Annotated in this window: 44 protein-coding genes and 1 riboswitch (1 of these 45 running past the window's edge); of the genes, 20 read left to right on the top strand and 24 right to left on the bottom strand. The window is 56.1% G+C overall.

What is annotated here, in order from left to right:
• Positions 1-299 precede the first annotated feature (299 nt).
• Positions 300-1,343: a quinolinate synthase NadA gene (gene nadA / locus V6940_RS11195; RefSeq protein ID WP_333495918.1), complete on the top strand. Its 1,044-nt coding sequence runs from the start codon at positions 300-302 to the stop codon at positions 1,341-1,343.
• 23 nt (positions 1,344-1,366) lie between these two features.
• Positions 1,367-2,086 carry a nicotinamide riboside transporter PnuC gene (gene pnuC, locus V6940_RS11190; protein WP_333495905.1) on the top strand — a complete coding sequence of 240 codons (720 nt, stop codon included), beginning with the start codon at positions 1,367-1,369 and terminating at the stop codon, positions 2,084-2,086.
• On the opposite strand, the gene zitB is transcribed toward pnuC, so the two are convergent.
• Complete coding sequence (zitB, locus tag V6940_RS11185) at positions 2,083-3,027, bottom strand: CDF family zinc transporter ZitB (RefSeq protein ID WP_333495904.1); 945 nt, start codon at positions 3,025-3,027, stop codon at positions 2,083-2,085. The genes pnuC and zitB overlap by 4 nt on opposite strands.
• A gap of 333 nt (positions 3,028-3,360) precedes the next feature.
• On the opposite strand from zitB, the gene aroG reads away from it, so the two are divergent.
• Positions 3,361-4,413 carry a 3-deoxy-7-phosphoheptulonate synthase AroG gene (gene aroG / locus V6940_RS11180; protein ID WP_333495903.1) on the top strand — a complete coding sequence of 351 codons (1,053 nt, stop codon included), beginning with the start codon at positions 3,361-3,363 and terminating at the stop codon, positions 4,411-4,413.
• 145 nt (positions 4,414-4,558) lie between these two features.
• Here the strand turns inward: aroG and gpmA are convergent, their stop codons facing one another.
• From gpmA to modE, 7 genes are all read right to left on the bottom strand, one after another.
• Positions 4,559-5,311, bottom strand: coding sequence for a 2,3-diphosphoglycerate-dependent phosphoglycerate mutase (gpmA, locus tag V6940_RS11175; protein ID WP_035892201.1), 753 nt, complete (start codon positions 5,309-5,311; stop codon positions 4,559-4,561).
• 286 nt (positions 5,312-5,597) lie between these two features.
• Complete coding sequence (galM, locus tag V6940_RS11170) at positions 5,598-6,638, bottom strand: galactose-1-epimerase (RefSeq protein ID WP_333495902.1); 1,041 nt, start codon at positions 6,636-6,638, stop codon at positions 5,598-5,600.
• On the bottom strand, positions 6,632-7,780 hold the full coding sequence (galK, locus tag V6940_RS11165; RefSeq protein WP_220438423.1) for a galactokinase: 1,149 nt from the start codon (positions 7,778-7,780) through the stop codon (positions 6,632-6,634). The genes galM and galK overlap by 7 nt, the downstream gene beginning before the upstream one ends.
• Positions 7,781-7,782: 2 nt before the next feature.
• Positions 7,783-8,829, bottom strand: coding sequence for a galactose-1-phosphate uridylyltransferase (gene galT / locus V6940_RS11160; RefSeq protein WP_333495901.1), 1,047 nt, complete (start codon positions 8,827-8,829; stop codon positions 7,783-7,785).
• A 10-nt stretch (positions 8,830-8,839) separates the two neighbouring features.
• Positions 8,840-9,856 (bottom strand): UDP-glucose 4-epimerase GalE, encoded by a 1,017-nt coding sequence (galE, locus tag V6940_RS11155; RefSeq protein WP_333495900.1) that lies wholly within the window; start codon positions 9,854-9,856, stop codon positions 8,840-8,842.
• A 259-nt stretch (positions 9,857-10,115) separates the two neighbouring features.
• Positions 10,116-11,585, bottom strand: coding sequence for a molybdate ABC transporter ATP-binding protein ModF (gene modF / locus V6940_RS11150; RefSeq protein WP_333495899.1), 1,470 nt, complete (start codon positions 11,583-11,585; stop codon positions 10,116-10,118).
• A 67-nt stretch (positions 11,586-11,652) separates the two neighbouring features.
• Positions 11,653-12,441 (bottom strand): molybdenum-dependent transcriptional regulator, encoded by a 789-nt coding sequence (gene modE, locus V6940_RS11145; RefSeq protein WP_333495898.1) that lies wholly within the window; start codon positions 12,439-12,441, stop codon positions 11,653-11,655.
• A 130-nt stretch (positions 12,442-12,571) separates the two neighbouring features.
• Here modE and V6940_RS11140 point away from each other — a divergent pair, with 130 nt between their 5' ends.
• The 4 genes from V6940_RS11140 (at position 12,572) to modC (ending at position 15,421) form a co-directional block, all read left to right on the top strand.
• Complete coding sequence (locus V6940_RS11140) at positions 12,572-12,721, top strand: AcrZ family multidrug efflux pump-associated protein (RefSeq protein ID WP_185666726.1); 150 nt, start codon at positions 12,572-12,574, stop codon at positions 12,719-12,721.
• A 176-nt stretch (positions 12,722-12,897) separates the two neighbouring features.
• A complete protein-coding gene (gene modA / locus V6940_RS11135) occupies positions 12,898-13,671 on the top strand; it encodes a molybdate ABC transporter substrate-binding protein (RefSeq protein ID WP_220438420.1) in 774 nt (257 codons plus the stop codon).
• Positions 13,671-14,360, top strand: coding sequence for a molybdate ABC transporter permease subunit (gene modB, locus V6940_RS11130; RefSeq protein WP_035892212.1), 690 nt, complete (start codon positions 13,671-13,673; stop codon positions 14,358-14,360). The genes modA and modB overlap by 1 nt, the downstream gene beginning before the upstream one ends.
• Before the next feature lie 2 nt (positions 14,361-14,362).
• Positions 14,363-15,421 (top strand): molybdenum ABC transporter ATP-binding protein ModC, encoded by a 1,059-nt coding sequence (gene modC / locus V6940_RS11125; protein WP_333495897.1) that lies wholly within the window; start codon positions 14,363-14,365, stop codon positions 15,419-15,421.
• Here the strand turns inward: modC and V6940_RS11120 are convergent, their stop codons facing one another.
• A complete protein-coding gene (locus V6940_RS11120) occupies positions 15,422-16,240 on the bottom strand; it encodes a pyridoxal phosphatase (RefSeq protein ID WP_333495896.1) in 819 nt (272 codons plus the stop codon).
• Positions 16,241-16,369: 129 nt separating this feature from the next.
• On the opposite strand from V6940_RS11120, the gene pgl reads away from it, so the two are divergent.
• On the top strand, positions 16,370-17,365 hold the full coding sequence (gene pgl, locus V6940_RS11115; protein ID WP_185666722.1) for a 6-phosphogluconolactonase: 996 nt from the start codon (positions 16,370-16,372) through the stop codon (positions 17,363-17,365).
• A 113-nt stretch (positions 17,366-17,478) separates the two neighbouring features.
• Here the strand turns inward: pgl and V6940_RS11110 are convergent, their stop codons facing one another.
• The 6 genes from V6940_RS11110 to bioA form a co-directional block, all read right to left on the bottom strand.
• Positions 17,479-18,762, bottom strand: a complete 1,284-nt coding sequence (locus V6940_RS11110; RefSeq protein ID WP_333495895.1) for a putative acyl-CoA thioester hydrolase — start codon at positions 18,760-18,762, stop codon at positions 17,479-17,481.
• A 206-nt stretch (positions 18,763-18,968) separates the two neighbouring features.
• On the bottom strand, positions 18,969-19,631 hold the full coding sequence (locus V6940_RS11105; RefSeq protein WP_442910804.1) for an MltR family transcriptional regulator: 663 nt from the start codon (positions 19,629-19,631) through the stop codon (positions 18,969-18,971).
• 61 nt (positions 19,632-19,692) lie between these two features.
• On the bottom strand, positions 19,693-20,847 hold the full coding sequence (locus tag V6940_RS11100) for a mannitol-1-phosphate 5-dehydrogenase (protein ID WP_333495894.1): 1,155 nt from the start codon (positions 20,845-20,847) through the stop codon (positions 19,693-19,695).
• A 54-nt stretch (positions 20,848-20,901) separates the two neighbouring features.
• A complete protein-coding gene (locus tag V6940_RS11095) occupies positions 20,902-22,887 on the bottom strand; it encodes a PTS mannitol transporter subunit IICBA (RefSeq protein ID WP_333495893.1) in 1,986 nt (661 codons plus the stop codon).
• A 460-nt stretch (positions 22,888-23,347) separates the two neighbouring features.
• Positions 23,348-23,824, bottom strand: a complete 477-nt coding sequence (locus V6940_RS11090; protein ID WP_315407324.1) for a kinase inhibitor — start codon at positions 23,822-23,824, stop codon at positions 23,348-23,350.
• Positions 23,825-23,894: 70 nt separating this feature from the next.
• Positions 23,895-25,184, bottom strand: a complete 1,290-nt coding sequence (bioA, locus tag V6940_RS11085; RefSeq protein WP_333495892.1) for an adenosylmethionine--8-amino-7-oxononanoate transaminase — start codon at positions 25,182-25,184, stop codon at positions 23,895-23,897.
• Positions 25,185-25,267: 83 nt separating this feature from the next.
• Here bioA and bioB point away from each other — a divergent pair, with 83 nt between their 5' ends.
• From bioB to bioD, 4 genes are read left to right on the top strand one after another with little or no spacing between them, the layout of a single operon-like run.
• On the top strand, positions 25,268-26,308 hold the full coding sequence (gene bioB, locus V6940_RS11080) for a biotin synthase BioB (protein ID WP_333495891.1): 1,041 nt from the start codon (positions 25,268-25,270) through the stop codon (positions 26,306-26,308).
• A complete protein-coding gene (gene bioF / locus V6940_RS11075; protein WP_333495890.1) occupies positions 26,305-27,462 on the top strand; it encodes an 8-amino-7-oxononanoate synthase in 1,158 nt (385 codons plus the stop codon). The genes bioB and bioF overlap by 4 nt, the downstream gene beginning before the upstream one ends.
• Entirely contained in the window at positions 27,446-28,201 is a 756-nt protein-coding gene (gene bioC / locus V6940_RS11070; RefSeq protein ID WP_333495889.1) for a malonyl-ACP O-methyltransferase BioC, read from the top strand. Before bioF ends, bioC begins: the two co-directional genes overlap by 17 nt.
• Positions 28,194-28,871 carry a dethiobiotin synthase gene (gene bioD, locus V6940_RS11065; protein ID WP_333495888.1) on the top strand — a complete coding sequence of 226 codons (678 nt, stop codon included), beginning with the start codon at positions 28,194-28,196 and terminating at the stop codon, positions 28,869-28,871. Before bioC ends, bioD begins: the two co-directional genes overlap by 8 nt.
• 243 nt (positions 28,872-29,114) lie before the next feature.
• Here the strand turns inward: bioD and V6940_RS11060 are convergent, their stop codons facing one another.
• On the bottom strand, positions 29,115-29,252 hold the full coding sequence (locus V6940_RS11060; protein WP_185666711.1) for a hypothetical protein: 138 nt from the start codon (positions 29,250-29,252) through the stop codon (positions 29,115-29,117).
• Between the two features lie 246 nt (positions 29,253-29,498).
• On the opposite strand from V6940_RS11060, the gene uvrB reads away from it, so the two are divergent.
• Positions 29,499-31,523, top strand: a complete 2,025-nt coding sequence (uvrB, locus tag V6940_RS11055; protein WP_333495887.1) for an excinuclease ABC subunit UvrB — start codon at positions 29,499-29,501, stop codon at positions 31,521-31,523.
• Between the two features lie 266 nt (positions 31,524-31,789).
• Here uvrB and pmrB read toward each other — a convergent pair whose 3' ends face one another.
• Genes pmrB through yvcK form a run of 4 tightly spaced genes read right to left on the bottom strand, consistent with a single transcriptional unit; the run spans position 31,790 to position 36,172 of the window.
• Positions 31,790-32,869: a two-component system sensor histidine kinase PmrB gene (gene pmrB / locus V6940_RS11050; RefSeq protein WP_333495886.1), complete on the bottom strand. Its 1,080-nt coding sequence runs from the start codon at positions 32,867-32,869 to the stop codon at positions 31,790-31,792.
• Between the two features lie 3 nt (positions 32,870-32,872).
• Entirely contained in the window at positions 32,873-33,547 is a 675-nt protein-coding gene (gene pmrA / locus V6940_RS11045; RefSeq protein ID WP_185666708.1) for a two-component system response regulator PmrA, read from the bottom strand.
• A gap of 10 nt (positions 33,548-33,557) precedes the next feature.
• A complete protein-coding gene (gene eptA / locus V6940_RS11040; protein WP_333495885.1) occupies positions 33,558-35,189 on the bottom strand; it encodes a phosphoethanolamine transferase EptA in 1,632 nt (543 codons plus the stop codon).
• Positions 35,190-35,248: 59 nt separating this feature from the next.
• Entirely contained in the window at positions 35,249-36,172 is a 924-nt protein-coding gene (gene yvcK, locus V6940_RS11035; RefSeq protein ID WP_333495884.1) for a uridine diphosphate-N-acetylglucosamine-binding protein YvcK, read from the bottom strand.
• A gap of 240 nt (positions 36,173-36,412) precedes the next feature.
• A riboswitch (molybdenum cofactor riboswitch) is annotated at positions 36,413-36,549 on the top strand.
• On the opposite strand from yvcK, the gene moaA reads away from it, so the two are divergent.
• The 7 genes from moaA to V6940_RS11000 all read left to right on the top strand — a co-directional run bounded on the left by moaA (position 36,537) and on the right by V6940_RS11000 (position 40,617).
• Complete coding sequence (gene moaA, locus V6940_RS11030) at positions 36,537-37,526, top strand: GTP 3',8-cyclase MoaA (RefSeq protein WP_220438394.1); 990 nt, start codon at positions 36,537-36,539, stop codon at positions 37,524-37,526. Its footprint overlaps the riboswitch before it by 13 nt.
• Before the next feature lie 22 nt (positions 37,527-37,548).
• Positions 37,549-38,061, top strand: a complete 513-nt coding sequence (moaB, locus tag V6940_RS11025; protein WP_035892242.1) for a molybdenum cofactor biosynthesis protein B — start codon at positions 37,549-37,551, stop codon at positions 38,059-38,061.
• A 3-nt stretch (positions 38,062-38,064) separates the two neighbouring features.
• Positions 38,065-38,550: a cyclic pyranopterin monophosphate synthase MoaC gene (gene moaC / locus V6940_RS11020; RefSeq protein ID WP_035892244.1), complete on the top strand. Its 486-nt coding sequence runs from the start codon at positions 38,065-38,067 to the stop codon at positions 38,548-38,550.
• A complete protein-coding gene (moaD, locus tag V6940_RS11015) occupies positions 38,543-38,788 on the top strand; it encodes a molybdopterin synthase sulfur carrier subunit (protein WP_333495883.1) in 246 nt (81 codons plus the stop codon). The genes moaC and moaD overlap by 8 nt, the downstream gene beginning before the upstream one ends.
• 1 nt (position 38,789) lies before the next feature.
• Entirely contained in the window at positions 38,790-39,242 is a 453-nt protein-coding gene (gene moaE, locus V6940_RS11010; protein ID WP_333495882.1) for a molybdopterin synthase catalytic subunit MoaE, read from the top strand.
• Between the two features lie 53 nt (positions 39,243-39,295).
• The gene (locus tag V6940_RS11005; protein ID WP_035892249.1) at positions 39,296-40,000 is read left to right on the top strand and encodes a Bax inhibitor-1/YccA family protein; all 705 of its coding nucleotides are present in this window, start codon (positions 39,296-39,298) and stop codon (positions 39,998-40,000) included.
• A 206-nt stretch (positions 40,001-40,206) separates the two neighbouring features.
• A complete protein-coding gene (locus V6940_RS11000) occupies positions 40,207-40,617 on the top strand; it encodes a YbhQ family protein (RefSeq protein ID WP_220438392.1) in 411 nt (136 codons plus the stop codon).
• On the opposite strand, the gene V6940_RS10995 is transcribed toward V6940_RS11000, so the two are convergent.
• From V6940_RS10995 to hlyD, 4 genes are all read right to left on the bottom strand, one after another.
• Positions 40,579-41,685 (bottom strand): ABC transporter permease, encoded by a 1,107-nt coding sequence (locus tag V6940_RS10995; RefSeq protein ID WP_333495881.1) that lies wholly within the window; start codon positions 41,683-41,685, stop codon positions 40,579-40,581. The two genes, V6940_RS11000 and V6940_RS10995, sit on opposite strands and share 39 nt — an antisense overlap.
• A gap of 99 nt (positions 41,686-41,784) precedes the next feature.
• On the bottom strand, positions 41,785-42,918 hold the full coding sequence (locus V6940_RS10990) for an ABC transporter permease (protein ID WP_333495880.1): 1,134 nt from the start codon (positions 42,916-42,918) through the stop codon (positions 41,785-41,787).
• Positions 42,908-44,647, bottom strand: a complete 1,740-nt coding sequence (locus V6940_RS10985) for an ATP-binding cassette domain-containing protein (RefSeq protein ID WP_333495879.1) — start codon at positions 44,645-44,647, stop codon at positions 42,908-42,910. Before V6940_RS10985 ends, V6940_RS10990 begins: the two co-directional genes overlap by 11 nt.
• Positions 44,640-44,656 carry the 3' portion of a secretion protein HlyD gene (gene hlyD / locus V6940_RS10980; RefSeq protein WP_333495878.1) on the bottom strand. It continues 979 nt past the right edge of the window, so the window shows 17 of its 996 coding nt (coding positions 980-996); its start codon lies off the right edge, out of view — the gene reads right to left on this strand; the stop codon is at positions 44,640-44,642. Before hlyD ends, V6940_RS10985 begins: the two co-directional genes overlap by 8 nt.

The raw sequence follows: 44,656 nt of genomic DNA, 5'->3' as shown, positions 1-44,656 counted from the left end.
TCCTGCACGACCCACCAATGTAAAAAAGCGCCCTAAAGGCGCTTTTTTGCTATCTACGATTTGATACCTGTCTTAATTTAAATTTTAGCGTCGCTGATGCTCGGTCGGGCTACGGTTGCGTTTGTCTGTAGTCCGGCCGAGGTGCAACTTATCGACTCCGGGGAAGGGCGCAAAATTCACCACGACTTTTCTCATGGAATCGGCTATCTTGTTTAGCATATAAAACATATTGCCGTGGTAACGGCGAATCTTCGCCGAATAACCGTTTATTTCGTTAAGCCAGTAAAACGAGAAGCATGATGAGCGTGATGTTTGACCCAGAAGCCGCAATTTATCCGTTCCCGCCGAAGCCTGTTCCGTTAAGTTTCGATGAGAAGCAATTTTATCGCGAGAAAATCAAGCGGTTGCTTAAAGAACGTGATGCCGTCATGGTGGCACACTACTACACCGATCCCGAAATCCAACAACTGGCGGAAGAGACCGGCGGCTGTATTTCTGATTCGCTGGAGATGGCGCGCTTCGGAGCAAAACACCCAGCCTCCACGCTTCTGGTGGCAGGCGTTCGTTTTATGGGCGAAACCGCGAAAATCCTTAGCCCGGAAAAAACGGTTCTGATGCCGACGCTGAACGCTGAATGCTCGCTCGACCTGGGCTGTCCTATTGACGAGTTCAATGCTTTCTGTGATGCCCACCCTGACCGTACCGTTGTGGTCTATGCCAACACCTCGGCAGCGGTGAAAGCCCGCGCCGACTGGGTGGTGACCTCGAGCATTGCCGTTGAGCTTATCGAGCATCTCGATAGCCTGGGAGAGAAAATTATCTGGGCGCCAGACCGCCATCTTGGCCGCTACGTGCAAAAACAGACCGGTGCAGACGTGCTGTGCTGGCAAGGTGCATGTATCGTCCACGACGAGTTTAAAACCCAGGCATTGAGCCGCATGAAATCGCTGTACCCGCAGGCAGCGGTGCTGGTGCACCCGGAGTCCCCGCAGGCGATTGTTGATATGGCCGATGCCGTCGGTTCAACCAGCCAGTTGATTAATGCCGCCAAAACGTTGCCGCATCAACAGCTTATTGTGGCAACCGATCGCGGCATTTTCTACAAAATGCAGCAGGCCGTGCCGGATAAAGAGCTGTTCGAAGCACCAACAGCCGGTGAAGGGGCAACCTGCCGCACCTGTGCACACTGCCCGTGGATGGCGATGAACGGCCTGAAGGCCATTGCTGAAGGTCTGGAGAACGGCGGCCATGCCCATGAGATCCACGTCGATGAACAACTGCGTCAGGGCGCGCTGGTTCCGCTGAACCGGATGCTGGATTTTGCGGCTACACTACGAGGGTAAACCTCTAACGCGCTGGAGTTAAAATGGATTTCTTTAGTACGCAAAACATTCTGGTTCATATACCGCTGGGCGCGGGAGGCTACGACCTCTCGTGGATAGAAGCGGTAGGGACGGTTGCCGGGCTGCTCTGTATCTGGTTGGCAAGCCTTGAAAAGATCGTGAACTACCTGTTTGGCCTGATCAACGTTACGCTGTTTGCGATCATCTTTTTCCAGATTCAGCTCTACGCTAGCCTGCTGTTACAGCTGTTCTTTTTTGCGGCCAACCTTTACGGCTGGTACGCATGGTCGCGGCAAACTAGCCAGAATGAAGCTGAGCTGCAAATTCGCTGGCTGCCATTGCCCAAAGCGCTAAGCTGGCTGGCGGCATGCGTGGTGGCGATTGCGCTGATGACGCTCTATATCGACCCTGTTTTCGCCGTGCTCACGCGGGTTGCGGTTAACGTGATGCAGGGAATGGGCATGAACGTGGTGATGCCGACGCTGCAGCCGGATGCGTTCCCGTTCTGGGACTCAAGCATGATGGTGTTGTCGATTGCGGCGATGGTGCTGATGACCCGCAAATACGTCGAGAACTGGCTGCTGTGGGTAATCATTAACGTTATCAGCGTGGCGATTTTTGCCCTACAAGGGGTTTACGCTATGGCGTTGGAGTATCTGATCCTGACCTTCATCGCGCTCAACGGCAGCCGGATGTGGATGAATAGCGCACGTGAACGGGGTTCTCGCGCGCTGTCCCATTAATGGTGGTGATGATGCCCGTGTTCGGAATGCGCCTCGTTAAGGTGGCATTCCGGGCCGCTACAGGGCTGGTATTCCATCTGCACCGTTGCATGATCGATTTGATAGTGCTCTTCGAGAAAGTGATGAATACGATCCAGCAGTGCATCATGATCGTGCGGCGGTACCACCTGAACGTGTAGCGTCATCAGCGGTTTTTCACCGACCAGCCAGACGTGTACATGGTGCACGTCGCGTACTTCAGGCAGTGAACGGCGCATATTGCGCTTTAACGCCGCCACGTCGATTGACTGCGGCGCCCCCTCCAGCAGTTCGTTCATACTCTCTTTCAGCAACGACCAGGCGCTACGTAGTACCAGGCAGGAGACCAGCACCGAGAGAATCGGATCGATGGGCGTCCAGCCGGTGGTCATGATAACCACTGCCGCCACAATCGCACCCACTGAACCCAGTAAATCCCCCATCACATGCAGCGCCGCTGCGCGCACGTTCAGGTTTTTCTCTTCGCTACCGCGATGCAAAATCCAGAAGGCCAGAATATTTGCCAGCAGCCCGGCGACCGCAATGACCATCATGGTGACGCCTGCCACCGGCTGCGGATGATAGAAGCGTTGCACGGCTTCCCAGACAATCAGGATGATGATAAACAGCAGGGCAATGGCGTTGACGAAGGCGGCGAGGGTGGTCAGACGCAGCCAGCCGAAAGTGTGACGCCCGCTCGGTGGTCGACTGGCAAAGCGCACGGCCAGCAGCGCGAACAATAGCGCGGCTGAGTCGGTCAGCATATGCCCGGCATCGGCGAGCAGCGCCAGCGATCCGGAGACAACCCCGCCAATCGCCTCGACGACCATAAAACCCGCGGTTACCCCAAAAGCCAGCAGTAAACGACGGGCATTGCCATCATTTCGCGTGGTGTGCGAGTGTGAATCATGCCTATGCGCCATGATGCTCATCCTTCCCTATTTGAGTGTGACTATCTGACATCATTGCAGATCTTTGCTTTTTCCGCACAGAAATACGCAACGAAATCCCATGGGCAAAAATAGCGTCTGATGCGGCATGTGATGTTGAAATATATTGTTTTTAGCATAATTTATAGATTATTAAATCGTTAGTTGCCGTTATGACGCCAATGTTTTGCTATTAAATTCTAAATTGTAGGGTTTTTTTAGTTATTCCCCGGCTAAAGTGTAAAAGCCAGTTTACACTTTTTGGCTGACGATATAGATTGAAGGGATTGCACTCAATTGTATAAGTATGGCAACACTGGAACAGTCATGAATTATCAGAACGACGATTTACGCATTAAAGAGATCAACGAGTTATTACCTCCTGTAGCACTCCTTGAAAAATTCCCAGCCACTGAAAATGCCGCCAATACGGTGTCTCATGCCCGTAAGGCGATCCATCAGATCCTGAAAGGGGATGACGATCGTCTACTGGTCGTGATCGGTCCTTGCTCGATTCACGATCCGGCTGCTGCCAAAGAGTATGCGCAGCGCCTGCTGAAAATTCGTGAGGAACTGCAGAGCGAGCTGGAAATCGTCATGCGCGTCTATTTTGAAAAGCCGCGCACCACCGTTGGCTGGAAAGGGCTGATTAACGATCCGCATATGGATAACAGCTTCCAGATTAACGACGGCCTGCGTATCGCACGTAAGCTGCTGCTCGATATTAACGACAGCGGCCTGCCAGCGGCGGGCGAGTTCCTGGATATGATCACCCCGCAGTACCTGGCAGATCTCATGAGCTGGGGTGCGATCGGTGCGCGTACCACCGAATCTCAGGTTCACCGCGAGCTGGCGTCTGGTCTGTCTTGCCCGGTTGGTTTCAAAAACGGTACCGATGGCACCATTAAAGTGGCCATTGATGCCATCAATGCTGCCGGTGCGCCGCACTGTTTCCTGTCCGTGACCAAATGGGGCCATTCAGCGATTGTGAACACCAGCGGTAACGGCGATTGCCATATCATCCTGCGCGGCGGTAAAGAGCCAAACTATAGCGCCTCCCACGTGGCCGCGGTGAAAGAGGGTCTGGCGAAAGCAGGTCTGCCGGCGCAAATCATGATTGATTTCAGCCACGCTAACTCCAGCAAGCAGTTTAAAAAGCAGATGGAAGTTGGCACGGATGTTTGCAACCAGATTGCCAACGGCGAGAAAGCCATTATGGGCGTGATGATTGAAAGCCACCTGGTGGAAGGTAATCAGAACCCGGACAGCGGTGAACCGCTGGTGTATGGTAAGAGCATCACCGATGCCTGCATTAACTGGGAAGATACCGATACTGTCCTGCGCCAGTTAGCGAACGCGGTTAAGGCACGCCGCGGTTAATTTGTTCCCCGGGGTCGGTGCTACGCATCTCGCCCGGGCTACGTTTAGAAAGTAGCCCGGCCAAACGAAGTGCCGCCGGGAACGCAGCAGAAATAAAAAAAGCGTGGAATATTCCACGCTTTTTTCTTTTACCGTTCAGCGAAAATTATTTCGCTTTACCCTGGTTTGCCACGGCCGCCGCTTTTGCAGCGATTTCGTCAGCGTTACCCAGATAGTAATGTTTGATTGGCTTGAAGTTTTCGTCAAACTCATACACCAGCGGTACGCCAGTTGGGATGTTCAGTTCGAGGATCTCGTCTTCGCCCATGTTGTCCAGGTATTTCACCAGCGCACGCAGGGAGTTACCGTGAGCGGCGATGATTACGCGCTCACCGCTTTTCAGGCGTGGCAGAATGGTTTCATTCCAGTATGGGACAACGCGTTCAATGGTCAGCGCCAGGCTTTCGGTGGTTGGCAGCTCTTTATCGGTCAGCTTCGCGTAGCGCGGGTCGTGGCCCGGATAGCGCTCGTCATCTTTGGTCAGCTCTGGTGGGGTTACCGCGAAGCCGCGACGCCACTGTTTAACCTGCTCGTCACCGTATTTTTCAGCGGTTTCCGCTTTGTTCAGACCCTGCAGCGCACCGTAGTGACGCTCGTTCAGCTTCCAGGATTTCTCAACCGGCAGCCAGGCCTGATCCAGTTCATCCAGCACGTTCCACAGAGTGTGGATGGCACGTTTCAGCACGGAGGTATAAGCAAAATCAAAGCTGAAGCCTTCAGCCTTCAGCAGTTTACCTGCCGCTTTTGCTTCGCTAACGCCTTTCTCAGACAGATCAACGTCGTACCAACCGGTGAAGCGGTTTTCGTTGTTCCACTGACTTTCACCGTGACGAACCAGTACCAGCTTAGTTACAGCCATACTCTCACTCCTCAAGCTTTATTGAATGATAACAATTCTCATTATATTGCCGCGATAGGCTCGACGGCAACGCTTATGCATAACCATAGCGAAAATAGTGCCCCAGTGTAAGGTGCATGTGAACCAGGCGTTATGATTTTGTCTTTGCGTGACGTAATTTTCAGCAATGTGGCTAAAACTTCGACGAGGCAGAGAAAGGGAGTAGCCCGGCCGAGCGGAGCGACGCCGGGGAACCCCCGGAGTCGGTGCTATCGCACCTCGTCCGGGGCACGGGTAAGCCACGTGATTATAATGCGGTAAACTGATATTCCGTCAGGCTGACGTACTCTTCGCCTGGGCGCAGCATGCAGTCCGGCTGCGGCCACTCAGGATGGTTCGGGCTATCCGGCAGGAACTCGCTTTCCAGCGCCAGACCTTGCCAGGCGGCGTAGGGCTGCGGGCTGCGGGACAGCGTACCGTCCAGGTAATTACCGGAGTAGAACTGAATGGCCGGTGCGGAGGTGTAGACCGTCATCTGCAGTTTTTCATCCTGGGACCAGACATAACCGACGGGTTGAGTCGCATCGCCTTTTGCCTGCAGCAAGAACGCGTGGTCGTAGCCTTTCACTTTCTTCTGGTCATTGTCGCTCAGAAAATCCTGTGCCACGGTTTTCGGCTCGCGGAAATCGAAGCTGGTGTTCGCAACGTCTTTCAGCCCATCGTGTGGGATCCCGCTCTCATCGACCGGCAGATAAGCATCTGCCAGCAGTTGAAGCTTGTGGTTGCGTACATCGGTCTGATCGCCATCGAGGTTGAAATAGACGTGGTTCGTCAGATTCACCGGACAGGTTTTATCGACGGTTGCGCGATACTCAATAGAGATGCGGTTATCTTCGGTCAGGCGATAGATAGCCGTCGCCTGAAGCTCGCCCGGATACCCCTGGTCGCCATCAGGCGAGGTGAGGGTGAAAATGACTTCCGTCGGGTTCTGCGAGGCAATCGCCCAGCGGCGTTTGTCGAAGCCTTCTGGCCCGCCGTGCAGCTGGTTTTTGCCCTGGCTTGGCGCGAGTTCAACCGTCTGCCCATCGAGCGTATAGCGGCTGTTGGCGATGCGGTTGGCGTAACGGCCAATCGATGCGCCGAGGAACGCAGCCTGTTCGGCATACTGTTCCGGCGATGCACAGCCCAGCAGCGCTTCACGGACGCTGCCGTCTTTCATCGGAATGCGCGCAGATAACAGCGTTGCACCCCAATCCATTAACGTTACCACCACGCCACCGGCGTTGCGTAACGTCATCAGTCGATACGGCTGGCCATCAGCGGCCAGCGCAGGCGTTTCTCTTAGCACTGTCCTGCTCCTTGTGACGGTTTGCAGACGTAGAACGTCTCTTTAATTCCGGTTTTGGCTTCATACTGCTCGGCCACGGCCTGTTTCACTGCGGGTACCAGTGCTTCAGGGATCAGCGCGACGATGCAGCCACCGAAGCCGCCGCCGGTCATACGCACGCCGCCCTGGTCGCCGATAGTCGCTTTCACGATATCAACCAGCGTATCAATCTGCGGTACGGTGATTTCGAAATCATCGCGCATGGAAGCGTGGGATTCCGCCATCAGCTGACCCATACGCAGCAGGTCACCTTTTTCCAGCGCAGCCGCTGCTTCAACGGTACGCGCGTTTTCGGTCAGCACGTGACGTACGCGCTTCGCGACAATTGGGTCCAGTTCGTGGGCCACGGCGTTGAATTCATTGATGGTCACGTCACGCAGCGCCGGGCGCTGGAAGAAGCGCGCACCGGTTTCACACTGCTCGCGGCGGGTGTTGTACTCGCTGCCGACCAGAGTGCGTTTAAAGTTGCTGTTGATGATCACCACCGCGACGCCTTCCGGCATGGAGACGGCTTTGGTGCCAAGCGAACGACAGTCGATCAGCAGCGCGTGGTCTTTCTTGCCGAGCGCAGAGATCAACTGGTCCATAATGCCGCAGTTACAGCCGACAAACTGGTTTTCCGCTTCCTGACCGTTCAGCGCAATCTGTGCGCCATCCAGCGGCAGATGATACAGCTGCTGGAAGACGGTACCGACTGCGACTTCCAGCGAGGCGGATGAACTCAGGCCCGCGCCCTGCGGCACGTTGCCGCTGATAACGAGGTCCGCGCCGCCAAAGGCGTTATTACGTTTTTGCAGATGTTTCACCACGCCGCGTACATAGTTGGACCACTGCTGGGTATCGTGGCTAACGATCGGTGCATCGAGAGAGAATTCGTCGCTCTGGTTATCGTAGTCGGCGGCAATCACTCGCACCAGGCGGTCATCACGCGGTGAACAGCTGATCACCGTCTGGTAATCGATGGCGCACGGCAGAACAAAACCGTCGTTGTAGTCGGTGTGTTCACCAATCAGGTTAACGCGGCCCGGAGCCTGAATGACGTGGGTAGCAGGATAGCCGAATTTCTCAGCGAACAGGGTTTGGGTTTTATCTTTCAGACTCATTGTTATTCTCCGGACTCGCGAAAGTGGATGTCGCTGACCGCGCGCAGGCGTTCAGCCGCTTGTTCTGCCGTCAGGTCGCGCTGGGTTTCTGCCAGCATTTCATAGCCAACCATAAATTTGCGCACGGTAGCGGAGCGCAGCAGCGGCGGATAGAAATGGGCATGCAGCTGCCAGTGTGCGTTTTCTTCGCCGTTGAACGGCGCGCCGTGCCAGCCCATCGAGTAGGGGAAGGAGCACTGGAACAGGTTGTCGTAACGGCTGGTGAGTTTTTTCAGCGCCAGCGCTAAATCGTCACGCTGTGCCTCGGTTAAATCGGTAATCCGCAGCACGTGCGCTTTTGGCAGCAGCAGCGTTTCGAACGGCCACGCCGCCCAGTACGGCACCACCGCCAGCCAGTGCTCGGTTTCTACCACCGTACGGCTGCCGTCTGCCAGTTCACGGTTAACGTAGTCGACCAGCATTGGTGATTTCTGCTCGGCGTAGTATTCACGCATCAGGCGATCTTCACGCTCGATTTCATTCGGCAGGAAGCTGTTGGCCCAGACCTGGCCGTGCGGGTGCGGGTTAGAGCAGCCCATCGCCGCACCTTTGTTTTCGAACACCTGTACCCACGGATACTGCTGGCCGAGTTCAGCGGTTTGCTCCTGCCAGGTTTTCACGACGGCTTTCAGCGCATCGACGCTCAGCTCAGGCAGCGTTTTGCTGTGGTCAGGCGAGAAGCAAATCACCCGGCTGGTGCCGCGCGCGCTCTGGCAACGCATCAGCGGATCGTCGCTTTCAGGCGCGTCTGGCGTGTCGGTCATCAGCGCGGCAAAGTCATTGGTAAAAATGTATGTGCTGGTGTAGTCGGGGTTTTTATCGCCCGTCACCCGAGTATTACCCGGGCATAAAAAACAATCCGGATCGTGCGCGGGCAGCGTCTGTTTTGCTGGTGTCTCTTGCGCCCCTTGCCATGGGCGCTTTGCACGATGCGGTGATACAAGGATCCACTGGCCGGTTAACGGATTAAAACGGCGGTGTGGATGGTCGACGGGGTTAAATTGCGTCATGACAAAATCCTTAGTCTGGATATCCCTGAGGATGACGGGACTGCCAGTTCCAGGTGTCCTGCGCCATTTCGTCAAGGTTACGGGTTACGCGCCAGTTCAGCTCTTTGTCGGCTTTGGTCGCATCGGCCCAGTAGGCCGGAAGATCGCCGTCGCGACGTGGAGCAAAATGGTAGTTAATTGGTTTGCCACAGGCTTTGCTGAACGCGTTGACCACATCCAGCACGCTGCTGCCGACGCCTGCGCCCAGGTTGTAAATATGCACGCCGGCTTTGTTCGCCAGTTTTTCCATCGCGGCAACGTGACCGTCGGCAAGGTCCATCACGTGGATGTAATCGCGCACGCCGGTGCCGTCAGGTGTAGGGTAGTCGTTGCCGAAAATGGCCAGTGACTCGCGGCGGCCCACGGCGACCTGAGCGATGTACGGCATCAGGTTGTTCGGGATGCCCTGCGGGTCTTCACCCATATCGCCGGACTGATGTGCACCCACCGGGTTGAAGTAGCGCAGCAGTGCAATACTCCACTCCGGCTGCGCTTTTTGCAGGTCGGTCAGGATCTGTTCAACCATCAGTTTGCTCTTGCCGTACGGGCTTTGTGGCGTACCGGTAGGGAAGCTTTCGACGTAAGGAATTTTCGGCTGATCGCCATAGACGGTTGCGGAGGAGCTGAAGATGAAGTTTTTGACGTTGGCGGTGCGCATTGCAGCAACCAGACGTAGGGTACCGGTGACGTTATTGTCATAGTACTCCAGCGGCTTTTGCACCGACTCGCCCACGGCTTTCAGGCCCGCGAAGTGAATCACCGCTTCAATGGTGTGTTCCTTGAGGATCTCAACCATCAGCGCTTCGTTCCGAATATCGCCTTCGACGAAGCTCGGCTGCTTGCCGCCCAGGCGGGCAATGACCGGTACAACGCTGTGCTTGCTGTTGCACAGGTTATCGAGGATGACGACATCGTGGCCCTGTTGCAGCAGTTGCACACATGTGTGGCTTCCTATGTAACCGCTACCACCTGTAACCAATACTTTCATTTTTAGCTCCGTTAAGCTTATGGCATGGAATAACCTTAGCATAACAGAGAAGCCAAAAGTGTGACATGGGCTAAATTAGTGGAATCGTTTACACTAGCAAAATCAACGTAATGATTTCATATTTTTTCATTATAAATCAAAGAAGTTAACGATGAAGGGTGAAAATAGTCTGAAAAAGGAGGCGTGGGGACAGGGCATATTGTGTAAACCCGGCGGCGCTGCCTGGCCGGGCTACATTTAGAGAGTACGCCTGACCTTCTTAAATCGGGCCGACCTCATAGCGATAACCGTCGCCGTCAGCAACAAACTCAAGCCGATGGGTGATGCACTCCGGCGCGTCCTCCGCGTGGTGTGACACAAACAGTAGCTGCGTTTTACCTTCGCTAATCAGTACATCCACAAAGCGGCGAACCACCTGGCGGTTGAGTGGATCTAGCCCCTGCAGTGGTTCATCGAGGATCAGCAGCGTCGGGTGCTTCACCAGCGCGCGCACGATCAGTGCCAGTCGCTGTTGTCCCCAGGAGAGGCTGTGGAACGGCGCGTCTGCGGTGCGCGGGTCCATGCCAAGGATTTGCAGCCACTCATCAACCAGCTTGCGCTGTTTGTCAGAGACGGCCTGATAGATGCCGATGGAATCAAAATAGCCAGAGAGGATCACGTTGCGCAGCGTGGTGCTCACCCGGTAATCCAGATGCAGGCTGCTGCTGACGTAGCCGATATGTTTTTTAATATCCCAGATGGTTTCACCGCTGCCGCGTCGGCGGCCAAACAGCGTCAGATCGTTGCTGTAGCCCTGCGGATGATCGCCAGTGACCAGGCTTAGCAGGGTGGATTTCCCCGCGCCATTCGGGCCAACAATTTGCCAGTGCTCTTCCGGAGCGACCGTCCAGCTTAAATGGTCAATGATCGCACGATCGTTATAGGAGACCACGCCGTCGTTCAGCACGATGCGAGGTAGATCGTCGGCAATAGACAACCGCGCGGACGGTGCATCGGGTTCTGGCAGGGTCATGCCGGAGAGCTTTTCGCTGTGTGCCAGCTGTGCAATCAGCGTTTGCGCAAGCAGCGCTTTTTTCTCGCCGGTTTCCGTCAGGGTACAGTCGGCCAGTACCCCGGCAAACGGCACGAACTCAGGGATATCATCAAAGCGATTGAGCACCAGCACCAGCGTATAACCCGCGTTATGTAACTCACCAAGATGTTCCGCCAGTTGGCGGCGAGAGGCCACGTCCAGGCCGTCAAAGGGCTCATCGAGGATCAACAGATCCGGCTGCGTCATCAGCGCCTGACAGAGCAGGGTTTTGCGGGTTTCACCGGTGGAGAGGTATTTAAAGCGGCGACTTAGCAGATGGCTGATGCCAAACTGCGCGGCAAGCCGGGCACACAGGGCGTCGTCTTTGACTTCATCCTGGATGATTTGCGCGGTGGTGCGCCCGGTATCGTCTTCGTCCGGGCTAAGCATATCGGTGTTGTTGCGTTGCCACTCGTCGCTGACCAGCTTTTGCAACTGCTCGAAGGAGAGGTGAGCAATGCGGGTGAAGGTAGCGTCGCGGCTGCCAGAAAGCAGCGGCAGTTCGCCTGCCAGCGCGCGGGCCAGCGCCGATTTGCCACTGCCGTTGCTGCCGACAAAAGCCCAGCTCTCTCCGGCACGCAGCGTCAGATGCTCAATTTTTAGTGTTTTTGTGTCGCTAAGACGAAACGTGCCTTGCGAAATTTGCAATGATGACATGATGTATCCCGTTTTTTGCAGCGATGTGCATCAGGGATACGTCTTCCTCAGCGCAAAGTCAATGCCATCAGCACAACGTGGCAAGAATGATGCGATCGGCGTTAAAGAATGCTGTGACGTCAGCACCTTCTTCCAGCCCTGCGGCGTCGGCCAGCGGTAGCGTCGCACACAGGGTCTGCCCATCCGGCAGCGCCATCAGCACTTCACACTGTTCTTCACCACGCTGGATATGGCTGATACGGCACGGAAGCTGGTTGTCTGCCGCTGCGGCAACCTGGGGATCGCGAGTGACGCTGACCCACGGCGCTTTCAGCAATACCAGCACCTCTTTGCCTTCATCCAGCCCTAAACGCTCGCCGCTCTGGGCGGTGATCGCCACCTTGAGGCGGGTGTTGCCATCGGCCAGCAGGATATCAACGTGTTGCTGTACCTGCTGATGGTCACGCTGAGTGACGGTACCAAACCACTGGTTACGGGCGCTGGTTTGCAGGGAGAAGCGCGAAATAGCGGCGAGCAGGCTGTCTAACGGCAGCGCGTCGTCGTCGCTAAGCACATCAAAGGCTTTTTGCTGAATTTGCGCCAGCAGGTCGTAGAGCTGAATCAGGCGCTGGCCGTAGCGGGTAAGCACCGCGCCGCCGCCGCCTTTGCCGCCGGTGGCGCGGTCGACCAGCGATTGCTCGCTCAGCTGGTTCATTTCATTAATCGCATCCCATGCGCTCTTATAACTGATACCCGCATTTTTCGCTCCCTGGCTGATGGAGCCGGTCTGTGCTATTTGTTTGAGGAGTGAAATGCGGCGCGGATCGGCGAACAGGCGCTGCTGGAGCTTGAGGGTAAGAAGGATTTCAGCCTGCATAAGAGTATCCTGGCAATAAAAAGGGTATTTTGACCCAAATGTTAGCAAGCGGAAAGCACACCGCACAAAAGGGAGTGTATTTCTGCGATATCCGGTTACAATAACCGCATCACAATGTCTGGAGTAAACCATGTTAGAGCTGTTGAAAAGTCTGGTTTTTGCCGTAATCATGGTACCCGTAGTGATGGCTATCATCCTGGGGTTAATTTACGGTCTGGGTGAAGTGTTTAACATTTTCTCCGGTGTCGGTCACAAAAACGGCAACCAGCAAAATCACTGATTTCCCCCAAACGCCCGGTTTAACCGGGCGTTTTGCTATGAAGTTCTTCACACTCCTGCCGATAACACCCCGTAAACACAGCAATAATTCATGTATCTGTAATGCATTAATCTAAGAAAGCCCCTATACTCTTCGCTGTATTTTTCGATATACAACGGCACACACAGGAGTTTCAAATGACAGGTTCATGGTTACGTTTGTTTGCAGGAGCGACTTTAACGCTTTCCGTTGCAGGTCACGCGCTGGCGGACGAAAGCAAAATCACCGTATTTGCGGCAGCATCGCTGACCAACGCAATGCAGGATATTGCGAAAGAGTATAAAAAAGAGAAGAACGTTGATGTGGTTTCTTCCTTTGCTTCCTCTTCTACTCTGGCCCGCCAGATTGAAGCAGGCGCTCCGGCTGACTTGTTTATCTCCGCAGACCAGAAATGGATGGACTATGCGGTAGATAAAAAGGCCATCGACACCGCGTCTCGTGAAACCCTGCTGGGCAATAGCCTGGTCGTCGTGGCGCCAAAAGCGAGCGCACAGGGCGATATCACCATTGATGCCAAAACCAACTGGACCAGTCTGCTGAAAGGCGGCCGTCTGGCGGTGGGTGACCCTGACCACGTACCGGCGGGCATCTATGCGAAAGAAGCGCTGCAGAAGCTGGGCGCATGGGACACTCTGTCACCGAAACTGGCGCCGGCTGAAGACGTGCGAGGTGCGCTGGCGTTGGTTGAACGTAACGAAGCGCCGCTGGGCATCGTCTACGGTTCCGACGCAGTCGCAAGCAAAGGTGTGAAAGTGGTTGGCACCTTCCCGGAAGATTCGCACAAGAAAGTGGAATACCCGATTGCCATTATCGATGGCCATAAAAACGCAACTGTCTCGGCGTTCTACGACTACCTGAAAGGGCCGCAGGCATCCGAAATCTTTAAACGTTACGGATTTACGACGCACTAATGATATTGACCGATCCCGAATGGCAGGCGGTTCTGCTGAGCCTTAAAGTGTCATCCCTGGCCGTGGTGTTTAGCTTGCCGTTTGGGATCTTCTTCGCCTGGCTGCTGGTCCGCCGCAGCTTCCCCGGCAAAGCGCTGCTGGATGGCCTTATCCATCTGCCGCTGGTGCTGCCGCCGGTGGTGGTGGGGTATCTGCTGTTGATTGCGCTGGGGCGTCGAGGATTTATTGGCTCCTGGCTGTATGATTGGTTCGGCCTGACCTTTGCCTTTAGCTGGCGTGGCGCGGTCATTGCTGCAGCGGTGATGTCGTTCCCGCTGATGGTTCGCGCGATTCGTCTGGCGCTGGAAGGGGTAGACGTCAAGCTGGAGCAAGCGGCCCGTACGTTGGGTGCTGGGCGCTGGCGAGTGTTTTGCACCATAACGCTACCGCTGATGCTGCCCGGTATTATCGTCGGCACCGTGCTGGCCTTTGCTCGCTCGCTCGGCGAGTTTGGTGCGACCATTACTTTCGTATCGAATATTCCAGGTGAAACCCGCACTATCCCCTCTGCAATGTATACCTTGATCCAGACTCCCGGCGGCGAAAGCGCGGCGGCGCGTCTGTGTCTGATTTCCATCGTACTGGCGCTGATTTCCCTGATGATCTCTGAATGGCTGGCAAGCATTAGCCGCCGTCGGATGGGGGCGTAACCATGCTGGAGCTGAATTTTAGCCAGACGCTCGGTACGCACTGTCTGCAAATTGATGAATCGCTGCCGGCTTCCGGTATCACCGCCGTATTTGGCGTCTCCGGGGCAGGTAAAACCTCGCTGATTAACGCTATCAGCGGCCTGACCAAACCGCAGCAGGGTCGCATTGTGCTCAATGGCCGTGTGCTGAACGATGCGGAGCAGGGCGTCTGTCTGGCACCGGAAAAACGCCGCGTCGGCTACGTGTTTCAGGATGCGCGACTGTTCCCGCACTACAAGGTGCGCGGTAATCTGCGTTACGGCATGGCGAAAAGCATGGCCGACCAGTTCGATAAGCTGGTGACGCTGCTGGGTATTGAACCTTTGCTCGATAGGCTGCCGGGCAGCCTCTCCGGCGGTGAAAAACAGCGCGTGGCGATTGGCCGTGCGTTGCTAACCGCCCCTGAGTTACTGCTGCTCGATGAACCGCTGGCCTCGCTTGATATCCCGCGTAAACGCGAGCTGCTGCCGTATCTGCAGCGCCTGGCGCGGGAAATTAACATCCCTATGCTTTACGTCAGCCACTCGCTGGATGAGATTCTCCATCTGGCGGATAAAGTGCTGGTGCTGGAAGACGGCAAGGTGAAAGCGTTCGGCAACCTGGAAGAGGTGTGGGGCAGCAGCGTGATGCACCCATGGCTGCCGCAGGATCAGCAGAGCAGCATTCTGCGCGTGACGGTGCTGGAGCACCATCCACACTATGCCATGACCGCGCTAGCGCTGGGCGACCAGCATATCTGGGTCAACAAGCTGGATAAGCCGCTACAGAGCGCGGTGCGCGTGCGCATTCAGGCCACTGATGTGTCGCTGGTGCTGCAACCGTCGTTACACACCAGTATCCGTAACGTGCTGCACGCAAAGGTGGTGCAGTGCTACGACGATAACGGGCAGGTAGAAGTACAGCTGGACGTGAGCGGACGCACGCTGTGGGCGCGCGTCAGCCCGTGGGCTCGCGATGACCTGGCGATTAAACCAGGCCAGTGGCTCTATGCTCAGGTGAAAAGCGTGTCGATCACCGCCTGATTACAGCAGGTGTTTATTGATGTAGTCGGCGATGGCATCGGTGGTGTTGTCGCCAATCACCACGTTGGCGCGGGCTTTTACCGCGTCGTCGGCATTGCCCATCGCCACGCCGGTTCCGGCAGCTTCCAGCATACTAATGTCATTAAAGTTATCGCCAAACGCCACCACATCCTGCATCGACCAGCCCTGGTCGGTGATAAACTGCGTCAGGCGTTTGCCTTTGCTGTTCCCCTGGCGGGCGATATCGACCTGATCGTGCCACGACCATTCGCACTCCAGCTGCAGCGTTTTTTCGACATGCTCGGCGAATTCACGCAGCTTTTGCCCATTTTCATCGGTCAGCGCGAACTTCCAGACGTTCTCGACTTCATGAGCGGCCTGCGCCAGTGAATCAACCTGGGTAAACGACGGGCGCTGGGCTTCCGGCAGGCTCTGTGCCCAGTTGCTGGTGCGCACCACGTGGCCGGTTGGATACTGATACATCATGGTATCGTCGACGTACATCAGGCCGTGCACCTGATGTTCATCCAACAGCGTAATCAGTTGTTGGGCTTTTTCGACTGGCATCGGGTCGGCGGTCAGTACTTTTTTATTTTGATAATCATAAAGATAAGTACCATTACAACAAATTGCAGGTGTATCTAACGCCAGTGCCTGATAAAAAGGATGAATGGCAACGTGATGTCGACCGGTAACAATCATTAATTGATAGCCAGCCGCTCTGGCACGATTCAGCGCTTCCAGTGAAGAGGGAAACAGAGTTTTCTTTGGCGTCAGGAGCGTTCCGTCCAGATCCAGGGCAATCACACGTGCAGTCATAGTGTTGTCTCGAGTTAAAGAGAAAATTCGCTGTTCAGGATGGTACACCGAGTTACCTGTACGGCAAAATTGTGTGGACCAGGCCGCGACTCGTCGCCGCCAATTCAATGTTTTCAGAAAGGAGTAGTCATGAAACAGACCGTTTATACCGCCAGCCCGGAGAGCCAGCAGATCCACGTCTGGACGCTGAACCATGACGGCAGCCTGACGCTGGTTCAGGTGGTGGATGTCCCAGGTCAGGTACAGCCAATGGTTGTCAGCCCTGATAAACGCTTTCTGTACGTCGGCGTACGCCCTGAATTCCGCGTACTGGCTTACCGCATTGCCCCAGACGACGGTGCACTGACCTTTGAAGCCGAAGCGCCGCTGCCGGGTAGCCCAACCCATATCTCCACCGATCGCAAAGGCAATTTCGTCTTTAGCGCCTCCTACAACCAGGCCAACGTCAGCGTGATTCGTCTGGAAGATGGTCTGCCGCGCGATACCGTGACGGTCGTGGAAGGGCTGGACGGTTGCCACTCGGCGAACATTTCCCCGGACAACCGCACCCTGTGGGTACCGGCACTGAAGCAGGATCGCATCTGCTTGTTCACGCTGAGCGATGATGGTTTCCTGTCCGCGCAGACTCCTGCGGAAGTGACTACCGTAGAAGGCGCTGGCCCGCGCCATATGGTGTTCCATCCGAACGAACAGTACGGCTACTGCGTCAACGAACTGAACGGTTCTGTCGATGTGTGGGAACTGAAAGATCCATACGGCAAAATTGAGTGCGTGCAGACGCTGGACATGATGCCTGCTGATTTCACCGATACCCGCTGGGCGGCAGATATTCATATCACCCCGGACGGTCGTCACCTATACACCTGTGACCGTACCTCCAGCCTGATTACCATCTTCAGCGTATCAGAAGACGGCAGCGTGCTGTCACTGGAAGGCTTCCAGCCAACCGAAACGCAACCGCGCGGTTTTAACGTCGATCACAGCGGGAAATACCTGATTGCCGCCGGGCAGAAATCGCACCACGTTGCGGTGTATGAGATTGCCGGTGAGCAGGGGCTACTGCAGGAGAAAGGGCGTTACGCGGTAGGCCAGGGCCCGATGTGGGTGGTGGTTAACGCGTATTGATCGACGTCGCCATGCGGCAATGTCGGCATGAGGCCTGATGGCGCTACGCTTATCAGGCTTGGGTGATAAAAAAAGGCCCATGATCTCATGGGCCTTTTTCACATCATCACGAATTACTTCTTAGGTTCAGCCACTACGTGACTTCCCACGCCGCGGTTGTTGTACTCCCACATGCGGTTGAAGTTACGGTCGTTCAGATCGCGCTTCAGCTGACCTTTCTCGTCCTGCGCGCCGGTATTGCCGCTGAACGGACGTTTAGAAACGGCAGCATCAGCCCACGGTTTCGCTGAGTTAAAGCCTTCGTTAATCACGCTATCGCGAATCACCACCTGACCGTTGGTGTTGCTATCAACGTCCAGAGAGCGGCCCAGCTGTGCTACGCCGTCACCGGCAGCGGTAAAGCGGCTGTTAGTGGCGAGGAAACCGAAATAGACGTTGGACAGTGTTGCTGGAGCGAACACGTAGCCTTCCTGCTGGGTGCGCGAGTTCACCACGCGGAAGTCAGTGTTATCAAACACCACGGCGCCACGGCCGGAAACGATATCTACATCGCCTTCCAGGTAGCTGTTGCTGACCAGCGTACGGGTCTGGCGGTTGTTCTGCAGACGGTTATCAACGCCGCTGTTGGTCACGAAGAAGGTGTTCTGACGACCAAGAATATTGACGTTGTTGATCTGCGTTTTGTCACCGTCAGTGCGCAGGGCAACGGCCTGGTGAGTGCCCGCATCAACGCTGTCACCCAGGTTGTTGGCGATAGTCAGGTTCTGCAGCTGCAGGCCATTATTCTGTGACCAGACAACCGCTGAGCACATCACGCCGACGGTGGCGGTGCGTTTGCTCTGGCAGCTGTCAAACATGTACCACGCCGGTTTGCCAGGCATGTATTTACCGCCTGGGTTGACCTGACGGCGCCAGGTGGTTGGGTCCATCTCGGAGTCGATAGCCAGACCAATTTTCACGTCGGTGGCTTTTTCGCCGGTACCGTAAATGGTCACGCTGCCCGGTGCAGCTGGAATATAGACGGTACCATCGTATTCGCCCGGCAGAACGGCGATATACAGACGTGAGCTGCTGTGGCGAGCAATGGCGGCGTCAACGGCAGCCTGAATGCTGGTGTGGGTAACGCCCTGCGTACCCGCTGGCCCTACCACGAAGTCTGCTTTGGCTGGAACGGCGATGGAAGACGGAGACCAGACGGCAGCGTTAGGATCGAGCGATGAGAAATAACGAGCGGCGACAAAGTTCTGCGCTTCATCAGCTGACAGCACCGGACGAGAAACTGTACCAGGGGCTGCCTGGTCAGAAGGTCGTTGATCCGCTGGGGTTGAGCTGCAAGCCGTCAGTGTCACGCCAAAAGCCAATGCCAGCGCCAGACGAGAAACCGAGAAAGTGTTCATGTTGCTCCAGGCTAATTTAAGTGAATGTGAATCCCGTAAAAGCAGCCTTTTTATACTAAGTTGAGCGAAACGGGAAGATGTGCTGGCAAAAAAATCGCCTGTTTTTTTGCCGACTTACCGTTACGGAAGGAAAGGGAAGGTTTCTGGCGGAGGTGACCGCCATTTGCCAGGAGCATTCGTAGAGACGATGGAACACCATCGTCCTGCTAGAATGCTTTTTTGTGGGCCAGACGAGTAATTAAATCGGTGATGCTCAATACCAGCGCCGAACGCACCATTTGCTGATAGCGCTGCTCCTGCATGGTTCTTAGCGCGTCATCCACCACATCTTCCGGCATATGCAGCGTTGGAGGCGGTGGCAGTGCTGCCATGCTATGCAGCATGCTAATCGGGCCGAGGATTTCATCATCGGTAAAGCTGTAAACGGTCTTTTCCTGCTCCAGCTCGTTGTTCAGCGCCACCAGCAGCTCAACGTCTTCATATTCATCGCGGCTGATCACGCCGAGCGCGTAAATGAGCTTGAGGCGCACCGACAGGTTGGCCAGCGGGCCGCTACCTTCGAGCAGCGGTTCGACGGCGTACTTAACGGCATAATCGTCTTTACGAAAGGCCTGAAGAATCAGCTGATCGACCGCTTCAGCCAGCAATAAGACGGCGGTCTGGATAAAACCGCTAAGCGTCTGGCGCGCGTTGAGCTTTTCCAGCACGCGGTTCTCCGCGGCCTGGTTTTTATAAAGGTCAGATTCGTCCATTGTCGCCATCATGGTGGTTTCATTGACCGAAGAGCGCGGCTTTAGCGGCGTCGGCTCTTTCGGATGATGTCCTTGTATCTCTGGTTGCGTCGTCAAACGCAGTCGATTTTGTTTCATCTTACCTTCTTATTCCGGAGCTGCTGCCGGGACAGCAGCTCCAACCCTATGGGCAACAACATTATTTCCGTTGCATGGCGTTATACACATTCGCTATCTGGGCGACAAGCGTTGGCTGGTCCTGCAGGCCGCAGACCTGGGTGACGGTGTGGGTGACGCCATTATCGCGCAGCAGGCTCGCCATTTCTTGCGCCTGCGGGTCATCGCCGCTGCGATAGCTTAACGCTGCCGCAATGCCCATCACCAGGTTGTTATGAGGCAAGCCGTACTCCAGCGTGCCGCGCAATGGCTTGATCAGACGATCGCCTTCGCTGAGCTTACGCAGCGGCTGACGGCCCACACGCTCCACGTCGTCGTGCAGGTATGGGTTTTCAAAGCGAGTCAGGATCTTCTCGATATAGGCCGCATGCTGCTCGGCATTAAAGCCGTAGCGTTTGATCAGCACGTTGCCGCTCTCCACCATCGCACCTTTCACCACATCGCGAATGGCCGGGTCGAGAATGGCATCGCGAATCGTTTTATGCCCGGCCAGTTGACCAAGATAAGCGGTAATTGCATGACCGGTATTGAGGGTAAACAGCTTACGCTCGATATAGGCCATCAGATTGCTGGTGGACTCCATACCGGCGATTTCCGGCAGCGCGCCTTTAAACTGCGTGCTGTCGACAATCCACTCGCTAAAGGTTTCCACGGTCACGTCCAGCGGATCGTCGTTCGCCGCCGAGCCCGGCGGTACGATACGGTCAACTGCGGAATCGACGAAACCAATATGCTCTTCTACCCAGCCGTGCAGCGCAACGGGCATCGCCTGCAGCACATGCTGTTTGAGCTGGCTGGTACCGCGCACCATATTTTCACAGGCGATGATGTTCATCGGTTGATGATTACCGTTGTCATGACGGGCAATCAGTCCCTGCGCTAGCGTACTGGCGATTTTGCTCAATACCTGTGGGCCCACGGCGGTGGTGATGATGTCGGCTTCAGCAATCTGCTGGATGGCATCCGGGCTGTTGCTATGGATAGCGCTGACGCGGTTAACCTGCTCGATGCGGGCATTTTCACCCACCACGTTGACCTGATAGTGCTGCTGATGCGCTAGCTGATCGACCAGCGGCTGGTTAACGTCGGCAAAGGTTAACTCCGCCTGGGCATCGGCCAGCAGTTTACCGATAAATCCCCGACCAATATTCCCTGCACCAAAATGAATCGCTTTCATAAATTTGACCTCGAGAAAAACTTTCCATGTCAGGGGCGGCTCGCCCCTGAAGCCTTATGCTGCTTGTTCGCCGGACAGGATTTGTAGAATTTCCTGCACGCTGCTGGTCTGCGTCAGACGGTCAATCACGTCTTTATCATCCAGGGCGTTTGCTAAGCGGGCGATAACCTGTACGTGCTCGTTGTTGCGGGCGGCAATGCCGATAACCAGGCGGGCAATATCGTCCGGCTCATCGCCGAATCGAACGCCTTCTGGGTACTGGCAAATGACAATCCCGGTGCGCAGCACGCGGTCTTTGGCTTCTACGGTACCGTGCGGCACCGCAATGGATTCTCCCAGGTAAGTGGTGGTCAGCGCTTCACGCGCCAGCATGGCATCAACATAGTCCGGTTCAACGTAGCCACCGGAGACCAGCATCTCACCGGCAAAGCGGATAGCCTGGGCCTTATTCTCTGCGGTCAGGTTGAGGAAGATGTTGTCCGCGCTGAGCTTAAACAGATTCTCATCGCGCTCGGTGCCGTCGAAAGCGTCATCGTTCGCCGCGATAATCGTCTGGTTAATGAGACGGCCGTCGTTCGCAGCGGCAGGCAGTTTGGCCGCCAGTAGACGGGTGGTCAGGTCGGTATACAGGCCGCTATCAAGGAAGTTGGAGAGCGACATGTGCATCGCCTGCGGCGCAAAGCGCATGGCGCGTTCGGTTAAGTCCTGATGGGTAATCACCAGGTCAACGTCGTCAGGCAGGCTGTTAATCGCGCAGTTACTCACTGAAATGTGGGTCAGGCCCGCATCTTTAACCTTTTTACGCAGCACGCCTGCGCCCAGTGCGCTGGAGCCCATGCCCGCATCACACGCCACGATGATTTTACGCACGTGGTGCAAATCTTTAGACAGATCGAGCGTTTCGCTGCGCATCGCTGGCTGTGGCAGTTCACCAGAGGATTTCCCACCGGATTTTGACTGCTGTTTCAGGCTCTGCATGCGACGGGTGGCTTCGGCCAGACCGTTGCTCTCTTCATCGCCAACGCGAACGCGTTTCAGCAACATTGAGGCAGTCAGGAAAGAGACCAGCGTTGAGGCCAGAATCGACAGCACCACGCCAATAATGGACGCCTTCGGTGTCATCAGCAGTACGGCAAAGATAGAGCCAGGAGAGGCCGGGGAGACCAGGCCAGCGTTGAACAGCGTCAGAGTAAAGACGCCGGTCATGCCGCCCAGAATCACCGCCAGCAGCAGGCGTGGGTTCATCAGCACGTACGGGAAGTAGATTTCGTGGATACCGCCGAAGAAGTGAATAATCGCCGCACCGCCCGCAGACTGCTTGGCGCTGCCTTTACCAAAGAACATGTACGCCAGCAGTACGCCGAGGCCTGGACCTGGGTTCGCTTCAATCAGGAAGAAGATAGATTTACCGGTTTCGGTGGCCTGCTGAATACCCAGCGGTGAGAAGATACCGTGGTTAATGGCATTGTTGAGGAACAGAATTTTTGCCGGTTCAACAAAGATAGAGGTCAGCGGCAGCAGGTTGTTCTGCACCATGACGTTAACGCCGGTTGCCAGCGCTTTAGAGAGCAGCTCAACCATCGGGCCAATTGCCAGGAAGGCGAGCATTGCCAACAGCATGCCGATGATACCGGCTGAGAAGTTGTTCACCAGCATCTCAAAGCCGCTTTTGATTTTACCGTCAACCCAGCGGTCGAAGCGTTTAATCGCCCAGCCGCCCAGCGGACCGGCAATCATCGCGCCCATAAACATTGGCATATCGGCGCCAACGATAACGCCCATGGTGGTTATGGCACCAACCACGCCACCGCGTTCGCCACCGATAAGGCGACCACCGGTATAACCGATTAACAGCGGCAGCAGATAGGTGATCATCGGGCCGACCAGTTTGGCTAACGTCTCGTTAGGAAGCCATCCGGTGGGAATAAACAGTGCAGTAATCAAACCCCAGGCAATGAATGCGCCAATATTGGGCATCACCATATTGCTGAGGAAGCGGCCAAAATTCTGTACCTTGACCTTGATATCTGGTGATAACATAAAAACACCCCTCGTGGTGCGCGTCTTAGATGCTGCGCGTCGTCATAGTTGTGATGGTTTCGCCAAAAACCATCCAGTCGTTCAGTATGCAAAATCGACTCTATCACGGCGTTTTCGTCTCGCGTACCCCGAGGGGTGTTTGTGATCTTGATCACTCTCATCACCCCATTAACAGGTCAATTTTGGTGATCGTTGTCACATAAAGTGGCTGTAAGTTGGCTACAAAGCGAAAATCTGTCCATTCCTGCCCTCTTTTTTGTGATTTAAGTCACCTTTCTTATTGGCGTGTTTGTTTTTAAATTGTGATCAAATTCACAAGATAAATTTACATTCCCCTCACACTCCTGTGCTTTCCTGCCACGCATTGGCATTTACGTTAGAAAATTACAGCGCTTCGCCATCAGCTACAAAAAAGCCCTGCGAGGTTTCCCCGGCAGGGCGTGAACGGAATAGGGTGCAACTAGCTGAACAGGGCGGTGATGGATGCGCTGCCGAGGCTATGGAAGTGCACGTTGAAGCCGACCATCGCGCCGCTGGCGCCTTCATCAACCTCAATGCTCTCAACGTCCATCGCATGGACGGTGAAGATATAACGGTGGGTTTCGCCTTTCGGCGGTGCCGCGCCGCCGTAGCCCGCTTTACCAAAGTCAGTACGAGTTTGCAGGGCGCCAGCCGGTAACCCGACCAAGCCTGAACCTGCACCGGTTGGCAGTTCACGGGTATCGGCTGGAATATTGGCAACGATCCAGTGCCACCAGCCGGAGCCGGTTGGGGCATCCGGGTCGTAGCAGGTTACGACAAAGCTTTTGGTGCCCGCAGGAACGTCATCCCAGGCCAGATGGGGAGAAAGGTTTTCGCCATCGTAGCCCATGCCGTTGAACACCTGGCGATGAGGGAGCTTTTCACCGTCACGCAGGTCGTGGCTGACTAATTTCATCAACTGCCTCCTTTGTTAATCAACTGATTAACAAAGGAGTGTAGCGGTAACGTGGGGAGATTACCGCAGCTTATTGGATAAAAAATGTTTCCTGCTCGACCGCGAGACACACCGCCCGCGTCAGGCGCGTCAGCTGCTGTGGCGTAATCGGGTACGGTGGCATCAGATAAATCAGGCGGCCAAACGGACGAATCCACACCCCTTGTTCAACGAAGAAACGCTGGAGCAGCGCCGGGTTCACCGGATAGCGCGTCTCGACGACGCCAATGGCCCCCAGCACGCGGACATCGGCGACCAGCGGCGCGTCGGCGGCCGGAGCGAGTTCGCGCTTGAGTTGACGTTCAATCGCCGCCACCTGCGTTTGCCACTCGCCGCTTTCCAGCAGCGCCAGGCTTTCTGTCGCGACGGCGCAGGCCAGCGGGTTACCCATAAAGGTCGGGCCGTGCATAAAGCAGCCCGCTTCGCCGTTGCTGATGGTCTCGGCAACCTCACGGGTGGTGATGGTGGCGGAGAGGGTCATGGTGCCGCCGGTCAACGCCTTGCCAAGGCACAAAATATCGGCGCTGATGCCCGCATGATCGCAGGCAAAGAGCTTGCCGGTACGGCCAAAGCCGGTGGCAATTTCATCGGCAATCAGCAGGATCCCCTCGCGATCGCACATCTTACGGATGCGTTTGAGCCACTCCGGATGATACATCCGCATACCGCCCGCGCCCTGAACCACAGGCTCAAGAATAACGGCAGCAATTTCGTGACGATGCGCGGCCATCAGGCGGGCAAAGGCCACCATATCGTACTCGTCAAACTCCCCGTCAAAGCGGCTATGCGGTGCGGGTGCGAAGAGGTTCTCCGGCAGATAACCCTTCCACAGACTGTGCATGGAGTTATCCGGGTCACACACCGACATCGCGCCAAAGGTATCGCCGTGATAGCCGTTACGGAAAGTCAGGAAACGCTGGCGTGATTCGCCTTTGGCCTGCCAGTACTGCAGGGCCATTTTCATCGCCACTTCCACCGCTACCGAACCCGAGTCGGCAAGGAACACGCACTCCAGCGGCTCCGGGGTCATCGCCACCAGTTTACGGCACAACGCCACGGCGGAAGGGTGGGTGATCCCGCCAAACATCACGTGCGACATCAGGTCAACTTGCGTCTTCATCGCCGCGTTCAGGCGCGGGTGGTTGTAGCCGTGAATGGCTGCCCACCACGAGGACATGCCGTCCACCAGATGCTCGCCGCTGGCGAGGTGTAGCTCGCAGCCCTCGGCGGAAACCACCGGGTAGACCGGCAGTGGTTTAGTCATTGAGGTATAGGGATGCCAGATATGGCGGCTATCGAAGGCAAGATCGTCCGTTGTCATAATCGACTTGTAAACCATTTTGAAAAGTTTTAGGTTTACGAGTATAAACCGAACCGAAAATTAACAAAACCCCGGAGAAGCCAATGGCTAACCCTTTACGCTGGACAATGTCGCAGGTCACCGCTCTTTTCGATAAACCGCTGCTGGATTTACTGTTTGAAGCTCAGCAGGTTCACCGCCAGCATTTCGACCCTCGACAGGTACAGGTGAGTACGCTGCTGTCGATCAAAACTGGCGCCTGTCCGGAAGACTGCAAATACTGTCCGCAGAGCTCGCGTTACAAAACCGGGCTGGAAACCGAACGCCTGATGGAAGTCGAGCAGGTGCTGGACTCGGCGCGTAAAGCCAAGCTGGCGGGCTCGACCCGTTTCTGCATGGGCGCGGCATGGAAAAACCCGAACGACCGCGATATGCCGTACCTGGAACAGATGGTTCAGGGCGTGAAAGAGATGGGGCTGGAAGCCTGTATGACGCTGGGCACGCTGTCCGATAGCCAGGCGAGTCGTCTGGCGACGGCGGGGCTGGATTACTACAACCACAACCTCGATACCTCGCCGGAATTCTACGGCAATATCATCACCACCCGCAGCTACCAGGAGCGCCTGGACACGCTGGATAAAGTGCGTGATGCCGGGATTAAAGTCTGCTCCGGCGGCATTGTAGGCCTCGGTGAAACCGTCACCGACCGCGCCGGGCTGTTGCTGCAGCTCGCTAACCTGCCAACGCCGCCGGAGAGCGTGCCGATTAACATGCTGGTAAAGGTGAAGGGTACGCCGCTGGCGGATAACGACGATGTCGATGCCTTTGATTTTATTCGCACCATTGCCGTGGCGCGCATCATGATGCCAACCTCCCACGTCCGTCTCTCCGCAGGCCGCGAGCAGATGAACGAGCAGACTCAGGCAATGTGCTTTATGGCGGGCGCGAACTCCATTTTCTACGGCTGCAAACTGCTGACGACGCCGAACCCGGAAGAGGACAAAGACCTGCAGTTGTTCCGCAAACTGGGTCTTAATCCGCAGCAGACCACGGTTACGGCGGGTGATAACGAACAGCAACAGCGTCTGGAGCAGGTACTGATGACGCCGGACACCGAGGATTATTACAACGCGGCGGCGGTATGAGCTGGCAGCAACGCATTGAACAGGCATTAAGCGAACGTCGGGAGGCTCAGGCCTTCCGCTCTCGTCATCCGCTGGAACAAGGAGTGGGTCGCTGGCTGGTGCGCGGTGAGCGTCGTTACTGCAACTTTTCCAGCAATGACTATCTTGGCCTGAGCCAGCATCCGCAGGTGATCCACGCCTGGCAGCAAGGGGCGGAGCAGTACGGCGTGGGCAGCGGTGGGTCCGGTCATGTGACCGGCTACCACTACGCGCACCTGCGTCTTGAAGAGCAGCTGGCCGACTGGCTGGGCTATGACCGCGCGCTGCTGTTTATCTCCGGTTTTGCCGCTAATCAGGCGACGATCGCCGCACTGGCCGGGCGCGAAGACCGGATCGTGGCCGATCGTCTCAGCCACGCGTCGTTGCTTGAAGCCGCCACGCTAAGCCCGGCGCAGCTGCGGCGTTTTCAGCATAACGACAGCCAGCACCTCTCCAGGCTGCTGGCAGCCCCCATCGACGGTCAGCAGCTCGTGGTGACGGAAGGGGTGTTCAGCATGGATGGCGACAGCGCGCCGCTGGCGGATATCGCTGTGGCCGCGCGCGACGCTAATGCCTGGCTGATGGTCGATGATGCGCACGGCATTGGCATCAACGGCACACACGGGCGAGGAAGCTGCCAGCAGCAGGGCGTTCATCCTGAGCTGCTGGTGGTGACCTTTGGCAAAGCGTTTGGCCTGAGCGGTGCGGCGGTGCTGTGCAGCCATGACGTGGCGGATTACTTTGTGCAGTTCGCCCGACATCTGATTTACAGCACCGCCATGCCGCCCGCCCAGGCGGTTGCGCTACAGGCGGCGCTGGCGGTGATTCAGAGCGATGACGGCCAGCAGCGACGCGAAAAGCTGGCGCAGCACGTTGCCGCGTTCCGTCATGGTGCACAGGGGCTGGCCTATACCTTAACCGATTCGCAAAGCGCGATTCAGCCGCTCGTCATCGGCGATAACCAGCACACCCTCAACCTGGCTGAGCAACTGCGGGAGCAGGGCTGTTGGGTGACGGCGATTCGCCCGCCGACGGTACCCGCCGGAACGGCGCGTTTGCGCTTAACGTTGACCGCGGCGCATGAGGCGCAGGATATCGACAGACTACTGGAGGTGCTGCATGGCGACCGTCAATAAACAGGCGGTGGCGGCGGCGTTTGGCCGCGCGGCAGCGCACTACCATCAGCATGATGAGTTACAGCGCCTGAGCGCACGACAGCTGCTGTCCCAGCTGCCGTTGCGGGTATTCGAGCGGGTGCTGGACGCGGGCTGTGGGCCGGGTAGCTACAGTCGCTACTGGCGCGACAAAGGCTGCCACGTGACGGCGCTGGATCTCTCAGCGGAGATGCTTGAGCAGGCGCAGCGTCAGCAGGTAGCAGACCGCTATCTCCAGGCCGATATCGAAGCTATTCCACTGCCGGAAGGTGGCTTTGATCTGGTGTGGAGCAATCTGGCTATTCAGTGGTGCAGCGATCTCCACGTGGCATTGGCGGGGCTGTATCGCCAGCTTAGCCCCGGGGGCACGCTGGCCTTTACCACATTGACGGCAGGTTCGTTACCGGAGCTGAATCAAGCCTGGCGCGCCGTTGACCAGCGTCCGCACGCCAACCGTTTTCTGCCCGAAACGACGCTACAGGAAGCGATGGCGGGCTATGACTGCCGCTGTGTTTCTACCTCCATCACGCTGACCTTCCCCGATGCGCTGAGCGCCATGCGTTCCCTGAAAGGCATTGGCGCGACGCATCTTCATGAGGGGCGCAGCCAGCAGCCGCTGACGCGCAGTAGGCTACAGCAGCTTCAGCTGGCCTGGCCGTCTCAGGCGGGAGAATTCCCGCTGACTTATCATCTTTTTACAGGAGTGATCTCGCGTGACTGAACGCTTTTATGTAACCGGCACCGATACCGAAGTCGGAAAAACCGTTGCCAGCACCGCGCTGCTTCAGGCTGCAGGTTTGCTTGGGCGGCGCACGGCGGGGTACAAGCCGGTGGCTTCCGGCAGTGAAATGACCGCCGACGGTTTGCGCAACAGTGACGCCCTGGCGCTGCAACGCAACAGCGTGCTGCCGTTACGCTATGAGCAGGTGAACCCGTATACCTTTGCCGAGCCGACCTCTCCACATATCGTCAGCGCCGATGAACAGCGGCCTATCGAGGCCAGCGTGCTCTCTGCCGGGCTGCGTGCGCTGGAGGCTGAAGCTGACTGGGTGCTGGTGGAAGGGGCCGGTGGCTGGTTTACGCCACTCTCCCCGACGCTGACCCTGGCAGATTGGGTGAAAACGGAACAGCTGCCGGTTATCCTGGTGGTGGGCGTGAAGCTTGGCTGCATCAACCATGCGGTGCTGACCGCGCAGGCGGTACAGCAGGCAGGGCTACGGCTGGCGGGCTGGATTGCCAACGATGTGACGCCGCCGGGGCGTCGCCACGCAGAATACCTCAGCACGCTCCAGCGAATGCTTCCCGCGCCGTTGCTCGGTGAGATCCCGTGGCTTGGCGATGAGGTTGAATCCCAACCGCTTGGGCAATACCTTGACCTGAGCGCCCTGTAAGTCGTTTTTCTGGCACGCCTTTCCCATCTTCATTCGTAAGCGCTAACCCGCAGATAACGTAAGGAAATCGCCCATGTTGATGGACAAAATGGGCGTGCTTTTTCGCTGATAAATATCAAAATCGGGGATAAAATATTTTTTTGCTTTCTCGTTGACACGCCGTTGCGCAAATCGCCGGGTGCCGGGGGATAGGGCCTAGCGGCAGTTATCCACTATTCCTGTGGATAACCCTGTGTATTAGAGTTAGAAAACCTGCGGTAAACGAGAGAGCATGCGGCCTGCGCCTGAATTGATGCGAAACGCGGCTTTTCGATGTTTTCTATAAATTTCAACAAGATAAATAAAAGCAATGGCGTAATAAAAAGTGCTGCGGATTGCCATAAAACTTTCATGACCTATATTGACAAATGTTAAAAGAGAAAAAATTCTGGGGATAACCTTATCAGGCTGGTGTTTTATCTTGTCAGAGGATAAATTTCAGCCGCTCTTGCTTGTCGTTGCCCCGGGAACATGAAATACAGTATGTGATTACTGTTTTTATATCCAGTATTTTTTATTGGCAATTCGGCAGGCGACGAGTAGAATTAATCTCCAGCCCGGCCCATTCGTCATCAGGTAGCGTTGTCCATGAGTAAACCCTTCAAATTGCATTCTGCGTTTAGTCCTTCAGGCGACCAGCCTGCTGCCATTTCACGCCTGAAAGAGGGGCTGGAAGACGGCCTGGCGCACCAGACGCTTCTGGGCGTGACCGGGTCGGGGAAAACCTTTACCGTCGCCAACGTCATCGCTGATCTGCAGCGCCCGACGATGGTGCTGGCGCCGAACAAAACGCTGGCCGCTCAGCTGTACGGCGAAATGAAAGCGTTCTTCCCGGAAAACGCGGTGGAGTACTTCGTCTCCTACTACGATTACTACCAGCCGGAAGCGTACGTCCCAAGCTCGGATACCTTTATCGAAAAAGATGCCTCGGTGAACGAACATATCGAACAGATGCGTTTGTCCGCGACCAAAGCGCTGCTCGAACGCCGCGACGTGGTGGTGGTAGCCTCGGTGTCCGCTATCTACGGTCTGGGCGACCCTGACCTGTACCTCAAAATGATGCTGCACCTGACGGTGGGCATGATTATCGATCAGCGCTCCATTCTGCGCCGCCTGGCCGAATTGCAGTACACCCGTAACGATCAGGCGTTCCAGCGCGCGACTTTCCGCGTGCGTGGCGAGGTTATCGACATCTTCCCGGCCGAATCTGACGATCTGGCACTGCGCGTTGAGCTGTTTGACGAAGAGGTGGAACGCCTCTCGCTGTTTGACCCGCTGACCGGCCACGTTGATTCGACCATTCAGCGCTTTACCATCTACCCGAAATCGCACTACGTGACGCCGCGCGAGCGTATCGTGCAGGCGATGGAAGAGATCAAAGTGGAGCTGGCAGACCGCCGCAAGGTGCTGCTGGCGAATAACAAACTGCTGGAAGAGCAGCGCCTGAGCCAGCGTACCCAGTTTGACCTCGAAATGATGAACGAACTGGGCTACTGCTCCGGCATTGAAAACTACTCGCGCTTCCTCTCCGGGCGCGGGCCAGGCGAGCCGCCTCCGACGCTGTTTGACTACCTGCCGGCAGACGGCCTGTTGGTGATCGACGAATCCCACGTCACCATTCCCCAGATTGGCGGCATGTACCGCGGCGACCGCGCGCGTAAAGAGACGCTGGTGGAGTACGGCTTCCGCCTGCCGTCCGCGCTCGACAACCGTCCGTTGAAGTTTGAAGAATTTGAAGCGCTGGCGCCGCAGACTATCTACGTGTCGGCGACGCCGGGCAACTATGAGCTGGAAAAATCCGGCGGCGATGTGATTGATCAGGTGGTGCGTCCAACCGGGCTGCTTGATCCGCTAATTGAAGTGCGTCCGGTCGGCACGCAGGTAGACGACCTGCTGTCGGAAATTCGTAAACGTTCGGTGATTAACGAGCGTGTGCTGGTGACCACGCTGACCAAACGTATGGCGGAAGATCTGACGGAATATCTGGAAGAGCACGGTGAGCGGGTGCGCTATCTGCACTCTGATATCGATACCGTGGAGCGTATGGAGATCATCCGTGACCTGCGTCTGGGCGAGTTTGACGTGCTGGTGGGGATCAACCTGCTGCGTGAAGGCCTCGATATGCCGGAAGTCTCACTGGTGGCGATTCTGGACGCCGATAAAGAAGGCTTCCTGCGTTCCGAGCGCTCGCTGATTCAGACCATCGGTCGCGCGGCGCGTAACATCAACGGTAAAGCGATTCTCTACGGGGACAAAATTACCCCGTCGATGGCGAAAGCGATTGGTGAAACCGAGCGCCGTCGCGAGAAACAGCAGCGCTATAACGAAGAGCACGGCATCGTGCCACAGGGGCTGGTGAAAGACGTTGTCGATATTCTGGCGATGGGCGAGGGGCTGGCGAAAACCAGGGCCAAAGGTCGCGGGAAGTCGAAAAACACGGTCACCATCGTCGAGCCGGATGTTCAGGCACTGACGCCAAAAGCGCTCCAGCAGCAGATTACGTCGCTGGAAGCGCAGATGCTCAAACACGCGCAGAACCTGGAGTTCGAAGAAGCAGCGGAGATTCGCGACCGGCTGCATCAGCTGCGCGAGCTGTTTATCGCCACGTCCTGAGTGGTTGCCGCCCCGGCGAGGCGTTTACGCCGACCCCGGGGACGCACGAACGCTCAACGGGCACTATTTCTCTTAATTGCGGCAGCCATCACGCGTCAGGCACACGTCTTAAGGTTCACTTAATATAATCTGCTGATACTATCCGTAAAATCATTGAGGGTAGTGTTATGTCTAATCTGAATGTCCAGCAGCTGTTCACCGTGCTTGTCTCTGTTGCCATCGTTGCCGGCTTTGTTTGCCACTGGATGCTCACTTTCTGAAGCGCCTTAGCGCTTCGTCGGTTGAAACTCTACCCATGCCCGCGTCCCGGTTTCGGTGTCGCGGTTTTGTAAAAAGAACGCCGTCTCATGCAGTTGAGCGATGCGCGTAACGATACTCAACCCCAGACCAATACCGCCATACCGGCTGTCCATACGCACAAACGCCTGGCTCAGCTCGCCCACCTTCGACTCATCAATCCCTGGGCCTTCATCTTCCACGACCAGCATCGGCCGCGTACCCTGCACTAGCGATAGCGTAATCGCTGACGTTTTTGGACTATAACGATGGGCATTCTCAACCAGATTGCGCAGCAGCAGGCGCAGCAGCGTAGCGTCGCCGGGAACGGTGACCGTCGGCGTTGGCTCGGCAATCACCAGCGTTTGCGCGCGCGTTTCCAGCATCGTTTCCAGCTCGCCCTTCAGTGGCTCAATCACGTCGCTCAACAGATTCACCTGCTGATAGCTCCCTGCGGAGAATGACTGTCCGACGCGGGCAAGCAGCAGTAGTTGCGCCACGCTATCGGTCATCTGGTCCAGGCGCTGTACTAACGGGGACAGGTTGAGCTTCTGAGTTTTCTCCAGCAGTTCAAGGTGCAGCTTTAATCCCGCCAGCGGCGTACGTAGTTCGTGGGCGACGTCGGCGGTAAACAGGCGCTCTCGGTTAAGCGTCTGCGTCAGATTATCAACAAGCTGGTTGATAGCGTTGGTCACCGCCTCGACTTCGACGGTGGTCTGTTGAAGAAAGATTGGCTGCAAATTTCCCGGCGTCCGTGAATCCAGCTCTTGTTGCAGGTCGGCCAGAGGGCGGGTGATCCGCTTTACCGCCTGCAGGCAGAGGAAGAGCGCAAGGCCAATAATCAGCATGCTGGGTACCAGCAGGCTGGCAATCGCTTCACGCACCTCGTGGCGGATGTGCTTGGCGTTGTTGTGGTTATGCATCAGCATTGCCACTTCCAGCTCAATCTGCTCTTTGCTCTCATGCCAGAGCCAGAACACGCTAATGAGCTGACACACCACCAGAATCACGCCGATGGTGAGCAACAGCTGATGCCGCATTGGCCACTTGCGGATGGAAAATAGCGCCATGCCTTACTCCGCTTTGCTTATCGCGTTAACCAACTGGTAGCCAAACCCGCGTACGGTGCGAATCCGCGCTTTACCCACCTTGTCACGCAGATTATGGATATGCACTTCCAGCGTATTGGTCGCCGGTTCGTTATCCCAGTTGTAGATATCGTTGTAGAGGATCTCGCGGTGCACCGGGCTGCCCGCTTTCAGCATCAGACGTGAAAGCAGAGCGTACTCTTTCGGCGTCAGCTCCAGCAACTCTTCATCAAGCCAGACCTGACGGCGGGTGACGTTAAGACGCAGATTCTCGACCGTAATTTCGTTATCGCCCTGGTTCAGGTTACGTCGCAGCAGGGCGCGAATGCGGGCATTCAACTCTTCCAGCGCGAATGGCTTCACCAGATAGTCATCGGCGCCGGTATCCAGCCCCATCACGCGATCTTCCAGCGTATCGCGGGCGGTCAGAATCAGCACCGGCACGCTCATTTTTTCCTGACGCATACGGTTTAAGAAGTGCAGGCCGTCTTCGTCTGGCAGACCTAAATCCAGTACTACCAGGCTGTAATGTCCGTTAGCCAGGCTAAGCGCCGCCTGCTGTGCGGTTTCTACACCATCACAGGCGTAGCCTTCGCTCTGCATTGCCAGAATCAGCCCCTGCAATAATAGGGTGTCATCTTCCACGACTAATATTTTCATCTACTGGCCTCTATTTACAGGTGGCTAATATATCATCCGCTGCGCGATATTCCTGAGTCTCTACGCCCGTTAATCCCAGCATTGTAGAGAACAGATTATCCTGCGAGTAGTCATTTTCTTTGGCCTTTTGCTGCAGGCAGGCGTAATTAACGCCATAGCGCTTCTGATAATCATCAGATAACCATAACAGCATGGGTACATGTTTTTGCGTTTCCGGAGCAATGGAATAAGGCAGTCCGTGTAAATAAACGCCATTTTCACCCAGAGATTCACCGTGGTCGGAAAGGTAAACCAGGCTGGTGGTGAATTTATCCTGTTTTGATTGCAGCAGTTTTATCGCTTTATCGACAATATGGTCGACGTACAAAATCGTATTGTCGTAGCTATTTTTCAACTGCTCCTGAGTACAGGACTGGATCTCGCTGGTATCACAGGTTGGCGTGAAACGGCGGAATTCCGGCGGATAACGGTTGTAATAGGTCGGGCCGTGGCTGCCGATGGTGTGCAGCACGATGACGCCGTCACCCTGCATACTATCAATGGTTTTCTCCAGGTCGTGGAACAACACGTCATCGTAGCATTCGCCGTTGATGCACTGCCCTGGCAGGTTCAGCGCGGTGACATCCTGGTGCGGCACGCGGTCGCAGGCGCCTTTACAGCCGCCATCGTTATCGTTCCACTGCACCTGAATCCCTGCCCGCTGAATAATATCCAGCAGCCCTTCCTGGTGGTGCGCTAACGACTCGTCATAACCGGTGCGCGGCATATTAGAGAACATGCACGGAACCGAGACCGCTGTGGCCGTCCCGCAGGAGGCTGTTTTCGGGAAATAGACGACGTTATCTTTTGCCAGCAATGGGTTGGTTTCACGTTCGTAACCGCCCAGTGAGAAGTTAGCGGCGCGTGACGTTTCGCCGACGATTAATATCGTCAGATTTTTACGTGGGCCGTTTTTCATCACCGCTTTTTGTTTGGCATCTTCGCCAATTTTCACCAGCGGCAAGTTATCCATTTCATGGTGAAAATACCAGGAGTTCATGGCCACAATGCTGTTAGACGGGTTAAGCGATTTCACCAGCTCTTTATTATTGCGGAACAGCGACGCGTAATCTTTATAGAACAGGCCGGCGACCAGAAGAATTAACAGCGCCGATACGAGAACGGTGCCCGCACGCATTATTGTGCCGCGCCACACGCTTGCTGCCGGTTTAATTTTGATCCACCAGGCTAGCGCAATAGAGAGCAGGGCGGTAAAGGCAAATACCATAATCATCTGCCCGGAGAGCAGAGCATAGCTTTCCGCAGGGGTCGTATCGAGAATATTGGTAATCATCGAACGGTCGACAATGATGCCGAAGTTCATCATGAAATACTGCGCGCTGGCGCTGAGCAAAATAAACAGCGTCGCGGCGACTTTCTCTAAGCGAATCACCGAAGACAGGGTCAGCAAAATAGCCATCACCGCGAAGGCGACTACCGGCATGGACAGGAACACCAGCGCGTTGTGCAGGCCATCGACCGGCAGCAGCGTAAAGGCCTGGCGATAGAAAACGATGTTCAGCGCCAGAGCGATGTACAGCGAAAACAGGATGATGTAGGTCAGTCGACTGACGGCAGGACGATGGCGAAACAGGCGAAGCATAGCGTTGAACCCAAAGAGATTGATGCTCGCTATGCTGCCTGACGTTTTTTAAGACAACCTTAAGATTTTAAGGAAACGCGACCAAAAGCCTGAAGCGCCTCTTCTAGTGCAGCACGTAACAGATGGCGATCGTGACGATACGGAATGTCGCTGGCTTCCAGCGGTTGCTGAATCACCAGTTTCCCTTCTACGCCGCTGACGTCCGTTTTGGGGCCAGCAATCACGGCATCGATAACGGGTTTACCAATGTAGTGCTCCAGCAGCGCAAGGCGGTCACTGAGGGTCAAGTGGCCTGCAGGGCTGTGTTCCCGGCCGAGGTTTTCAATGTAAACCATTTGCGCCGGGGTGCGGCGCAGCGCCTGGGCAATCTCTGGCAGCAGCAGAATAGGCAGCAGGCTGGTGTAAAAACTGCCGGGGCCAATCAGAATCAGATCCGCCTCGGCGATGGCCTGCACCGCCTCGCGGGTCGCGGAAACCGACGGTGTTAGCATCAGCTCCTGCGGCGGTAACGCAAGCTGATCGATATTCACTTCGCCGTAGATTTCATGCCCCTCGCTATCAATCGCCATTAAATCGACCGGCTGCTCGGACATGGGAATCAGTGAAGCCTCAACTTTCAGCAGATTTCTTATTAAATTGATAGCCTCTAAAGGCCGTACGCTCAGGTGGTCTAGCGCCTTTAACATTAGATTTCCGAGGTTATGTCCGGAAAGTTCACCATTACCGCCAAAACGATACTCAAACATCGTCGAAGCAACGCTGGGTTCGGTGATTAATTGATTAAGGCAGTTGCGCATATCACCCCAGGCGATGCCGCCTTCCGAACGACGGATACGCCCCGTTGAGCCGCCGTTATCGGTGGTGGTGACAATGCCGGTCAGGCGAGAACCAAGGGAGGAGAGAGACGACATCACGCGTCCAAGTCCGTGCCCGCCGCCGAGCGCCACAACGCGGTCGAGATCGGCAAAAGTGCGATTGCGCATACAACTTCCTTATGTCTGAAAAACCTGCTTACATTAGCCTAACTACCTCTAAAAGACGATGCTCCACCCCCAGCAAAATGACGTATATCAATGCAAAAACGTGATTTTTACGTATTCTGTAGGGAAAGTGCACGATAGGCCCGCTATGTATAAGTTTATATAGCGAAAGCGAAAATGGCGAAACCTTTATTCTCGCGCTACTATTCGGCATAACATGGTTCAGTCATCCTGCCATGCAGGTTGAACAACACACTCTAGCCTCTGCGCCTAAGTTGAAAAATATGGCGCTTTGGCCGCAACAGCCGACGCTGTTGCCAGGGCGAAGGAAGAAATGATCTCGCCTCCCGTATTTGGAAAGGTGTCTATGGCTTCACAACTCACTGATGCGTATGCACGCAGCTTCTACTATCTGCGTTTGTCGATTACCGACGTATGCAATTTTCGCTGCACCTACTGCCTGCCAAACGGCTACCAGCCTAATGGGGTCACCAATAACGGATTTCTGTCTCTGGACGAAATTCGCCGGGTGACGCGCGCCTTTTCGGCGCTGGGTACGGAAAAAGTCCGTCTGACCGGCGGGGAACCCTCGCTGCGTCGTGACTTTACCGACGTCATCGCCGCTGTGAGAGAGAATGCCGCTATCCGCCAGATTGCCGTGACCACCAACGGTTATCGTATGGCGCGCGACGTAGCGGGCTGGCGCGATGCGGGATTAACCGCGATTAACGTCAGCGTCGACAGTCTGGACGCGCGTCAGTTTCACGCCATCACTGGCCAGGATAAATTCCGCCAGGTTATGGACGGCATCGATGCCGCCTTTACCGCGGGCTTTGAAAAAGTGAAGGTCAACACCGTGCTGATGCGCGATGTCAACCATCACCAGCTCGACACCTTTCTGGCGTGGATCAAACCACGCCGCATTCAACTCCGCTTTATTGAACTGATGGAAACCGGCGAAAGCAGCGAGCTGTTCCGTAAGCACCATATCTCTGGCATGGTGCTGCGCGATGAACTGCTCAAACGCGGCTGGATCCATCAAATCCGTCAACGCAGCGACGGCCCGGCGCAGGTCTTCTGTCATCCCGACTACGAAGGGGAAATCGGCTTAATTATGCCGTATGAGAAAGACTTCTGCGCTAGCTGTAACCGTCTGCGCGTATCGTCCATTGGGAAGCTGCATCTGTGCCTGTTTGGCGACGGTGGCGTTGACCTGCGTGAACTGCTGGCGGATGACGCCCAGCAGCAGGCGCTGGAAGCACGCATCGCCGAAGCGTTAACCCACAAAAAACAGACTCACTTCCTGCATCAGGGCAATACCGGAATTACACAGAATTTGTCCTATATTGGTGGATAATTCCAAATCAAGGAGCACGTAAATGAGTCAGGTGAGCGCTGAATTTATCCCGACACGCATTGCTATTCTTACTATTTCCAACCGCCGCGGCGAAGAGGACGATACCTCCGGCCACTTCCTGCGCGACTCCGCCCAGGAAGCCGGGCACCAGATAGTCGATAAGGCTATTGTCAAAGAGAACCGCTATCAGATTCGCGCTCAGGTTTCCGCCTGGATTGCCCGCGACGACGTACAGGTGGTGCTAATTACCGGCGGTACCGGTCTGACCGATGGCGACCAGGCTCCGGAAGCGCTGCTGCCGCTGTTTGACCGCGAAATCGAAGGCTTCGGCGAAGTGTTCCGCATGCTCTCCTTTGAGGAGATTGGCACCGCCACGCTGCAGTCCCGCGCCGTCGCCGGTATGGCCAACCGGACGCTGATTTTCGCGATGCCGGGCTCTACCAAAGCCTGTCGTACCGCGTGGGACAACATTATTGCCCCGCAGCTGGATGCCCGTACGCGTCCGTGTAACTTCCACCCTCATCTGAAGAAATAAACGATGTCGCAACTGACCCATATCAACGCGGCGGGTGAAGCCCACATGGTGGATGTCTCCGCCAAGGCAGAAACCGTTCGCGAAGCGCGCGCTGAAGCGTTTGTTACCATGCAGCCGGAAACCCTGGCGATGATTATCGAAGGCAGCCACCACAAAGGTGACGTGTTCGCCACGGCGCGCATTGCCGGTATTCAGGCGGCCAAGCGCACCTGGGATCTCATCCCGCTGTGCCATCCGCTGATGCTGAGCAAGGTTGAAGTTAACCTGCAGGCCGAACCAGAACATCACCGCGTGCGCATTGAATCGCTCTGTCGCCTGACCGGGAAAACCGGCGTCGAAATGGAAGCGCTGACGGCCGCCTCGGTCGCCGCGCTGACGATTTACGACATGTGCAAAGCGGTGCAAAAAGATATGGTCATTGGCCCGGTTCGTCTGCTGGCGAAAAGCGGCGGCAAATCGGGCGATTTCAAGGCGGATTCCTATGATTAATGTGCTGTTTTTTGCTCAGGTCCGCGAGCTGGTGGGCACCGATTCGCTGGCGCTGACGCCTGAGTTTGCAACGGTTGAAGCGGTACGCCAGCATCTGGCGGCGCAGGAAGGGCGCTGGTCTCTGGCGCTGGAAGAGGGCAAGCTGCTGGCGGCGGTGAATCAGACGCTGGTGAGCTTCGACCATCCGGTTGCTGACGGTGACGAAGTGGCGTTTTTCCCACCGGTAACTGGAGGTTGAAATGAGCGAGACCCGAATTATCGTCCGCCACGAACGCTTTAGCGTTGGGGATGAGTACCCGTGGCTTGCCGAGCGTGATGAAGATGGCGCGGTCGTGACCTTTACCGGCAAGGTGCGTAACCACAATCTGGGCGATAGCGTCAAAGCGCTGACCCTGGAGCACTATTCGGGCATGACTGAAAAAGCGCTGGCGGAAATCGTTGATGCCGCGCGCGAACGCTGGCCACTCGGCCGCGTCACGGTCATCCACCGAATTGGTGAGATGTGGCCTGGCGAGGAGATTGTGTTTGTCGGGGTGACCAGCGCGCACCGCAGCAGCGCGTTTGACGCTGGCGAATTTATCATGGACTACCTGAAAACCCGAGCACCGTTCTGGAAGCGTGAAGCCACGCCGGAAGGTGAGCGCTGGGTCGAAGCCCGCGATAGCGATAAACACGCTGCCGAGCGCTGGTAAGCCGTGAATGTGATACGCTTAGAATAAGTTCTACTCACACTCAGGAGAAAGTCATGGAACGATTCCCTCGGTCCGATTCAATTGTGCAGGCGCGTAGCGGTCTGCAAACCTATATGGCTCAGGTATACGGCTGGATGACCTGCGGGTTGCTGCTGACGGCGTTTATCGCCTGGTATGCGGCTAACACTCCCGCGGTGATGATGTTTGTTTTTTCCAGCAAAATTACCTTCTTTGGTCTGATCATCGCGCAACTGGCGTTGGTGTTCGTGCTTTCGGGCATGGTTCAGCGTCTTAGCGCGGGCATGGCGACCACGCTGTTTATGCTCTATTCAGCGCTCACCGGGCTGACGCTATCGAGTATTTTCATCGTCTATACCTATTCGTCCATCGCTAGCACCTTCGTGGTGACCGGCGGGATGTTCGGTATTATGAGCCTGTACGGCTACACCACGAAGCGTGACCTGAGCGGCTTTGGCAACATGCTGTTTATGGCGCTGATTGGTATCGTACTGGCGTCACTGGTGAACTTCTGGCTGAAAAGCGATGCGCTGATGTGGGCGATTACCTACATCGGGGTGATTGTGTTCGTTGGCCTGACCGCCTATGACACCCAGAAGCTGAAAAATATCGGCGAGCAGATTGATGTTCGCGATTCGTCGAACCTGCGCAAATACGCCATTCTTGGCGCGCTGACGCTGTATCTCGACTTCATCAACCTGTTCCTGATGCTGCTGCGTATTTTCGGTAACCGCCGCTAAATACCTTCCCGGCGTCGCGATGCGACGCCGGGAATCTCACCTAATCCCCTGCATTTTCCTCTTCGTTAAATGAATGTTTAGGCACAATTCATCACTCTGTTGGCGAAAATAGTGACAACAGCGTCACAAAAAACACCACTATTACGGAATTTTCCGTAGACTTGGGTACTCTGAATAAGCGAATAAAATTCTTCAGGAGAGAAGCCATGAAGTGGCAACAACGAATTCGTGTCGCAACAGGACTGAGTTGCTGGCAGATTATGTTGCATTTACTGGTCGTCGCCGCACTGGTGATGGGCTGGATGGGCGGCGCGCTGGTACGCGTTGGCCTCGGGCTCTGCGTGCTGTATGCCGTGACCGTCGTATTGATGCTGGCGCTGCAGCGCCACCCTGAGCAGCGCTGGCGCGCGTTCGCCGACGTGCTCGAAGAGTTAACCACCACCTGGTATTTCGGCGCGGCGATGATTGTTGTCTGGCTGTTGTCACGCGTGTTGCACAATAACTACCTGCTGGCGCTGGCCGGGCTCGCTATCCTCGCAGGCCCAGCCGTGTTCTCGCTGCTGGTGAAAGAGAAAGCCTCAGGCGATCTTGCGGCGAAACATCGCGTACGCCACTGATCCCGTCGTGGCCGCTATAAACAGTAGCGGCCACAAACTCCCCCAGATAATCGACAAACTCGCATCCTTCAAATAGATCTGCTTGGTGATATCGGTAAAGTGACGTATCGGGTTTATCCACGTCAGATGCTGCAGCCACAGCGGCATGTTCTCCACCGGCGATACGTACCCTGACAGCAGAATCGCTGGCATCATAAAGACGAATACGCCGATAAACGCCTGCTGCTGCGTTGAGCACAGCGACGAGATAAGCAGCCCGAAGCCCACCAGCGAGAGTCCGTAAATCACCATCGTAAAGTAGAACAGCCCCAGCGACCCGGCGAAGGGGATCTGATAGGCCCATATCCCGACCGCCAGCACGATGCTTGCCTGGAAGGTCGCCACAATCAGCGCAGGCACCGCCTTACCAACGAAAATTTGCCAGGTGGCGAGCGGGGAGACCAGCAGCTGGTCGAGCGTACCCTGTTCACGTTCGCGCGCTACCGATAGCGAGGTGACGATCATCACGCCGATGGTGGTGATCATGGCGATCAGCGACGGCACCACAAACCATTTGTAATCGAGATTAGGGTTATACCAGTTACGCACCACCAGCTCGCTGTTATTGGGTTTCGCTTTTCCCTCCAGCAGCTCTTGCTGATAGTTTTTGACGATCTGCTGGAGATAGTTAGCGGCAATCTGGGCGCTGTTTGAGTTACGCCCGTCGAGCAGTAGCTGCATCGGCGCGGTCTGGAAAGTATCGAGATTACGGGAAAAATCGGCCGGGAAGCGCACCAGCAGCAACGCCTTCTGGGTGTCGATGGTCGGCTGGATCTCCTGCGGGCTTTGCAGCAGCAGAACGTGGGTAAACGCTTTGGCGCGGGCGAAGCGCTGGGTCAGCTCTACCGAATGTTTGCCGTTATCTTCGTTATAGACAGCGATGGTGGCGTTGGTCACCTCTAGCGTAGCGGCAAAGGGGAACAGCAGCACCTGAATAAGCACTGGCATGATAAGAATGGCGCGCGTCTGCGGCTCGCGCAGCAGCGACTGTAGCTCTTTGCGGATTAGCGTCCATAAGCGGTAAAACATAGTGCTGTCCTCATGTCGGGTGGCGCTGCGCTTACCCGACCTACAAGGCTCGTAGGCCCGGTAAGCGCAGCGTCACCGGGCAAAATGCGAGCACAAAAATTAATCCAACCGACGTTTAGTTTTCATCCACGTCAGGCCAATAAACATCACCGCCGAGGCAATCAAAAACAGCGTATTGACCATCAGCACTACCGGAATATTCCCCGCCAGAAACAGGCTTTGCAGCGTGCTGACGAAATAACGCGCCGGAATGATATAGGTCACCACGCGAATCGCCGCTGGCATACTGTCTATCTGGAAAATAAACCCGGACAGCATAATCGACGGCAGAAATGCAGCATTCAGCGCCACCTGGGCGGCGTTAAACTGGTTGCGGGTGATGGTCGAAATCAGTAACCCCATTCCCAGCGTGCTGAGCAAAAACAGGCTGGTGATGAAAAACAGAATCACCAGCGAGCCGCGATACGGCACGCCGAGTACAAACACCGACACCAGCATACAGAGCAGCATCGCTAGCATGCCGAGGAAGTAGTAGGGGATAAGCTTACACAGCAGCAGCTCGACGCGGGTCACTTCGGTGGAGAGCAGCGCTTCCATGGTGCCGCGTTCCCATTCGCGGGCAATTACCAGCGATGTCAGAATCGCGCCGATGACCGTCATAATGATGGTTATCGCCCCCGGAATAATAAAGTGCTGGCTGATGGCAGCCGGGTTAAACCAGTAACGGGTCTGCACGTCGATAAGCGGTTCGAAGCTTTGTCCGCTGTCCTCGGCGCGCTGTTTCTGCCACAGCTGCCAGATTCCTTCGACGTAGCCTTGCACAAAGTTAGCGGTATTAGGTTCGCTGCCGTCAGTGATCACCTGAATCGGCGCATCGTCGCCGGGGCGGGCCATTTTCTTATCAAAATCCACCGGCACCACCACCAGGCCGCGAATGCGCCCGGCCTGCATCATCTCAATCAGCTGTTGGCGGTTGTCGCTGATGGTGGCATCGATGTAGGGCGAGCCGGTGAGGGTATGGGTGAAGTCCAGCGCCTCTTTGCTCTGCTGTTCAAGCAGCACGCCGACCCGCAGCTTGCTGGAGTCGAGGTTGATGCCGTAGCCAAAAATAAACAGCAGCATCAGCGGGATCACCACCGCAATCAGCCAACTGCTGGGATCGCGGACGATCTGTCGCGTCTCCTTCACGCACAGCGCGCGCACGCGCCGCCACGATAGCCCTTTAGCGCTCATCGGCATGCTCCTTATCCCAGTCGTGGATGAGGGTGATAAACGCCTGCTCCATGGTAGGGTCAGGCTGTTGTTCATCGGCGGCTTTGGCTTTTAAATCATCCGGCGTGCCGCTGGCAATCAACTTGCCGCGATAGACCAGGCCAATACGGTCGCAGTACTCCGCTTCATCCATAAAGTGGGTGGTTACCATCACGGTGACCCCTTTTTCCACCATGCTGTTGATGTGCAGCCAGAACTCACGGCGGGTGATGGGGTCAACGCCCGAGGTTGGCTCATCGAGGAACAGAATATCCGGTTCGTGCATTAGCGAGCAGGCCAGCGCCAGACGCTGCTTAAAGCCCAGTGGTAATGCGTCGGTGGTGTGGCGAGCGATTTCCTTCAGGCCAAACGCTTCACTCATGCGCTCAATTTTGTCGTTCTGCACCCGACCGCGCAGGCCATATACGCCGGAGAAGAAGCGCAGGTTCTGCTCTACGGTCAGGTTGCCATAGAGGGAGAATTTCTGCGCCATATAGCCCAAATGCTGGCGCGCTTTGCCCGAACCGGTTTTTAGATCCATATCCAGCACTAACGCATTGCCGGAAGTGGGTACCAACAGGCCGCACATCATCTTGAAGGTGGTGGATTTCCCCGCGCCGTTTGGCCCGAGCAGGCCGAAAATCTCACCGCGCTTGACGGCAAAATTCACGTGGTCGGTGGCGGCGAAATCGCCGAATTTCTTAGTAAGCTGTCTGGCTTCGATCACCGTCTCATCCGCGGTGCCCTGAACGGTGTGCAGAATCGCCCCCAGCGGAGACTCTGAGGTGCCCGCACCGCCCAGCAGATCGATAAACGCATCTTCAAAGCGTGGCATGGTCTCTTCAATCTCCAGCTCCGGCATACCCGGTGCGCGTTTGAGATCGTCCGCCGTTGCCGATTTCTTCAGGATAACCCTTACTGAGCGGCCCTGAATCATGCCGTCGCTGACCATCTCCTGCTTCAGCGCGTGCTGTAGCAGTCGGCGGTTATTCTCCACTGGGCTATGCATTAAAAAGCTGCGCCCGGCCATGGTGCGGGTGAGGGCGGTGGGTTCGCCCTGATAGAGCAGCTCACCTTCGTTCATCAGCAGCACATCCTGGCACTGCTCGGCTTCATCGAGATAGGAGGTGCTCCAGAGGATCAGCATTCCGTCGCCCGCCAGTTCGTGCACCATCTGCCACAGCTCGCGGCGAGAGATGGGGTCAACGCCGACGCCGGGTTCGTCGAGCAGCAGCACCTTCGGTTCGCCAACCAGCGTACAGGCAAGTCCCAGCTTCTGCTTCATACCGCCGGAGAGCTTACCGGCCAGCCGCGAGGTAAACGGCCCGAGCGCGGTAAACTCCAGCAGGCGAGCGAAGGTTTTTTCGCGCGCCTCGCCGGTGACGCTGCGCAGGTCGGCGTAGAGGTTGAGGTTCTCCATCACCGTGAGGTCTTCGTAAAGGCCGAACTTCTGCGGCATATAGCCCATCACCGAGTGCAGTGCGCTATCGTCACGAATCGGGTCAAGCCCCAGCACCACGGCGCTGCCGTCGTCAGGCTTCAATAAACCCGCCAGCATGCGCATCAGCGTGGTTTTCCCTGCGCCGTCCGGGCCGACTAACCCGGTGACATAGCCCGCGTTAATCGTGCAGTCCAGCTTCGCTACCGCCGGTTTATTCATGCCGGCGAACTGTTTAACCAGCCCGTGCAGCTGAATCTGTTGGTCACTCATGGCGCGACT

It is taken from the genome of Kluyvera sp. CHPC 1.251, assembly GCF_036759945.1.
In the GTDB taxonomy this organism is placed as follows: domain Bacteria; phylum Pseudomonadota; class Gammaproteobacteria; order Enterobacterales; family Enterobacteriaceae; genus Kluyvera; species Kluyvera sichuanensis.
The sequence above is the reverse complement of the archived record's forward strand: the minus strand, read 5'-3'. Positions and strand labels throughout refer to the sequence as shown.

Excerpts from the sequence above, each read along its gene's own strand:
- nadA (WP_333495918.1), top strand. The coding sequence starts at position 300 with ATGAGCGTGATGTTTGACCCAGAAGCCGCAATTTATCCGTTCCCGCCG.
- pnuC (WP_333495905.1), top strand. The coding sequence starts at position 1,367 with ATGGATTTCTTTAGTACGCAAAACATTCTGGTTCATATACCGCTGGGC.
- zitB (WP_333495904.1), bottom strand. The coding sequence starts at position 3,027 with ATGGCGCATAGGCATGATTCACACTCGCACACCACGCGAAATGATGGC.
- aroG (WP_333495903.1), top strand. The coding sequence starts at position 3,361 with ATGAATTATCAGAACGACGATTTACGCATTAAAGAGATCAACGAGTTA.
- gpmA (WP_035892201.1), bottom strand. The coding sequence starts at position 5,311 with ATGGCTGTAACTAAGCTGGTACTGGTTCGTCACGGTGAAAGTCAGTGG.
- galK (WP_220438423.1), bottom strand. The coding sequence starts at position 7,780 with ATGAGTCTGAAAGATAAAACCCAAACCCTGTTCGCTGAGAAATTCGGC.
- galT (WP_333495901.1), bottom strand. The coding sequence starts at position 8,829 with ATGACGCAATTTAACCCCGTCGACCATCCACACCGCCGTTTTAATCCG.
- galE (WP_333495900.1), bottom strand. The coding sequence starts at position 9,856 with ATGAAAGTATTGGTTACAGGTGGTAGCGGTTACATAGGAAGCCACACA.
- modF (WP_333495899.1), bottom strand. The coding sequence starts at position 11,585 with ATGTCATCATTGCAAATTTCGCAAGGCACGTTTCGTCTTAGCGACACA.
- modE (WP_333495898.1), bottom strand. The coding sequence starts at position 12,441 with ATGCAGGCTGAAATCCTTCTTACCCTCAAGCTCCAGCAGCGCCTGTTC.
- V6940_RS11140 (WP_185666726.1), top strand. The coding sequence starts at position 12,572 with ATGTTAGAGCTGTTGAAAAGTCTGGTTTTTGCCGTAATCATGGTACCC.
- modA (WP_220438420.1), top strand. The coding sequence starts at position 12,898 with ATGACAGGTTCATGGTTACGTTTGTTTGCAGGAGCGACTTTAACGCTT.
- modB (WP_035892212.1), top strand. The coding sequence starts at position 13,671 with ATGATATTGACCGATCCCGAATGGCAGGCGGTTCTGCTGAGCCTTAAA.
- modC (WP_333495897.1), top strand. The coding sequence starts at position 14,363 with ATGCTGGAGCTGAATTTTAGCCAGACGCTCGGTACGCACTGTCTGCAA.
- V6940_RS11120 (WP_333495896.1), bottom strand. The coding sequence starts at position 16,240 with ATGACTGCACGTGTGATTGCCCTGGATCTGGACGGAACGCTCCTGACG.
- pgl (WP_185666722.1), top strand. The coding sequence starts at position 16,370 with ATGAAACAGACCGTTTATACCGCCAGCCCGGAGAGCCAGCAGATCCAC.
- V6940_RS11110 (WP_333495895.1), bottom strand. The coding sequence starts at position 18,762 with ATGAACACTTTCTCGGTTTCTCGTCTGGCGCTGGCATTGGCTTTTGGC.
- V6940_RS11105 (WP_442910804.1), bottom strand. The coding sequence starts at position 19,631 with ATGAAACAAAATCGACTGCGTTTGACGACGCAACCAGAGATACAAGGA.
- V6940_RS11100 (WP_333495894.1), bottom strand. The coding sequence starts at position 20,847 with ATGAAAGCGATTCATTTTGGTGCAGGGAATATTGGTCGGGGATTTATC.
- V6940_RS11095 (WP_333495893.1), bottom strand. The coding sequence starts at position 22,887 with ATGTTATCACCAGATATCAAGGTCAAGGTACAGAATTTTGGCCGCTTC.
- V6940_RS11090 (WP_315407324.1), bottom strand. The coding sequence starts at position 23,824 with ATGAAATTAGTCAGCCACGACCTGCGTGACGGTGAAAAGCTCCCTCAT.
- bioA (WP_333495892.1), bottom strand. The coding sequence starts at position 25,184 with ATGACAACGGACGATCTTGCCTTCGATAGCCGCCATATCTGGCATCCC.
- bioB (WP_333495891.1), top strand. The coding sequence starts at position 25,268 with ATGGCTAACCCTTTACGCTGGACAATGTCGCAGGTCACCGCTCTTTTC.
- bioF (WP_333495890.1), top strand. The coding sequence starts at position 26,305 with ATGAGCTGGCAGCAACGCATTGAACAGGCATTAAGCGAACGTCGGGAG.
- bioC (WP_333495889.1), top strand. The coding sequence starts at position 27,446 with ATGGCGACCGTCAATAAACAGGCGGTGGCGGCGGCGTTTGGCCGCGCG.
- V6940_RS11060 (WP_185666711.1), bottom strand. The coding sequence starts at position 29,252 with ATGGCAATCCGCAGCACTTTTTATTACGCCATTGCTTTTATTTATCTT.
- uvrB (WP_333495887.1), top strand. The coding sequence starts at position 29,499 with ATGAGTAAACCCTTCAAATTGCATTCTGCGTTTAGTCCTTCAGGCGAC.
- pmrB (WP_333495886.1), bottom strand. The coding sequence starts at position 32,869 with ATGGCGCTATTTTCCATCCGCAAGTGGCCAATGCGGCATCAGCTGTTG.
- pmrA (WP_185666708.1), bottom strand. The coding sequence starts at position 33,547 with ATGAAAATATTAGTCGTGGAAGATGACACCCTATTATTGCAGGGGCTG.
- eptA (WP_333495885.1), bottom strand. The coding sequence starts at position 35,189 with ATGCTTCGCCTGTTTCGCCATCGTCCTGCCGTCAGTCGACTGACCTAC.
- yvcK (WP_333495884.1), bottom strand. The coding sequence starts at position 36,172 with ATGCGCAATCGCACTTTTGCCGATCTCGACCGCGTTGTGGCGCTCGGC.
- moaA (WP_220438394.1), top strand. The coding sequence starts at position 36,537 with ATGGCTTCACAACTCACTGATGCGTATGCACGCAGCTTCTACTATCTG.
- moaB (WP_035892242.1), top strand. The coding sequence starts at position 37,549 with ATGAGTCAGGTGAGCGCTGAATTTATCCCGACACGCATTGCTATTCTT.
- moaC (WP_035892244.1), top strand. The coding sequence starts at position 38,065 with ATGTCGCAACTGACCCATATCAACGCGGCGGGTGAAGCCCACATGGTG.
- moaD (WP_333495883.1), top strand. The coding sequence starts at position 38,543 with ATGATTAATGTGCTGTTTTTTGCTCAGGTCCGCGAGCTGGTGGGCACC.
- moaE (WP_333495882.1), top strand. The coding sequence starts at position 38,790 with ATGAGCGAGACCCGAATTATCGTCCGCCACGAACGCTTTAGCGTTGGG.
- V6940_RS11005 (WP_035892249.1), top strand. The coding sequence starts at position 39,296 with ATGGAACGATTCCCTCGGTCCGATTCAATTGTGCAGGCGCGTAGCGGT.
- V6940_RS11000 (WP_220438392.1), top strand. The coding sequence starts at position 40,207 with ATGAAGTGGCAACAACGAATTCGTGTCGCAACAGGACTGAGTTGCTGG.
- V6940_RS10995 (WP_333495881.1), bottom strand. The coding sequence starts at position 41,685 with ATGTTTTACCGCTTATGGACGCTAATCCGCAAAGAGCTACAGTCGCTG.
- V6940_RS10990 (WP_333495880.1), bottom strand. The coding sequence starts at position 42,918 with ATGAGCGCTAAAGGGCTATCGTGGCGGCGCGTGCGCGCGCTGTGCGTG.
- V6940_RS10985 (WP_333495879.1), bottom strand. The coding sequence starts at position 44,647 with ATGAGTGACCAACAGATTCAGCTGCACGGGCTGGTTAAACAGTTCGCC.